We start from the raw sequence: 41143 nt of genomic DNA on the forward strand, positions 1-41143 counted from the left end.
AACGACCAAAGAGGCCAGCTTTCGCTCGGTGAGGTACCACCGTTATCGGTCCATGATCACAGTTGCCAACGACAACCGTGCTCCGGTGGCGCTGGCCGCGTAAGCGGCTCGCAAGACCAAAACTAAGCCCTTGCGGTTAGCACCGTAAGGCGGGGCCCGCCGGAGCCTGGCAACAGAATCCGGTACCTCACACCCCATCTGGAAGGCTCGCGCAAACTTCGGGAAAATGGGACCTGGCGACAGAAACCTGCACCTTCCTTTCCCTTGCCACCTCTGCCTTGCGGCCCCATCGTCAAACGATGCTCCGCGCCGCTCTCCTTGCCTGCCTGACCGCCCAGCCCGCCCTCGCCTGCGAGACGGCGCTGCTTCTGTCCATCGACGTCTCCGGCTCGATCGACAGGGGCGACTACCGGCTCCAGACCGAGGGGCTGGCCTTCGCCCTGTCCGACCCCGAGGTCGCCGAGGCACTGGTCGCGGGCCAGGTCGCGCTGGCCGTCGTCCAGTGGTCCGGCACCACCGAGCAGGCCCTGGTCCTTCCCTGGCAGCGCATGCTCTCCGACCCGGATGTCACCCGCTTCGCCGCCCGCGCCGCCGCCCTGCCCCGCGCGTTCTCTGGCTCCGACACGGCCGTCGGCCAGGGACTCCGCTTCGCGACCGCCCAGTTTGCCGCCGTGCCCGACTGTCGTCGCAAGGTCATCGACATCTCGGGCGACGGGCAGGAAAATGCCGGCTTCACCGATGCCAAGGCCCATGCCGAGGCCGTCGAGGCGGGCCTCGTGATCAACGCGATCGCCATCGAAGATCCCGGCCCCGCCTATCCTATCACCACCTATTACCGGCGCTGGATCATCACGCCCGGCGGCTTCGTCGTCACCGCCCGGGGATTGCAGGACTACGCCGAGACCCTGCGGTTGAAGCTGTTGCGCGAACTGACCAAACCCGTCGGCTGACCTCTTGACCCCTCGCCCGCCAGCGCCTACCCCTTGCCCATGGGGTCCGCGCCCGCCCCGTGAGGCTTCGGCCCAAGTGTCGCATCCCTGACCCCTCGGCCAAAGGATGCACCCCATGCCCCAGTTCGGACAGATCACCCCCGCCCAGGCGTTCCGCCTGATCGGCACGCCGGAAGCCCCGGTCATCTTCGACGTGCGGACCGCGGAAGACGTCGCCGCCCTGCCGCGCATGATCCCGACTTCGCGTCACCTCCCGCACACGGCGATTGCCGCGATGACCGACCTGCCGGGACGGGCCATCGTTGCCTGCACCAAGGGCAAGAAGCTGTCCGAGGGTGCGGCTGCCTGGCTCCGCTCCCAGGGCTGGCAGGCGGAGGTGCTGGAGGGCGGCACCCTCGCCTGGGAGGCAGCAGGCCTGCCCATGCTTCCCCTCGCCGCGCTCCCCGCCCCCGGCACCCCCTGGGTCACGCGCCACCGCCCCAAGATCGACCGCATTGCCTGCCCCTGGCTGATCCGCCGCTTCATCGACCCGACCGCGCGCTTCCTCTATGTCGCACCCGCCGAAGTCGAACCCGTCGCCGACCGCTTCGGCGCCATCCCCTATGACATCGAGAACGTCACCTTCAGCCACCGGGGCGAGAAGTGCAGCTTCGACGCCCTCCTCGACGATTTCGGCCTGCACACCGAGGCGCTGGACCGTCTGGCCACCGTGGTCCGGGGTGCAGATACCGACCGGCACGACCTTGCGCCACAAGCGGCAGGTCTCCTGGCCCTCTCCGTCGGCCTCTCGCGCCTGTACCGCGATGACCTCGCGCAGCTCGACGCCGGAATCGCGCTTTACGACGCACTCTACCGCTGGGCGCGTGACGGGCACGAGGAAGGCCATGACTGGCCTGCCGGACGGAAAGAATGAGCGAGCCATCCCTTTCGGAACTGACCCACACCTTCGCCAAGGTCGGCTTCCTGTCCTTCGGCGGCCCGGCGGCGCAGATCGCGCTGATGCACCGGATCATCCTGGACGAAAAGCGCTGGGTCGGCGAGGCCGACTACCTGCGCGCCCTGTCGTTCTGCATGCTCTTGCCGGGACCCGAGGCGATGCAGCTGGCCACCTGGATCGGCTGGCGCCTGCACGGGGTGAAAGGCGGCCTGATCGCCGGGGGGCTTTTCGTGCTGCCCGGCGCCTTCGTCGTCCTTGGCCTCAGCCTGATCTATGCCGCCTTCGGGCAGGTTCCGATCATCGCGGCGCTCTTCACCGGGGTTCAGGCCGCAGTCATCGCCATCGTGGTGGAAGCGCTGATCCGCGTCTCGAAGCGCGCCCTGAAATCGCGTGAGGCCCATGTCATTGCCGTCGCCGCCTTTGCAGGCCTCTTCGTCTTCAAGCTGCCCTTCCCGCTGATCATCCTTGCTGCCGCGACCTGGGGCTTTCTGCGTTCGCCTTCGGGACCACAAGACAACGCGGCCCCGGAGCCGCCAGCGGTCTTCGCGCAGTCGGCGAAGGCGGCGGCGATCTGGCTTGCCGTCTGGCTGATCCCCCTTGGGCTTCTGATCCTGACTGCCCCGGAGCGCCTGGCCGAAATCGGTGTCTTCTTCTCCAAGCTCGCGGTCCTGACCTTTGGCGGCGCCTATGCGGTCCTTGCCTGGATGGCGCAGGAGGTGGTGCAGGCGAAGGGCTGGTTGACCCTGCCGCAGATGATGGACGGGCTGGGCCTGGCGGAAACCACGCCGGGGCCACTGATCCTGGTCAACGAATTCGTCGGCTTCATGGCCGCGCATCAGACCGGCGGCTGGGCGATGGGATTGGCAGGGGCAGCCATCGCGCTGTGGATGACCTTCGTCCCCTGCTTCCTGTTCATCTTCGCCGGAGCCCCCTTCATCGAGAGGTTGACCCATATGCCGCGCCTTTCGGGCGCCCTGGCGGCGATCACCGCAGCGGTCGTCGGCGTCATCGCCAACCTTTCGCTGTGGTTCGCGCTGCATGTGCTGTTCGCCAGCGTTCCCGAATTCGGCCTTGGTCCCCTGCACCTGTCCCTGCCTGACCCCGGCACCCTGCGCCTGCTGCCCCTGCTGATCGCAGCGTTCGCGGCCTGGGGACTTCTGGTCCGGCATATGCCGCTTCTGGTTGTGCTGATGCTTTCTGCACTCGCCTCTGCGGCAGCGGCGGTTCTTTGACGAAGCCTCGCCGGGCGGGCGCTTCCACCCCTTCCCTTGGCCCCCGAATCCCCTATGCTGCACCCAAGCGAAAAGGGACGGCTCATGGCGCGCAGTATCGACTATGGCAATCTCATGCACCGCGCGATGCGGGGCCTGATCCAGTCGGTCCTGACCGAAGTGGCCGAGCACGGACTGCCCGGCGCGCATCACTTCTTCATCACCTTCGACACCACGCATCCCGACGTGCAGATCGCCGACTGGCTGAAGGAACGCTACCCGACGGAAATGACCGTGGTGATCCAGCACTGGTTCGAGAACCTGTCGGTGAATGACGAGGGCTTCAGCGTGACCCTGAACTTCGGCAACAACCCCGAACCGATGGTGATCCCCTTCGACGCCTTGCGCACCTTCGTCGACCCTTCCGTCGAATTCGGCCTGCGCTTCGAAACCCAGGAACAGGACGAAGACGAGGACGACGAGGACATCGAGGTCGAGGCAGAGGAAGAACCCGCGCGCCAGGACGCCGAAATCGTATCCCTGGACCAGTTCCGCAAACACTGATGAGCGATCTCGCCCTCTTCCGTCGAAGATTGCTGAAGAACCCGCGGCAGGTCTCTGCCATCGCGCCGTCGTCCCGCACACTGGCCCGGGCCATGACCCTTGGCCTTGGGCCGAAAAGCGGACCGGTCGTGGAGTTCGGCCCCGGCACCGGGCGTTTCACCGAAGCGATCCTGGCGCGCGGCGTGCCACCCGAAAACCTGACATTGTTCGAGCTGGACGAGGAATTCGTCGGCTATCTCCGGCAGAAATTCCCTGGCGTGACCGTGCACCAGCTTCCCGCGCAAGAGGCGGCGCGGCTGGTCGGGTCCGGCGTATCGACGGTAATTTCCGGCTTGCCGCTGCTGTCGATGCCCTCCGAAGTACGGGAGGGCATCGTCGCCGCCGCCTTCGCGATTCTCGCCCCGCGCGGCCGCTATGTGCAGTTCACCTACGGCCCCCGCCCGCCCCTGCCGCCCGAAACCATCGCCACGCTGGGTCTGACGGTGAACAAGGGCAACAAGGTCTGGGCCAACCTGCCGCCCGCCACCGTCTACCGCTTCCGCCGCGCCTGAAAGCTGCGGCATTTGCGGCAGAATCTTGGTATACCAATGTATGCCAATTGATTTTGTCCGCCCGCAGCGCTAAGGGGCGGGCGAGAGCCAGCAGGAGACCGCCATGACCGCGACCCGTACCGAAACCGACAGCTTCGGCCCGCTGGAGGTTCCCTCCGACAAGTACTGGGGCGCGCAGACCCAGCGGTCGATCATCAACTTCCCGATCGGCTGGGAACACCAGCCGGTCCCGATCATCCGTGCGCTCGGCGTGATCAAGAAGGCCTGCGCGCTGGTGAACATGGCGCAGGGCGACATCTCCAGGGAACTGGGCGATGCCATCGCCGCCGCCGCGACCGAGGTTATCGCAGGCCGCTTCGACGACAACTTCCCGCTGGTCGTCTGGCAGACCGGCTCGGGCACCCAGTCGAACATGAACGCGAACGAGGTGATCAGCAATCGCGCCATCGAGATGCTGGGCGGCGTCAAGGGCTCGAAGAAGCCGGTCCACCCGAACGACCATGTGAACATGGGCCAGTCCTCGAACGACACCTTCCCGACCGCGATGCATGTCGCCATCGGCATGCACACCCGCGACGTGCTGATCCCGGGGCTGGAGAAGCTCTCGGCGGCGCTCTGGGCGAAGTCGCGCGAGTTCAAGGACATCATCAAGATCGGCCGCACCCATACCCAGGATGCGACGCCCCTGACCCTGGGCCAGGAATTTTCCGGCTACGCGACCCAGGTCGACAAGGGGATAGCCCGGGTGAAAATGTGCCTGCCCGACATCTACGAACTGGCGCAGGGCGGCACCGCCGTCGGCACCGGCCTCAACACCAAGGTCGGCTTCGACAAGCGCGTGGCCGCCGAGATCGCCACGATCACCGGCCTGCCCTTCGTCACCGCGCCCAACAAGTTCGAGGCACTGGCCGCGCATGACGCGATGGTCATGTTCTCGGGGGCCCTGAAGACGGTCGCCGGTTCGCTCTTCAAGATCGCCAACGACCTCCGCCTCCTCGGCTCCGGCCCCCGTTCCGGTCTGGGCGAGCTGATCCTGCCGGAGAACGAACCCGGCTCCTCGATCATGCCGGGCAAGGTGAACCCGACCCAGGCCGAAGCGCTGACAATGGTTTGCGCGCAGGTCATGGGCAACGACGCGGCGGTGGGCTTTGCGGGTTCGCAGGGGCATTTCGAGCTGAACGTCTACAACCCGATGATGTCCTACAACGTCCTGCAATCCATCCAGCTTCTGGGCGATGCGGCGTCCAGCTTCACCGACAACATGGTGGTGGGCACGCAAGCCAATGTCGCCCGGATCGAGAAGCTGATGAAGGAATCGCTGATGCTGGTAACGGCACTGGCCCCCACCATCGGCTATGACAACGCGACCAAGGTGGCCAAGACCGCGCACAAGAACGGCACGACGCTGCGCGAAGAGGCCATCGCACTCGGCTTCGTCGATGGCGAGACCTTCGACCGCATCGTCCGCCCCGAAGACATGGTCGGCCCCAAGGGCTGAACGGCAAGGCTGATGGCCGAGATCGTCAACCTGCGGCAGGCGAAAAAGCAGGCGGCCCGAAAGGCCGCCCGTTCAGCCGCGGATGCCAATGCGGCGAAGCACGGCCGGACGAAGGCCGAGCGGGAGCTTGAGAAGGCGCGGGCCGAGAAGGCCACGCGGACACTGGACGGGCACCGGCGGGAGACGGAGTAACCGGACGTTAACCTTGCCTTGGCAAACTTCCGCCAGGAGGTGCGCAGATGACTGTCATGCCGGAATTCCTGTCGTCCGGCCAATGGATTTCTCACCTGTTCTCATCGCAAGCGGCACGGGAAGGTGGGGTCATTCGCCGAAAGGTTCGTGAAGTGGAACGCTACGTTGGTCGAGCGCCCTTTCTCGACGAGATGAAGCGACGGGGATTTCCGGTGGTCGAGAACGCCGGACAGTTCGTCATTTTCTGCAACCGCGAACCTATCCGCCGGGTCACGTAAACGATTTCTTCGAAGAAATCGTATCGGACCCTTCAAAGGGTCCGAACCGGAGTTTTCGAAAACTCCGGTGACAACGCCAACCGTTACGTTACGCTCCCGCCATGACCACCCGCCCCGCCAAGCACTCTCTCACCCTCCACGGCCACCGCACCAGCGTCTCCCTCGAACCCGAGTTCTGGGACGCCTTCCGCGCCATCGCCGCCGAGAACGACACCCCCCTCAACGCCCTCGCCGCCGAAATCGACGCTGCGCGTCGCGGAGAGGAGGGCCTTGCCTCGGCGATCCGGGTCTTCTGCCTGAACCACTTCCGGAGACCCTGATGCGCGCCGCCGTCCTTCGCGCCTACCGCGAAAACCTCAGCCTCGAAACCGTCGCCGATCCCGCTTGCGAACCGGATGGCGTGGTCCTGAAGGCTCTCGCCTGCGGCATCTGCCGCAGCGACTGGCACGGCTGGGTCGGCGAGCACCCCAAGGTCAAACCCGGCGACATCCCCGGCCACGAATACTGCGGCGAGGTGGTCGAGGCCGGGCCGCTGGCCAGATGGAAAGCCGGGGACCGGGTCATCGCCCCCTTCATCCTCGCCTGCGGCGACTGTCCCGAATGCCGCTCGGGCCAGACCACCACCTGCCGCGCCCAGCGCGTGCCGGGCTTCGGCGACCGGGGCGCCTATGCCGAATATGTCTCGGTCCCCCACGCCCACAACCTGACCCGCCTGCCCGAAAGCCTGTCGCCTGCCCTTGCCGCAGGCCTCGGCTGCCGCGTCACCACCGCGTTCCATGCCCTGACCGGACGGGCCGCGCTCCAGGCCGGGGAATGGCTCGCGGTCCATGGCACCGGCGGGATCGGGCTCTCCTGCCTTCTCATCGGCAAGGCGCTCGGTGCCAGGGTGATCGTCGTCGACGTGGTGCCGGAAAAGCTTGCCCATGCCCTCTCCCTCGGCGCCGAAGCCGCATTCGACGCCCGCGAGGGCGACGTGGCGGCCCGTATCGTGGAACTCACCCGCGGCGGCGCGCATGTCAGCGTCGAGGCGCTGGGGATCGAAGCCACGGCGAACAATTCGCTGAAATGCCTCCGTCCGCTTGGCCGCCATGTCCAGGTCGGCCTGCCCGTCGGCCACACCGCGCAGATGCAGATCGACATGAACACGCTCTACATGCGGCAACTGTCGGTCTTCGGCACCCGCGGGATGCCCGCCTGGCGCTACCCGACGCTCCTCTCGCTGATCGAGACCGGCCGCATCGACGTAAGCCCCATCCTCGCCCGCACGGTCGCCCTGTCGCAGGCTACCGACGAACTGCGCGCCTTCGACGGCCCCACCGCGCCCGGCGTCGCGGTGATCACCGATTTCGCCGCCTAGCCTGCAACGCGGCCCAGCGTCACTGCAAGATCGCCATAGCCGGTCAGGCGCCGCTCGTAGTCCAGCCCCAGCCGCCGGGCGCAGTCCTGCGCCTTGGCATCCAGAGCGGGGTCGTCCAGCTGCGCCTGGTAGACCAGCTTCGTGTAATTGCCGAAATACATGTCGCGCAGCTCCGGATGCCGGTCGAGCCCCATCGGCCGCCAGACAAAGGCATCGAACTGCCGGACCAGGAAATCGGTCAGGTAGAAGGCGGTAAACTCCTCGTCCGCCGCCGCCGCGAATTTCGCGTTGCCCTCGAAGAAGGAATAGCAGTGCGGGCCCTCGACCATCTCGATGCCCAGCCGGTCGCAGGCCACTTTCAACTGACCCCCGGTGCCGCAATCGGCATAGACGACGAAGATCGTCTCGTAGCGGTCCCGCGCCTCGGCGACGGCCGCCTCCATCGCCGGGATGATCCGGTCGGGCCAGAGATGCAGCTTGGCGGGCAGGCATTGCAGGTCCATGTGCGCCCAGCCGTTCGCGGCCTTCAGCGCCAGGATCTCATGCGCCAGCGCCCCGCAGGCGATCAAGAGGATGCGGCCCGCATGGGCAGGCGGAAGCCCGGTTTCGGAAAGGGTGAGGTCGTCCATGGCTTGGGCCTTACCGGCTGACGCGGGTCCAGGTCAGGATCACGCTCGCCGAAAGCGCCGCGAAGGCCAGGGCCGCGAAGGGAACCCCGGTCCAGACCGCCAGCCAGATCGTGAGGCCGGCGGCGAAGATCACCAGGGCGATCAATCCAAGGAAATGAGTCAAGGGCATCTCGCGTCTCCCTGACCTTCAATCTGCGCTTCGGGCGGGCTTTGTGCAAGCCCCGCCCGAATCACTTGCCCGTGCATCCCTTGCGAATGCGTCAGCCGTTCAGCTGGTTATGCTTGCGCGCGACGAACTGCTTCGCCGTCTCCACCGCCACCGCGGCATCGCGACAGTAGGCGTCCGCACCGATGGCCTTGCCGAATTCCTCGTTCAGGGGCGCGCCGCCCACCAGAACGATGTACTCCTCGCGCAGGCCCTTTTCCTTCATCGTGTCGATCACGACCTTCATGTAGGGCATGGTCGTGGTCAGAAGCGCGGACATGCCCAGGATGTCGGGCTGTTCCTTTTCCAGCGCTTCCAGATACTTCTCGACCGAGTTGTTGATGCCCAGGTCCAGCACCTCGAAGCCCGCGCCCTCCATCATCATCGCGACAAGGTTCTTGCCGATGTCGTGGATGTCGCCCTTCACGGTGCCGATCACCATCTTGCCCATGCGCGGCGCGCCGGTTTCGGCCAGCAACGGCTTCAGGATATGCATCCCGGCCTTCATCGCGTTGGCGGCCAAGAGAACCTCGGGCACGAACAGGATGCCGTCGCGGAAGTCGGCGCCAACGATGGTCATGCCCGCGACCAGCGCCTTGGTCAGCACGTCATAGGGCGCCCAGCCGCGGCCGATCAGGATGTTGACGCCCTCTTCGATCTCTTCCTTGAGACCGTCATAGAGGTCATCGTGCATCTGAAGCACAAGCTCGTCATCCGACAGCTCGGACAGGATGATTTCGTCTTCGTCGGCCATGGCTGCGCTCCAAGCGATTGGTTTGACATGGTGATGATCCGAAAGCGACGCGGTCACTATGCGACAAGCGACATACACCGGATGAAAGCCGACAGGAAGTCGTCGCGAAGCGGAAAGTGGTGGCGTATGTTCCTCTTTCGTTCTAGCCTCTCCGCATGATCGACAAGCCAACCATCCTGCCCGGCCAGCGCATCCGTGCGCGGGGGGCCGAAACGAACCGCGCCGGCCGGTTCGAGGCAACCGATCGCGAAGCCGTCGATGACGGCTGGGACATCCCCGAGGAAGAGCGCCTGATCGCGACCGAGGTTCGGCTGGAACGTCCGCGCTCGGCAATCACCTTCAACCGCTCGCCCGACCTGCCCTTCGACCGCTCGATCAACCCCTACCGTGGCTGCGAACATGGCTGCATCTACTGCTATGCCCGCCCGACCCACGCCTGGCTGAACCTCTCGCCCGGCCTCGATTTCGAGACCCGCCTCGTCGCCCGACCCGGCATCGCCAAGGTGCTGGAGGCCGAGCTTCGCAAGCCCTCATACCGGGTTCGGCCGCTTGCCATCGGCACCAACACCGACCCTTACCAGCCCATCGAACGCGACCACGCAATCATGCGCGAGGTGCTTCAGGTGCTGGCGGCCTTCCGCCATCCGGTCTGGATCACGACGCGGGGCACCACCATCGAACGTGACCTTGACCTGATCGCGGCTATGGCCGCGCAGGGCCTCGCCTCGGTCTCGATCTCGGTCACGACACTCGATGAAACGCTGGCGCGGAAGATGGAGCCTCGCGCGCCCGCACCGAAGCGCCGGTTGCAGATCATCCGCCGCCTGGCCGAAGCCGGGGTGCCCGTCCGCATCCAGGTCTCGCCGCTGATCCCCGCACTGACCGATCACGAGCTTGAGGCGGTGATGGAGGCGGGTCGCGACGCCGGGGCGAAAGCCGCCAACACCATCCCCCTCCGCCTGCCGCTGGAGGTGGCGCAGCTCTTCCGCGACTGGCTGGAGGCGACCTTCCCCGACCGTGCCGCGCGCGTCATGGGCCGGGTGCGCGAATTGCACGGCGGGCGCGACTATGACCCTGAATTCGGCACAAGGATGCGCGGCCAGGGCCTCTGGGCCGAGCTGATCCACCGCCGCGCCGATCTGGCGCGCAAGCGACTGGGGCTCGGCGAAGGGCTTCCGAACCTGCGCTGCGACCTCTTCCGCCCGCCGCCACAGGCCGGGGACCAGTTGACGCTGTTCTGACCGGCCGCAACCAGGAGCCAAATCCTTTCGAAAAGATTTGCCAAAATCCTTCGAAGGATTTTGCCCCTGCCCCGACCGTTCAGCCCCTCCGGCCCCGGCGTTCCCTGCGGCCCGCGCCCGCATCATCGCCCGTCCCGTCCGACGCCGAGGAGAACCCGCCCAGCTTCGCCTGGATCGTCTCCAGCGAGGGCCGGTTGCCTTTCGGGCGGCTTTCCAGCGCCACCCGCATCGCGCGCAGGTGTTCCGGCATCGTGCCGCAGCAGCCGCCGATGATCCGCACGCCCGCATCCCGTGCCATGACCGCATATTCCGCCATCAGCTCCGGCGTGCCGTCATAGTGGATATGCCCGTCATGATACTTCGGGATGCCCGCATTGCCCTTGGCGATGATCGGCCGTTCCGTCCCGGTCGCGGCAAACCCAAGGACCGTGCGCATCAGGTCCGACGCGCCGACGCCGCAGTTTGCGCCAAAGGCGATCGGCGGGTTCACGATCCGCTCGACCATCTCGGCCATCGACGACGACGTCACGCCCATCATTGTCCGCCCAGCCGTGTCAAAGCTCATCGTGCCGCACCAGGGCATGTCTGCCCGCAGGGCCGCATCCGCCGCCGCGCGATACTCCTCGGGCGCCGAGATCGTCTCGACCCAAAGGACATCCGCGCCGCCTTCCTTCAGTGCCTCGGCCTGTTCGTGGAAGATTTCCACCGCAAGCGCGTGGGTCAGGCTGCCCATCGGCTCGAAAATCTCGCCCGTCGGGCCCATCGAGCCCGCCACGACCACCGACCTGCCCGCCTTGTCGGCAATCTCGCGCCCCAGTTCCGCGCCGATCCGGTTCAACTCGCGCACCCGGCCCTGCGCCTGGTGCAGCTTCAGCCGAGCCGCGTTGCCGCCGAAGGTGTTGGTCAGGAACAGGTCCGACCCGGCCGCCACCGCGTCGCCGTAAAGCTTGCGGATATTCTCCGGCTTCTCGACGTTCCAGAACTCCGGCGGTTCGCCCGACGACAGGCCCATGTTGAACAGGTTGGTCCCCGTCGCCCCATCGGCCATCAACCAGTCACGCGCGGCAAGCATACGGGTCAGTGCATCGGTCATTCTTCGCTTCCTTCAGGCGAGCCCATCACACTCCCTCTGCCATGGGTTGCGATCCTAGGCAATTTCATATTCCTCATCCTGTCTTGGCCTTCGGCTCAACTTCGCCAAGGACACGGCGAAGACCGGCCGCCCCGACAACAAAAAAGCGCGGCCCCCTGCGGAACCGCGCCTCGACGTCTGACACGGGGGCCTCAGCTTTCGGACAGAAGCTGGCCCTTGGCGACCGGCAGGAGTTCGGCCATCTTCGCCCGCACCTCCTCCGCGCTGGCCTTGCCCGCAAGGTCGGCCACCACCTTGCGCACCACATCCTCGTCGCCGGCTTCCTCGAAATCGGCGCTGACGACTTCCATGGCATAGGCCGTCGCCGCCTCGTCCGCCTTGCCCATCAGCCCGGCCGCCCAGAGCCCGACCAGCTTGTTGCGCCGCGCCTCGGCCCGGAACTGCATCTCGCTGTCATGGGCGAACTTGGCCTCGAAAGCGTGCTCGCGGTCGTCGAACGTGGTCATGGGGTCCCCCGCAGGTCTGGCGTTTCCCCCCATATGCCTATACGGCCCCCGCACCGCAAGCCCCCTCGCGCCTTGCGGGTATTGCCCCCTTGGACTATAGGCCAAGGAAAGCGGTTTGAAGGTCGAAGCCCTGTCGCCGCCCCCCTGATCGAGTGAACCATGGCACGGCGCAAGAAGGTCTACGAAGGCAAGGCCAAGATCCTGTACGAAGGCCCCGAACCCGGCACGCTGGTCCAGTACTTCAAGGACGACAGCGCGCCCTCGGTCGCCGCCCCCGCGACTCTGGAAGGCAAGGGCGTCCTGAACAACCGCCTGTCGGAATTCTTCATGGCGGGCCTCAACCAGATCGGCGTGCCGACCCATTTCATCCGCCGCATCAACATGCGCGAGCAGCTGGTGCGCATGGCCGAGATCATCCCGCTGGAAGTCGTGGTGCGCAACTTCGCCGCCGGCCCCCTGTCCTCGCGGCTCGGCATTCCCGAAGGCACCCAGTTGCCGCGCCCGATCGTCGAATACTACTTCAAGGACGACAAGCTGAACTCCCCCCTCGTCGCCGAGGAACACATCGTCGCCTTCAACTGGGCCAGCCAGCAGGACCTCGACGACATCGTCGCCCTCTCGCTGCGGGTCAACGACTTCCTCTCGGGCGTGATGATGGGCGTCGGCATCCGCCTGGCCGATTTCAGGATCGAGGTCGGCCGGATATGGGAGGGCGACTTCATGCGCCTGATCGTCGCCGACGAGATCAGCCCGGACAGCTGCCGCCTGTGGGACATGCGCCAGCCCGAACGCCCCGACGGCACGATCCCCGACCCACAGCCGATGGCCGATGTCTACACGGAACTCGCCCGGCGGTTGGGCGTCCTGCCCTCGAACGTCACGCACACGACGAAGCCAACGCTGATCAACTAGGGCCCCTTGCCCGCCGTCCGGCCCTTCGCTAAGGACCGGGCAACCTGCAAAACCGGAGGCCCCGATGAAAGCCCGCGTCACCGTCATGCTGAAACAGGGCGTCCTCGATCCGCAGGGCGAGGCAGTGCGCCACGCGCTCGGCTCACTCGGGTTCCAGGGCGTCAGCGGCGTGCGCCAGGGCAAGGTGATCGAACTGGACCTCGCCCAGACCGACGCGGCAAAGGCCGAGGCGGACGTCAAGGCGATGTGCGAGAAGCTCCTCGCCAACACCGTCATCGAAAGCTACCGGGTGGAGCTTCTCTGACGCCGGACGGTGGGTTTGCACCCACCCTACGCCCGCTTCACCGTCGCCGGATGGTGGGCTGGCGCCCAACCCGAGGTCCGCGTTTGTAGGGTGGGTGCAATCCCACCGTCCCGCCGCGACACCCGCAGCCAGATCCCGTCCCGCGCCCGCACCGTCAAATGCGCGACCGGCACCGGCACCCGCCCCTCCACCGCCTGAAACCGGAAGGCCCGCACCAGATGCGCCAGCATCAGCGTGCCCTCCAGCATCGCGAACCCCGCCCCCGGACAGACCCGCGCCCCCCGCGAGAACGGCAGATAGCCCTCCCGCGCCGCCTCCTTGCCCTCGCCTGCCCAGCGGTCGGGATCAAACTCATCCGGCCGCTCCCACAGCCGCTCATGCCGGTGCAGATGCCAGGGGCTGATCACCACCTGCGCCCCCCGCTTCACCGCCCTGCCCCGGAACTCCTCCGGCTGCACCGTCTCGCGCACCAGCATCGGCACCGGCGGGTACAACCGCAGCGCCTCGCGGAACACATCGCGGGTGAAGCGCAAGGACCCCACCACCCCGAACTCCGGCCTAAGCGCCACAGCCTCCGCCGCCACCCGTTCCTGAGCCTCGGGATGCGCCGCCAGCAGGTACAGCGCCCAGCCCAAGGCTGACGCACTCGTCTCATGCCCCGCCAGGAAGAAGATCGCCACCTGGTCGACCATCTCCGCCGTCCCGAAGGTCGCCCCCGTCACCCGGTCCGGCGTCGTCATGATCTTGGTCGCCAGATCAGCAGGCGCGGTCCCCGCCGCGATCGCCGCTGCCCGGGCCTGCGTCAGCCCCTCGATCAACCCCCTTATCGCCTTCGCCGACCGCTTCGTCGCCCCCCGGTGCAGCCTCGGCATCCAGCGCGGCAAGGGCAGGAAGGCCCCAAGGTTCAGGATCGGCGCCGACCGCTGGTAGGCCCGGAACTCATGGAACACCGCCTGCGCCACCCCATCCTCGATCGGGATGGAGAAGAGCGTGCGGAAAATCACGTCCGCCGCCGCATGGCTAGCCGCCAGCTCCACCTCGACCTCGCCCGGCTGCATCCGCGCCACCGCCGCCTCGCTCGCCGCCCAGATCGCCGGAAACGCCTCCTTCACACGGCCCCCCTCGAAGGCCGGGTCGATGATCCGCCGCTGGTGCAGCCACTCCTCGCCGTTGGTCACAAAGACCGAGCGGCCAAGGAGCGGCCGCAACCCCTCCGTCACCCGGTCCGACTTGGGGAAATCGGCGGGCCGCTCATCCAGCACAAGCCGCACCAGAGCCGGGTCGTTGCAGAGGTAGCTCTCGAAGAATGGCGTGCGGAACTCGGCCATCCAGGCCCGATACAGCCGCGCCGGTTGCGCCGACAGGATGTCCCGCCGGAACGCGCGAAGGTGGCCCCAGAGCGAAACCTTGTCCGCCCTCGGTTCGGGCTTCGGGGGCAAAGGCGCCGTCATGCGACAGTCCGAAACGGAGAAAGCGGCGTGACGATCCGGCTCGCCGACGGTTTCCGCCCCCGGAACCGTTCCGCCAGTGTCAGCGGCCCCGCCGTGATGCGGAAATAATCATAGTCGCCCGGCCGGTCGAAGGCGCAGAGATACTGAAAATGCAGGCGGAAGTGCCGCCGCTTCAGGGCCTGCCACGTTTCCGGGCTCAAGGTCTGCGTGAAGGCCGCCGAAAGGATCAAGGGCCAGCGCTGCCCCGGCGGAGCCACACCTGAAACCGCCACCGGGTCACACAGCGCAAACGAACACCCATCCCCCGGCGCGGTCACGTCGACCCAGGTCAACTCCTCCCTCGCCGAAAGATAGGCCAGATCGCCGCGCAGCCGCCCCGCTCCCGGCAGATAGGACACCATCGGCACCGCCTGCCCGAGGCTCAGGAACCCCAGCGCCGGTCCCTCCGGCACCCCCTCGCGGATCAGGTCCGCCAGGACCGACACCCCCAGATGCACGCCCGAGGAATGGCCGACGACCAGCACCTCGTCCACCCCGCTGGCCAGTGCTGCCCGCACCCGGTCGCGAAAACCGGCCAGCCGGGCTTCCAGCACCGCCGGATAGGCCCCGCCCTCGACCGTGGTGAAGGCATAGTCATGCATCAGGTAATAGACGAACAGCCGATGGTCGATGCGCCGGAACCCCTCCAGCACCGCCCAGCCCGCCGCCAGCGCCAAAAGCCAGCCGGTCCCCCAGGGCAACCCCGCCCCCAGCCAGACCACCAGCCCGGCCACCAGCGCCGCGACCAAAGCCTGCGCCACCAGCGCCACCGCCGGATACAGCGCCGCAATCATCGGCCCCTTGCGCAGCCGGATCAGACGCAATAGCGCCCCCGAGGACACATAAAGCCAGGCCGTCCGCGCCAGTTGCGCATAGGTCCCAAGGATCCCCCGCCCCATCGAGCCCTTCACGAGGTCCGACCAGACCAGCACCTCGACCTCCGCCTCGACCGAACGGCCCTCGATCTCCGCCGCCACGCGCCAGCCATAGGTTTCCCCCGCCCGCGGCTGGATCGCCAGTTCATAGCCCGACACCGCCGCCTGCGCCGCGCCCTCGGTCCGGTACAGCTCGCGGTAGCGACGGGGCGGAAAGGGGTCGTAGCCGGGGATGTAAAGCACTTGGCGCCGGAAGACGCCCGCCTGCCCCATATTGTCGCCCGTTATCGCCACAGCCATCCCGCTACCATGCCGCCGCCACCTTAACGGTTGGTTGCCGGGAGGGAAGCCTCAGCCCGCCCGTTCAACCCGGCAGCGGCACGCCCAGGAACTCGTAGGTCTCCAGCATCCAGTAGCTGAAATCGGTGAACGCCCCCGTCACCAGCATCACGCCGACGAGGATCAGCAGGCTACCCATCAGCCGTTCGATCAGCCTCATGTAGCGCTTGAGCTTCGTCATCAAGTGCATTGCATTCTCGATGAAAACCGCCGCCAGCAGGAAGGGCAGCCCCAGCCCCAGCGCATAGACGCCCAAGAGCAGCGTCCCCCGCTCCATGCTGCCTTCCTGTGCGGCCAGCGACAGGATCGCGCCCAGTTGCGGACCGATGCAAGGGGTCCAGCCGAAGGCGAAGGCCAGGCCCAGAAGATAGGCCCCGAAGGCCGAACCGCCCCGGTCGCCCGCATCGACACGCATCTCGCGGTGCAGGATCGGGATGGTGAAGATGCCCAGGAAATGCAGCCCGAAGATGATGATGACCACCCCCGAAATGCGCGCCAGCAGCAACTGGTTCTCCAGCACGAAGCTGCCGAAGGCGCTGGCGGTGAAGCCCAAGAGCAGGAAGATCGTCGACAGGCCCAGCACGAAGAACAGCGCGGGAAGGATCACCCGATGCCGCTGCGATCCGTCCGCCATCTCGCCCACCGAAATCCCGCCCATATAGGCAAGGTAGGGCGGCACGATGGGCAGCACGCAAGGCGACAGGAAGGACAGTATCCCAGCCACCAGCGCGACCAGCATCGCGGGCATCAGGGCGGCGTCTATGATCTCGATTCCGAACATGGCCCGCCCCCCTTAACCGCTTTCGCGGGCTGCGTCACGAGGGCAGGGCGTCACATCCCCGTGGCAGTGCTGCAACTTGCCGCGCCACGCCTGCCCCGCTACACCCCGCACATGGCGGATTGGGACATCGAGATCGACTGCGAGGGGCTGCTCTGCCCCCTTCCCGTGCTGCGGGCCCGCAAGCGGCTCCTCTCGCTGGCCCCCGGCACGGTCCTCCGTGTCCGCGCGACCGACGCGATGGCCCTTGTCGACCTGCCGCATTTCTGCGCCGAGGCCGGCCACGCCTATCTCGGCACACAGACCGATGGGCCCGTCACCCTCCACCTGATCCGGCGCGGCTGAACGGAAACGGGCGGCAAGTTCCCCCACCGCCCGCATCCAGTTCAACTTGCCTGCCTCAGCGGCCGAGCGACCACCAGCCCTTGCGCTTCGGCTTCGCCGGTTCATCCGGTGCCGCCTCGGGCGCCGAGGCCTCGGCCGGATCGGCCACCAGCGTCTCCGCCACCGGGATCATCCCCGGATCGGGCGCCAGCACCGGGGCCTCGGGCACGGCTGCCACGACCGGCTCAACCGCCGCCTTCGAGCGCGAGCCCCGGCCCTTCGCGGGCTTCACCGCCGGTTCCGGAGCGGCCTCGGCCACCGCGACGGGCGCAACCGCGGCCTCTGCCGCAGGCGTTGCGGCCTTGGCCCGGCTCGCCCGCTTCTTCGGCGCAGGTTTCGCTTCCGCCACCGGCTCTACCACCGGCTCAGGCGTGGTATCGGCCACCGCCGCAACCTCCACCACTGCAACCGCTTCCACGGCAGGTTCCGCCGCCACAGCCTTGGCACCGCGCGGCTTCCGGGTCCGTTTCGGTTTCGCCGCAGGCGCTGCCTCGGCGACGACCGCAGCCTCCGCCACTTCCGTCACGAGCTCGGCAACTTCGGCACCGTCGCCGGTGTCATCATCGCCGTCGTCCTCGCCATCCTCCTCGGCCCCGGCCTCGGCACCCGACGTGGCCCCATCCCGCTGACCACCCCGCCGCCGCCGCCGACGCCGACGCTTCTTGCGTCCCGGCTGCCCGTCGCCCTCGCCCGACGCCGGAGCCGCCGCACCAGCAGCAGCCTCCGACGCCTCCTCGGCCTCCTCCTCGACCAGATCGTCGACAATATCCTCGTCTTCCTCTTCCTCGACCGGCGCGCCCATCAGCCCGGCATGGCCCGAGACGACCGGCGTATCCGGCACCGCCCGGATCGCGGTCTTGAACTTCTCGATGGAATAGTCGGGGCTGACCATCATCGGGTCCGCCTCGATGCGGACAGACATCGCGTAACGCGCCTCGATCAGCGCCACATGCTCGCGCTTCTGGTTGAAGAGATAGTTCACGATCCCGACCGGCGCCTTCAAGAGCACCTCCTTCGACCGCTTCCGCGTCCCCTCTTCCTCCAGCGCGCGCAGGACCGTCAGGGCCATCGAATCATCCGACCGGATCAGCCCGGTGCCGTGGCAATGCGGGCAGGCCTGCGTGGTCGATTCCAGCATCCCCGGCCGCAACCGCTGACGGCTCATCTCCAGCAGGCCAAAGCCCGAAATCCGCCCGACCTGAATCCGCGCCCGGTCCGTCTTCAGCTTGTCCTTCAGCCGCTTCTCGACCGTGGCGTTGTTGCGCCGCTCTTCCATGTCGATGAAGTCGATGACGATCAGACCCGCAAGGTCGCGCAGCCGCAACTGCCGGGCGATCTCCTCCGCCGCCTCGACGTTGGTCTTCAGCGCGGTTTCCTCGATCGAGCCCTCTTTCGTCGCCCGACCGGAGTTCACGTCGATCGCCACCAGCGCCTCGGTCACGCCAATCACGATGTAGCCGCCGGATTTCAGCTGCACCACCGGGTTGAACATGCCGCCGAGATAGCCTTCCACCTGATACTTGGCGAACAAGGGCGTCTGGTCATTGTAGCGCACCACCTGCTTGGCGTGGCTCGGCATGATCATCCGCATGAAGTCCTTGGCGGTGCGATAGCCGCCCTCGCCCTCGACCAGCACCTCGTCGATCTCGCGGCTGTAAAGGTCGCGGATCGACCGTTTGATCAGGTCGCCTTCCTCATAGATCTTCGCCGGTGCGATCGACTTCAGCGTCAGTTCGCGGATCTGCTCCCAAAGCCGCATCAGGTATTCGTAGTCGCGCTTGATCTCGGGCTTGGTCCGCTTGGCCCCCGCCGTCCGCACGATCAGGCCCGCGCCTTCCGGCACCTCCAGCTCGCCCGCGATTTCCTTCAGCTTCTTGCGGTCGACCGCATTGGTGATCTTGCGGGAAATCCCGCCGCCCCGCGCCGTGTTCGGCATCAGCACGCAATAGCGCCCCGCGAGCGAGAGATAAGTCGTCAGCGCCGCGCCCTTGTTGCCGCGCTCTTCCTTGACCACCTGCACCAGCATGATCTGCCGGACCTTGACCACTTCCTGGATCTTGTAGCGCCGGGCACGCGGACGGCGCGGCTGGGCGATCTCTTCGGCCACATCCTCCTCGGCGATCGATTCGATCTCCTCGTCGGTGTCGCTGGCATGATCGACCGCCCGATAGCGCCCGCCATCGCCGCTCTCGACCGACTCGTTGTGGTGATCGTGGTCCGCTCCGTGATCATGGCCATGGTCGTCGCCATGGTCATGATCTGCCGCTTCGACCGCAGCAGCCGCCGCCTCGACCAGCGGGCCGTCATTGGTCTCGTCCTCGCCAAGGTCGACGACATCCATTCCCGCCGGGCCTTCGACCACGGCATCCTCCGACTTCACCTGCTCGGCCTTCGCGGCCGGGCGCGGCGGACGGCGGCGCGAGCGGCGGTTGTCTTCCTCTTCCTCGGCGCGGGCCATCGCCCGCTCTTCCTCGATCAGCGCCTTACGGTCGGCAACCGGGATCTGGTAGTAGTCCGGGTGAATCTCGGCAAAGGCCAGGAAGCCATGGCGGTTGCCGCCATATTCCACGAAGGCCGCCTGCAGCGAGGGTTCGACCCGCGTCACCTTGGCCAGGTAGATGTTTCCGGCAAGCTGGCGCTTGTTTACGGTCTCGAAGTCGAATTCTTCGACCTTGTTTCCGTCGACCACGACCACCCGGGTTTCCTCGGTGTGGGTGGCGTCGATAAGCATTTTCTTTGACATGTTGGTCCACTGCGCCCCGGGCGCAACGGCTCGCCTGGCGGACCAGGCGGGGAAACGAAACGGACGGGGCGGCTTGTCTGGGCGCGGGCAGCGGGCAAATGATCGACTCTCCGGCCCAGGGGGCAGAGTGGTCCGATGCGCAAAATGCCTGCACGCCTCATCGCGGTTACAATTGAAGGGCCTTTCGGGCCCCCCACCTAATTCAGCCCGCAAATCAACGACTTGCTGGCAATGTGCACGACCTTGCGGCCGATCCGGCTCCTCCGTAGGGACGCAAACTGGCGCGCCCGGCAGCAAAGGAGAGAATTCTTCGGGCAGACAGACTGCCTCTTCCCAACCCTATCGGGAAAGCCCGGCCAAGGGCAATGGCGAATTTCGCAGGCCTGTTACCGGCGCGTCATGTACCTGTCGGTCAGATCAGCCTTGCCCAGTCGAGCGCCACGATGATCGCGGGTGGCGCGGCGGCCAGCAGGAAGAACACGACGACCGGCCGGGGCACCCGTTTCCGGGCAACGAACAAGACTAGGCCGAGAACTGCCGACACTCCGGCGACGGCAAGGCTTGCAAGGACGTAGATTGCCAGGCCGTAGTTGCAGTTGAAGCACTCCGCCTGCGCCGGACCGGCCAGAACGGCCGCCAGCGCAAGACTGGTCACGCCGCAGATCGCCACCTGTTGCCCCATGAAGCCGCCCCGTCCCGGTGTCCCGCAAGCCCATGGTCTAGACGGGACTGCGGGCGCGGAACAGTCGGGAATCCCTTTCGGCCAACCGGCGCGGAAAGGGTAAACGCTTTCCGAACGCCCGCAGCCAAGCGCTTGATTTCATTGCGTCCGAAAATCTGTCCACCGTGGACAGGCCCCGTCACACATAGTCCCCCCGGCTCAGCCCGTACTTCGCCATCTTCTCGTTCAGCGTCCGGCGCGGCAGGCACAGCTCCTCCATCACCGCCACGATCGACCCCTTGTGCCGCCGCATCGTGTTGTCGATCAGCATCCGCTCGAACGCCTCGACATAGTCCTTCAACGGTTTGCCTTCCGTGGTCAGCGCCGGCCCCGAAGCCTCGTTCTCCGCCATCAGCAGGCTGGCAATCGACCCCGACCCCCGCCGGTTCTGCAAGACCGCCCGCTCCGAGATGTTCACCAGCTGCCGCACGTTCCCCGGCCAGGGCGCCTGCAACAGCTGTGCCGCCTCCTGCGCCGTCACCTGCGGCGCGTCGCAGCCATATTCCTCGGCGAACTGCTCGGACAACCGGGTGAACAGCTGCAGGATATCCTCGCCCCGGGTCCGCAAGGGCGGCAGCAGGATCGTCATCGCCCCCAGCCGGTAGAACAGGTCCGGCCGCAGCGCCTGCTCCAGGGTCGTATCGGGGGCATGGCTGTTGCAGATCGCGATGATCCGGGTTTCCGGCGGCACCCCCTGATCGTTGATGAAGGTCAGAAGCCGCGCCTGCAGGGCACCGGGCATCGCCTCGATGTCCTCCAGGCACAGCGTCCCGCCCCGCGCCTCCTCGACCAAGGGCAGCGCCCCGTCCTCGCCCGGCCCAAAGAGCCGCGCCGCCAGCTTGTCCTCCGACCAGGCCGCGCAGGAGATCGCGACGAACTTCTTCGACGCCCGCGGCCCCACCGCATGCAGGGCATGGGCGACCAGCGTCTTGCCGGTCCCCGTCTCGCCGTCGATCAGGACGTGGCTGTCCGCCTGCCCCAGATCGAGGATATCCTCGCGCAGCCGCTCCATCGCCGGAGAGGTGCCGATCAGCTTCTTGATGATGGTGGACCCGTCCGACAGCTCCTTCCGCAGCGCCCGGTTGTCCAGCGTCATCCGCCGCGCCTGGGTGGCGCGCTTGGCAAGCTCGGTCATCCGGTCGGGGTTGAAGGGCTTTTCCAGAAAGTCGAACGCCCCCACCCGCATCGCCTCGACCGCCATCGGCACATCGCCGTGGCCGGTGATCATGATGACCGGCAACCCCGAATCCTGCCCCATCAGCCGCTTCAGGAACGCCATCCCGTCCATCCCCGGCATCTTGATGTCGCTGACCACCACACCCTGGAAATCCGGCCCGATCACCTTCAGCGCGTCCTCGGCGCTGGCATAGGTTTCGGTGTCGAACCCCGACAGGGCCAACCACTGGCTGATCGACTGCCGCATGTCGGCCTCGTCATCGACGATCGCCACTTTCATTGCGCGGGCCATTTGGACCTCTTCATTCTGCTGCTTCCTGTTTGTTGCCAAGGATCGGCAACTGCATCTCGAAAACCGCGCCGCCCCCGTCGCCGTTCCGCGCGGTCAGACGGCCGCCCAGATCGGTGACGATGCCTGATGAGATCGCAAGGCCCAGCCCCACCCCCTCTCCCGGCTTCTTCGTCGTGTAGAAGGGTTCGAACAAGTTCTCGAGATCGGTGATCCCGTGGCCGTTGTCGCGCACCGTCAGGGTCGCGGTTTCGCCCGCCGACAGAAGAATGTCGATCTGCGGATCGGGCGTATCTTTCGTGGCGTCCAGCGCGTTGCGGAGAAGGTTGATGATCACCTGCTCCAGCCGCAGCCGGTCAGCCATGACCATGACAGCCTGACGCGGCATGCCCCGGCTGATCTTGACGACGCGCGCCTTCAGCTGCGGCTCCATCATCGCCAACGCCGAAGACACGCAGGCGCGAAGATCCACCTCTTCAAAGGCTTCTCCGCCCTTCCTTGCGTAGGACTTCAACTGCCGGGTGATCGCGCCCATGCGTTCGATCAGGTCATCGACCCGCTGGAAGCTGGACAAGGCCTCATCCGGGCGCTTTCTCTGCAACAGAAGCCGCGCCCCTGCCAGATAGGTCTTCATCGCCGCAAGCGGCTGGTTCAGCTCGTGGCTCACAGCCGCAGACATTTCGCCCAAAGCGGCCAGTTTCGAGGACTGCGCCAGCGTCAGTTCCGCGACCTCCAGATCCTTCTTCACCTTCTCGCGCTCCGCAATCGCCCGTTGCAGCCGCGCGTTCAAAAGCCGCAGTTCCGCCGATTCCCGCTGGAAGGACAACGACCTCGACCAGGCCCGGCGCGACAAGAGGTAGAAGGTGAAGGCCATCAGGATCGCGAAGCCCATGATCTCCAGCGCGAGGATCCCGTTCACCTGCTCGCGGACCGAGCCATAGGCGGTAAAGGTAGCGATCTTCCAGCCGCGGAACGGTACCCGCGCCTCGGTCTTCATCACGCCTTCGCCGCGGACATAGGCGTCGGGCGGGTCCTGCGCCCATTCCGCCGTCGCGCGCAGGGCCCGCGAAAGCGCCGAGGGCGGGTCACGCTGCGCCAGGGCATCCGCCATCGGCAGTCCGCGCCAGCGCGGCTCGGTCGACAGCACCACCGTCCCTTCGCTGTCCGTGACCATGATCGCGTCCTGCAAGCCCGCCCAGGCGCGTTCGTATTTCATCAGGTCGACCGAAACGATGATCACGCCAAGCGGCCGGGAGTCCACCATGACGGCACGCGAGTAGAGAAAGTCGAACCCGCCCGCATCGCGCTTGACCGGCGAAAAGATCGTGTCCTTCGCACGCTGTGCATCGACGAAATAGGTCTCGTTGCGGTGGTTCATCCCCAGCACGTTGCGGTTCGTCGCCCCGACGACACGCCCGTCCGCATCGACCAGCCGGATCGAGGCCACGCCAAGCTCCTCCTGCAGCGCGATCAGCTTGGCCGAGGTGCCCGAGAAGTTGCCGTCCTTGAGCGCCCGCCCCAGATCGGGGTCCGAAGCCAGGAGCAGCGGCACCACCGAGGTGCGCTGCAATTCGGCCATCAGGTTCCCGGTATACAGCGCCAGACGCACTTCGGCCCGGCTGCGGGTGTCGGCGGTATAGCGGTCCGTCAACAGCCGGTTCGACACCAGCACCACGACAATCGCCAGGATGACAAGCAGCACCACGGCCAGCTTGGCACGCCAGGGCAGGCCCGGTGTCGAAGGGGATGCAATGCTGGGATCGCTGGCGGTCATGCGCCCAGAGTAGGGCCGCGCCGGAGGGGCCTCAAGCCGATGGGGCCTAGGCCAGCGCCATCCCGCGCATCAGCGAGGCGAAAAGGCCCTTGCCGTCTTGCGACCCCAGCGCCGCCTCGGTCGCGCGTTCGGGATGCGGCATCATCCCCAGCACGCGGCGGTTTTCCGACAGGATGCCGGCAATGTCGGCCATGCTGCCGTTCGGGTTCTGGGCGTAGGTAAATGCGATGCGGTCCTCGCCCTGCAGCCGCGCCAGTCCCTCGGCGTCGATCGTGTAGTTGCCATCGTGATGCGCAATCGGGATATGGATGCCCTGCCCCTTGGCATAGGCGCTGGTGAAAGCGGATTGCGTGGTCGCGACCTTCAGCGTCACCGTGCGGCAGACGAACTTCAGCGTGGCGTTGCGCATCAGCACGCCCGGCAAGAGGCCCATTTCGGTAATGACCTGGAACCCGTTGCAGATGCCCAGCACGTAGCCGCCCTTGTCGGCATGCGCCCGGATCGCTGCACTGATCGGCGACTGCGCGGCAATGGCGCCGCAGCGCAGGTAATCGCCGAAGGAGAAACCGCCGGGAACGCCGACCACGTCCACGCCCTCGGGCAGCGCGCTGTCCTTGTGCCAGACCCGCGCCACCTGGAAACCCGCCCCTTCGAAGGCGACGGCAAGGTCGCGGTCGCAGTTCGAACCCGGGAAGGTGATCACGGCGGCTTTCATCGGGGCGACTCCCTTGGGCTTGGATGGCCGCCTGATAGCGGAAAGCCGGGAAAAGGGCCAGAGCTTGCACCGGTCGCGGAACGGTTTAGGCTTCCGCCATGCTGACCGCCGCCGCCCGTGCCGATCTTGCCGCCCTGTTCGGCGACCGCCATTCGGTTGCGGCCGCAGTGCTGTCCGAACATGCGCAAAGCGAAAGCCTGGTTGCGGGCGGGCTGCCCGACGCCGTGGTCTTTCCCCGCGCGACCGAAGAGGTCGCCGCCCTGGCGCGCTGGTCCACCGCGCACCGGGTCCCGCTGATCGGCTGGGGCGCGGGCACCTCTCTGGAAGGTCATGCGCTGGCCCTGGCGGGCGGGGTGGTGGTCGATTTCCGCGAGATGGCCACGGTGCTGGAACTGCGGCCCGAGGACCGCCTCGTCCGCGTCCAGCCCGGCATCACGCGCGAGGCGCTGAACCGGGAACTGCGGACGACCGGGCTGATGTTCTCCGTCGATCCCGGCGCCAATGCCACGCTGGGCGGGATGGCGGCGACGCGGGCCTCGGGCACCACGGCAGTGTGCTATGGCACGATGCGCGACAACGTCCGGGGGCTGGAGGTGGTGCTGGCCGATGGCCGGGTGATCCGCACCGGCACCGGCGCACCGAAATCCTCGGCAGGCTACGACCTGACGGCGCTTTTCGTCGGGTCGGAGGGGACACTCGGCCTGATCACCGAGCTGACCCTGCGCCTCCATGGCCAGCCCGAAGCGGTGATGACCGCCGTCGCCGCCTTCCCCTCGGTCGGGGCGGCGGTCGATTGCGTGATGGCGGTCATGCAGATGGGCCTGACCCCGGCGCGGATCGAGTTCCTTGATGCCGACACCGTGGCCGCCTGCAACGCATATTCGCACCTGTCGCTGCCCCCTGCCCCACAGCTGCTGGTGGAATTTCACGGGCATACGGCGGCTCTGGACGAAGACGTCAGCCGCTTCCGCACCCTTGCGACAGAGCACGGGGCGAAAGGTCTCGACTGGGCCGAGAAGCAGGAGGACCGCACCCGGCTCTGGGCGGCGCGGCATGCGGCCTACCGCGCGATCCTGGCCTCACGGCCCGGAGCCAAGGCAGTGGTGACGGATGTCTGCGTGCCGATCTCGCGGCTCGCCCAGGCGGTGGAGGAAACGCGGGCCGACATCGCGGCGTCGGGGATCCCGGGGCCGATCCTCGGCCATGTCGGCGACGGGAACTTCCACGCGATCCTGATGGTCGATCCGGCGCGACCGGACGAGATTGCCGTCGCCAAGGGCCTGGCCGACCGGATGGCCGAACGCTCCCTGCGCCTTGGCGGCACGATCACCGGCGAGCATGGCGTGGGCTTCGGCAAGCTCGGCCTGATGGCGGCCGAGCATGGCGCGGGGTGGCAGGTGATGGGCGCGGTAAAACGTGCGCTTGACCCGTTGAACCTCATGAACCCCGGCAAGCTGGTGCCGGGTCAGGCATGATCAGAAGTCAAAGCTCGACCGGCGGAACAGGCCCTGGTCGATCTCGCGCTGGCGGCGTTCCAGATCCACAAGCGAGGCCGAGCCTTCAAGATAGGCGCGCTCCAGATCGGCGATGCGGGGGAAGGCTTTCCCGGAAACCAGCGATTTGAACAGGTTGAACATGATGTGTCCTTTCTTCGTACCCTGAAGATAGGACGCCGCAGCGCAGCATTGTAGAGTCGACGCCGTAGTCCCGTCATGCACCTGACGCATGGCTTGATACAATTGCGCCGCAGCTTTGGGCAGCCCGCCTAGCCGTTCAGCAAGACCCTCGCCGCCGCCCGAGCCGCCTCGGTCACGGTGTCGCCGGCCAGCATCCGCGCGACCTCCTCCACCCTCTCCCCGGCGTCCAGCCCGGTGACGGTCGACAGCGTCTGCCCGCCTGCCACGCGCTTTTCCACCCGCCAGTGCCGCGCGCCGAAGGCCGCCACCTGCGGCGAATGCGTCACGACCAGCACCTGCGCGCCCTCGGCCAGCGCCTTCAGCCGCCGACCGACCGCATCCGCCGTGGCGCCGCCGACGCCCCGGTCGATCTCGTCGAAGATCAGCGTCAGGCCGGGGCTGTCGCCGGTCAGGCAGACCTTCAGCGCCAACAGGAACCGCGACAACTCCCCGCCCGAGGCGATCCGGTTCAACGGCCCTGCAGGCGCGCCGGGGTTGGTCGCCACCGTGAAGGTCACGGCGTCCACCCCGTCCGGCCCCGGCTCGGCTTGTGCGATCTCGGTCGAGAAGACCGCGCGTTCCATCTTCAGCGGCGCCAGCTCGGCCGCCATCGCCGCATCCAGCCGCTGCGCCGCCGCAGCCCTGGCCTTCGTCACCCGCGATGCCTCTGCGCCGTAACCCGCCTCTGCCTCGGCCAGCGCCTTCGCCAGTTTCGCCAGCCCTGCCGCACCGCCGTCGATTGCCGCCAGCCGCGCCCTCAGGCTTTCGGCAAAGCCGCCCAGATCATCCGCCAGCACGCCATGCTTGCGTGCCAGCGCCCGGATCGCGAACAGCCGCTCCTCGACCCGCTCCAGCTCTCCGGGATCGAAGTCCAGCGCCTCCAGCGCCCGCTCGACGCCGCCTTGCGCCTCGCCCAACTCGATCAGCGCGCGGTTCAGCGCCTCCATCGGCGAATCCAGCCGCCCCTCGGCCTTGTCAGCCGCGCCGTCCAGCCAGCGCAACGCATCGCGCATCCGACCCTCGGCGCCTTCGTCCGACAGTGCCGCCAGCGCTTTCGCCACATCCTCGCGAATCCGTCCCGCGCCCTGCATCAGACGGCGGCGCGCATCCAGCGCCTCGTCCTCACCCGGTTCCGGGTTCAGCTTGTCCAGTTCCGCCACCGCGTGGCGCAGGAACTCCTCTTCCGCCGCCGCCCGCGCCAGCGCGCCCTCGGCCTCGGCCAAGGCCCCGCGCGCCGCACGCTGCGCCGCCCAGGCCTGCCGCAGCGGCGCAAGGTCGAGGCCCGCGAACGCATCCAGGAGCGCCCGATGCCCGCGCGGGTTCAGGAGGCCCCGGTCATCATGCTGGCCGTGCAGTTCCACCAGATGATCGGACAGATCGCGCAGCACCTCGCCCGAGACACGGCGGTCGTTGACGAAGGCGGTCTTGCGCCCGTCGGCGGCATTGACCCGGCGCAGGATCAACTCGTCCTCGGCCTCGATTCCGGCCTCGTCAAGCACCCCGCGCGCCGCATGACCCAAAGGCAGGTCGAAGACCGCCGTCACCTCGCCCTGCCCCGCGCCCTGGCGGACCAGTTCCGCCCGGCCTCTCCAGCCCAGCACGAACCCCAGCGCATCCAGGAGGATCGACTTGCCCGCCCCCGTCTCGCCGGTCAGCACGTTCAGTCCCGGCCCAAGCTCCAGGCTCAGCCGGTCGATGATCAGCACATCGCGGATGTCCAGACTATGCAGCATCGCCCGGTCCGTGGGGTGCGCAACCGCGCACCATGGTCACAACCACTCGCCCTTCACCATCTGGCGATAGATCGTCCGCAGCCAGCCTTCGCCCTTTGCTTCCGGCGACAGGCCCTTGCCCTTCAGCAGGCGATAGGTGTCGTCGTAGAACGGCGAGGACTGGTAGTTGTGGCCCAGGATCGCCCCGGCCGTCTGCGCCTCGTCGGTCAGGCCCAGGGCAAGGTAGCACTCGACCAGGCGATGCAGGGCTTCGGCAGTGTGGGTGGTGGTCTGGAAATCCGCCACCACGGTCCGGAACCGGTTGATCGCCGCCGTGTAGTGGCCGCGCTTCAGGTAGTAGCGGCCGACTTCCATTTCCTTCGCGGCCAGCTGGTCGAAGGCCAGGTCGAATTTCAGGATCGCCGAGCGTGCATATTCGCTGTCCGGATAGGTCTCGATCACGTCGCGCATGCCCGACAGCGCCTGGAAGGTGATCCCCTGGTCGCGGCCGACGTCGTCGATCTGGTCGTAATAGCTCAGCGCCATGAGGTAGAGCGCATAGGGCGCATCCTCGTCACCGGGATAGAAGTCGATGAAGCGCTGCGCCGCATCCCGGGCCTCGGGATATTCCTTTGCCTTGTGATGCGTGTAGGCCTGCATGATCAGGGCCCGCTTGGCATATTCGGTATAGGGGTAAAGCCGCTCGACTTCCTGGAAATAGACCAGCGCGTCCTTGGGCCGCTTGCCGGTTTCCAGTTCCAGCTCGCCCTTCTTGAAGATCTCTTCCGCAGTATAGCTGTCCAGCGGACGTTCGTTCGACTGGCCGCCCGCGCAGCCAGCCAGCATCGAAACCAGAAGCGCCGTCTTGAGCAACCCTGCGCCGGGCCTTCTGCCTGACATTCTTCGCCTATCCAACCTGCAATCCGGGCGGTTTGCCCCGTTCCTGGCTTCCGCCCTTGGCCCGTCCTAGCACAGAAAAATCCGGGGCGCAAAACGCCTTTCGTGACTTTGCAACGGTCAGGATCGATCAGTTGCGCGCGGGCAAATCGCCGGCATGGACGCCCACGCCCGGCAGCTTGCCCAGCGTGCGCGGGCCGCAGTCGACCAGCACAAAGGCCGAAGGATCGGCGAAAAGCGCCCGCAGAAGCCGGTTCGTCAGCGCGTGGCCCGCCCGTTCGCCCACATAGCGGCCAAGGATCGGCCCTCCCGCCAGCGCCAGATCGCCCACCGCGTCCAGCATCTTGTGCCGCACGGGCTCGTCCGCATGGCGCAGGCCCCCCGGCGAAAGCACCTGGTCGCCATCGAACACCACCGCGTTCTCCAGCGTGCCGCCAAGGGCAAGACCACGGGCCCGCATCGCGTCCACATCCGCCTGGCGGCAGAAGGTGCGGCTGTCCGACAGTTCGCGCACGAAGGCGCCATTGGCCATGTTCAGCCTGCGCGCCTGCACGCCGATCGCCCGATCCTCGAAGTCGATGCGGAAGTCGATCTCCAGCATCTCGGCCGGCTCCAGGCGCGCGACGGCGCCTCCATCACGCACTTCGACGGGCTTCAGGACGCGCACGGCACGCACCGGAACGTGCTGCTCCTCCAGTCCGGCGGCCAGGAAACCTTCGATGAACGGCACCGAAGACCCGTCCAGGATCGGCACTTCCGGACCGTCGATCTCGATCACCGCGTTGTGGATCGCAAACCCGGCCAGCGCTGCCATGATATGTTCGATGGTGGAAACCGAGACGCCATCGGCATTCTCGATCACGGTGCAAAGCCGCGAAGGCTTCACCATGTCCCAGCGTGCCAGGATGCGCGGATCGCGGTCGGCCACATCGGTGCGACGGAACCAGATCCCGTGATCCACCGGCGCCGGGCGCACGACCATCCGCACCGGCTGGCCGCCATGCAGGCCAAACCCGGTGAAGGTCGCTGGGGATTTCACGGTATTCTGCACGTCTCGCTCAACCTCGTGGAGTTAAGGGTCTCCGCCCGTCTCCGATTGCACGTTAGGTATTCTTTGGGGGTTTGAAGCTCAACTCACTCTTTGTGACGGTATGTGACAGGTTTGAAACAGATCGAAAGTCGTTGATAAAAAAGGAAAAGGCCCGGTCTCCCGGGCCTTGCCAGTAATCTTCTTGCCGCGTTCTTTTCAGTTGGCCTGGCGGCGCAGGAAGGCAGGAATCTCGATCCGGTCCTGATCGGAGCCCATGTCGTGATCGTCGTCATAGGCCGTGACCGGCGGTTGGGCACGGGCCGTCGGGGCGGCGGCCGGGCTGGTTGCCTCCAGATGGCCCGCCATGCGGTTGATCAGCGATCCGATGCCGAAGCGCGGCTTCGCGGCGGCGGACGCAGCCGGGGCCGGGGCCGCCGGTGCGGCGACCGGGGCGGGCCGGGCGAACTTGGCCGGGGCGCTGCCCGGGCGGCTGACGGCGGCTTGCAGCCGGGCCAGCGCTTCGGGCGAGGGCTGGCCAGCGACGCGCGGACGCGGGGCGACGAAGCCCGTCGGATCGGCCTCGATGGCCGCCGGGGTCGAGCGCACCAGCACCGGCTGGGCGGCAGGTTGCGGGCGATAGGCCGGCGGCGGCAGATCGTCTGCGATCGACAGATCGTCCCCGTCCATGTCGGCACGCGACGCGGCCGCGTCAAAGGCCGCATCGGCCACGCTGTCGACCTCATCCTCGAAGGCGACGCGGTCTTCCATCACCGGCTCTGGCGCGGGGGCATAGACCGGCGCGGCGGCGCGCGGCGCCTCCGGCTGGTGCGTCGGGTTCAGCGCCAGGGGCGTGCCCATCGAACGGCGCGCAACCGGCGGCTCCGCCTTGTTCGCTGCCGAGGCGTCGATGCCGGTCGCCACGACCGACACTCGGATGCGGCCCTCCATCGCGGTGTCCAGCGTCGAGCCGACGATGATGTTGGCTTCCGGGTCCACCTTCTCGCGGATGATGTTCGCAGCCTCGTCCAGCTCGAACAGGGTAAGGTCGTGACCGCCGGTGATGTTGATCAGCACGCCCTTGGCGCCGTTCAGGCTGATCTCGTCGAGAAGCGGGTTGGCAATCGCCTTCTCCGCCGCCTGGATCGCCCGGTCGTCGCCCGTGGCCTCGCCCGTGCCCATCATCGCCTTGCCCATCTCGTCCATCACCGCGCGCACGTCGGCGAAGTCGAGGTTGATCAGGCCAGGCCGGACCATCAGGTCGGTCACGCCCTTGACGCCCTGGTACAGCACGTCGTCGGCCATCGCGAAGGCTTCGGTAAAAGTGGTGCGCTCGTTCGCCAGCCGGAACAGGTTCTGGTTCGGGATGATGATCAGGGTGTCGACCACCTTCTGGAGCGACTCGATCCCCTCTTCCGCCTGACGCATCCGCTTGGCGCCCTCGAACTGGAAGGGCTTGGTCACGACGCCCACCGTCAGCACGCCCAGCTCCCGCGCAGCCTGCGCGATGATCGGGGCCGCGCCGGTGCCGGTGCCGCCGCCCATGCCGGCGGTGATGAAGCACATATGCGCCCCGGCCAGGTGGTCGACGATTTCTTCGATCGTCTCTTCCGCCGCAGCGGCCCCCACCGTCGGCCGGGCCCCTGCCCCAAGACCTTCCGTCGCCTTGACACCCATCTGGATGCGCGCGCCTGCCCGGCTTTGCTGCAAGGCCTGCGCGTCGGTGTTGGCCACGACGAACTCGACGCCTTCCAGCATCTTGTCGATCATGTTGTTCACCGCGTTGCCGCCCGCGCCGCCCACACCGAACACGGTGATGCGCGGCTTCAGCTCTTCACGCTCCGAAGTCATCGTCAGATTGAGTGCCATTGGGTTTGCCTGTCCGTTGTCCGCCGCCTGTTTTATTCGGCCTTTCTCGCGTGAATTCCCCTGCGGAAGGCCGACTTATCCCCGATTCTATCCACAACCACAGCAAAGGTCACGAGAAAAACATGGCCAAACCACGAAATCTGGGGGGCAACCCCCCGATTTCAGCGGTATTTCGCCCTTTGCGGCCGGATGTAGTGTTCACCAGTTGTCCTTGAACCATTTTACAGCCCGCCGCAGCGAGCGCGCCGGGTAGCGTTCGGCCGGGACTTCAAAATCCCACCATTCGTCCTGCGGATGCGCCGCGAACAGGCACAGACCCACTGCGCTGGCAAAGGCTGCCCCCGTCGCCGCTTGCGGCAACCCTTGCACGCGCAGCGGCCGTCCCAGGCGCACGCGCTGGCCAAGGACGCGCGTCGCGATGCCGTCAAGGCCCGGAATCTGGCTGCAACCGCCGGTCAACACGATCTGCTGGCTCGGCAGCGTGTCGAAGCCCGCCGCGTCCAGCGTGGCGCGCACTTCTTCCAGAATCTCTTCGACTCGCGGCCGCATGATCCCGATCAGCTCGGTCCGGCTGATCTGCCGCCGATCCTTCTCCCAGTCGCCACTGTCGCCGCCGATGTCGATCATCTCGCGGTCGTCCATCCCGGTCGCGTAAAGCCCGCCATGCCGGGTCTTGATCCGTTCGGCCGTGGCCATCGGAATTTGCAGGCCCTTGGAGATGTCGCTCGTCACATGGTCCCCGCCCATCCGGACGGAATCCGAATAGATCATGTGCTTCTTCATGAAGATGGAAATGCCGGTCGCCCCGCCGCCCATGTCGATGCAGGCCGCGCCCAGTTCCTGCTCGTCCTCGACCAGCGAGGAAATTGCCGAGACATAGGCCGAGGACGCGATCCCCGCCAGTTCCAGGTCGCAGCGCTTGATGCAGTAGAGGAGGTTCTGCACCACGTCGCCATCCACCGACAGAAGATGCATGTCCACCGCCAGCCGGTGCCCGATCTGCCCGCGCGGATCGCCCAGACCCGAGCGATGGTCCAGCGCAAAGTTCACCGGCTGCGCGTGCAGCACCTCGCGCCCGTGGCCGAGGTCCGGCACGTCGCAAGCCGCCAGCACCCGGCTCACGTCCTGCTCCGTCACCACGCTGTCCTGCAAGTCCAGCTCGCCCGCCAGCCCATAGCTGCGCGGCTCCGCCCCCGAAAAGCAGGCGATCACATGATCGACCCGCACATTCGCCATTTTCTGCGCCGCCTGAACCGCCGTGCGGATCGCTCGCTCGGTCTCGTTCATCACCGCGATCTCGCCGAAACGGACGCCACGGCTGCGGGTCGTCGCCGCCCCGATCACCCGGAACTGGCTTTGGCCCGCCATCGGCCCGACGCCGTCCTGCTCGCGCAGCCGGTCCGGCCCGTCGAAGCGCAGGATCAGGCAGGCGATCTTCGAGGTGCCCACATCCAGGATGGCGATCACGCCGCGCTGCATGGCAGCCCGACGCATGTTCCGCATGGCGCGCTGGGAAGTATAGAGATCGGTCACAGTTCGTTCTCCACGGTGTCTAGGCCTTGCGCGCGACGGATATCGGCAAGGGCATGGGGGGAAAGGCGAAGGGTGGGGCGATGGTCCGACCGCAGGTCGACGGCCAGGATGTCGCGGTTCATCAGGTCCTGCGCATGGTCCAGCGCCAGCAGCCGCTCCAGCGCCTGGACCGGGTTCTTCTCGGGCAGAAGCACGCGCTGGTCGCGATCGAGAACCAGATCCCAGCGCCGCTCGCCCATCCGCACCAGGCCCCGGATGCGCGGGGTCAGCGGCCCGGCGGCGGCGATCAGCTCCAGCGCTTCCGGCGCGGCCTTGTCGGCCCCATCCCCGGCGATCAACGGCAGGTCGGCGCGGTCGGCGCGGGAAAGCAGTCCCGCGACGCGATGGCCGGTGTCATCGACCAGCTTCAGCCCGTCCTCGGTGCGCCAGACGGCCACCGGCACCCGCTCGGTGATCACCACCTGCAGGATCCCGCCCGAGCGGACCCGCAGCTCGGCATTCTTCACCGCATCCAGCGCCTCGATCCGCGCGCGGGCGGCATCAAGGTCGATGTCGAAGGACGACATCGGCAAAGGCAGCGCCAGCTTCGCCCGCACTGCCGCAGCCAGATCGTCCGAGGCCCCCTCGACCCGCGCCAGCGACACCCGAAACTCCGGCCGCGCCTCGAATTCCTCGCGCAGATGCGTCAGCTGCCCGATCACCGCCTGCCGGTTCGGCTCATGGCTGAACCACAGTGCCGTCGCCCCGAGGATCATCAGCGTCGGCAGGCCCTTCCAGACGAAGCCCCGGACATAGGGCGTCAGCATCAGCCGCTGCAGCCGATAATCCCATTTCGACGGCGCCGGGTCGCGGCGCACCCGCGAGACAGGGCGGCGGGCGGTCAGCGATTGCATGACGCGTCCTCCACCATCCAGGCGCAGAACTCCGGGAAGCCGATCCCCCGCATCGCCGCCTGCTCGGGCGCCAGCGACGTCGGCGTCATCCCCGGCTGGGTATTGGTCTCCAAGAGGATCAGCCCCGCCAGACCCCGCGCTTCATCCCAGCGGAAATCCGTCCGGCTGACCCCCCGGCACCCCAGCGCCTTGTGCGCCCGCAGGGCAAAATCCAGGCAAGCCGCCTCGATCTCGGCCGGGATATTCGCCGGGCATTCGTGGCGACTGCCGCCCGGCTTGTACTTGGCGTCATAGTCGTACCAGCCCGAGGTGATGATATCCGTCACCCCCAGCGCCCGGTCGCCCATCACCGTCGTCGTCAGTTCCCGCCCCGGCGCATAGGTTTCCACCATCACCACCGCAGGCATCGTCGCCGCCAGCCGCGGCGCATTCGACCCCTCGCGCACGATATAGACCCCGACCGAGGATCCTTCGTTGTAGGGCTTCACCACATAGGGCGCGGGCAACACATGCCCCGCCTCGACCTCGTCCCGCGTCGCCAGCACGCTTTCGACGACCGGCAGACCGGCGGCCTTGTAGACTTCCTTGGTCTTGACCTTGTCCATCGCCAGGGCCGAGGCCAGCACCCCGGAATGCGTATAGGGGATCTTCAGCCATTCCAGGATGCCCTGGACGCAGCCATCCTCGCCCCAGCGGCCATGCAACGCGTTGAAGCAGACGTCAGGGCGCAGCGCGGCAAGCTGCGCAGGCAGATCGGGGCCGCAATCGACCTCCGTCACCTTGTAACCAGCCTCCCGCAGGGCCTTGGCGCATTCGCGCCCAGAGACAAGCGATACTTCCCGCTCAGCGGAAAGCCCACCCATCAGAACCGCCACTTCGGGGGCCATCCTGCTCGATGCGCCCGCCATACACTGCCTCATCCGGGTCTTATGTGACCCGTGATATCGTTAGTCCTGCGGGTATTCTCCGACCCGCATGATTTCCCACTCTAGCGTGATACCGCTTGATTGGTAAACCTTTTTCCTGACCTCCTCGCCCAGATTTTCCAGATCGGCGGCGCTCGCCCCTCCGGCGTTGATCAGGAAGTTGGAATGCATGGTGGACATCTGCGCCCCGCCGATGCGCGCGCCCCGCATTCCCGCGTCGTCGATCACCTTCCAGGCCTTCAGTTCATGCGTGTCGTCGGCCCTTCCCGTGGACGACCTCCCCGCCGGATTGCGAAAGGTCGACCCGGCACTCCGCTCCTTTGTCGGCTGCGACGCATCCCGCTTGGCGATCTGCTCGGCCATCTTCGCCTCCAACGCCGCCGGATCACCCCGCCCCGCCCGGAACACCGCCGAGACGATCACCGCCCCCTCCGGCAACTCGCTCTGCCGGTAGCGCAAGGCCAGCGCCGAAGCGGGCAGCACCTGCACCGCCCCCTGCCGCGTCACCACCCGCACCTCTTCCAGCACATCGGCGACGTAAGACCCGTAGCACCCGGCATTCATCCGAACCGCCCCACCGATGCTTCCCGGAATGGTGCGCAGGAACGTCAGGTCCAGCCCCGCCTCTGCCGCCCGCTTCGCCACATGCGCATCCAGCGCCGCGGCACCGGCAACGACGCGGTCGCTCTCGACGGAAATGCCGTTGAAACCGCGCCCTAGTCGGATCACCACCGCCCGGATGCCGCCATCCCGGACGATCAGGTTCGACCCCACGCCCATCGGGAATACGGGCACGGAAGGATCAAGCGCCCCAAGAAAGGCCGCAAGGTCCGCCTCGTCCGCGGGCTGGAACAGCCAGTCGGCAGGGCCGCCCACCCTCAGCCAGGTCAGTTCGGCCAGGGATCGGTCCGGCGTCAATACGCCGCGGGTCTCGGGAAGCGCGCTCATGCCCGGTTTCTGCGGCGGTTTTCTGCCCCGCGCAAGCCCTCAGCCGCGCCTGATCCGCGCCAGGGCAATACCAGCGATCACGCCCAGAAGGATCGGCGCCGCGAAGATGAGCGTGTGTCCGGCCATCCGCGCCCCCTCGTCGGCTGCCAGGCCCAGCTTCTGCCACCGCATCGCGATCAGCGTCGCAAGCGCCAGAACCGGCAGCAGGATCGCCAGCCCCCAGCCATAGCGCCAGGTCACGACATAGGCGATCACTCCGCCGAATATTACCGTTCCAGCGCCAATCACCCAGACCAGTCCCGGCATCGCCCTACCCCACCTGGCGGCGCAGCCAGCGCCAGAAGAAGACCACCGGCCAGCGCAGGATTGATGCCCCCGCCGCCAGCAGGACAAGCCCCACCACCGGCCCGGATTCCCAAGTCACCCAACCCAGCAGGGGAACGCCCAGCGCAATCAGCCCGTAGGCAATCCGCCAATGCTTGTCGCGCGAAGGGAACATGGCAATCACGTTCGCCGCGATCAGCCAGACCAGGCAAAGGGCCAGCGGCAGCATCACTTCTCCAGCTCCTTCGGCACCTGCACCGGGCGCCCCATCGCGCGGCGCAGGAAGTAAAGGAGCGGGTTGCGGAACATCGACAGGAAGGCGAACAACCCGATGGCGAGCCACAGCCAGCCATGCACCCAGCCGATCCAGGCCAGCAGCACCGGAGCCGCGGCCAAGAGCGCCAGGCCTGGCACCATCTGCCGCCGCATCGGCAGCATCGCCGTGGCGGCGGCGGCCAGAACCCAGAGACAGCCCAGGATCAGCGGAGTGCTCATGCCGGGCGCCTGCGCCAGGTCAGAGGCCCAAATTCCTTCGAAGGAATTTGCAAGACTTTTCGAAAAGTCTTGGCTCGCCTCATGCCGCCTTGCCCACCAGCTTGGCGGGCAGTGCATTGGCCCAGGCGCTGATTGTCCCGGCGCCGAGGCAAACCACCATGTCCCCCGGCCGTGCCTGTTCCTTCACCAGCCGCGCCAGTTCACCCTCGTCCTGCAGGGCCCGCGCGTGGCGGTGGCCGTGGGCGATCAGCCCCGCAACCAGATCGTCGCGGCTCGCACCGGGGATAGGCTCCTCGCCCGCCGCGTAGACCTCGGCGATGGCCACCACGTCCGCCTCGTTGAAGCAGGTGCAGAACTCCTCGAACAGGTTCGACAGCCGGGTATAGCGGTGCGGCTGATGCACTGCGATGATCCGGCCCCCCGTCTTTCCCCCAATCGCCTGCCGCGCCGCCTTCAGGACCGCCGCGATCTCCACCGGATGGTGGCCGTAGTCGTCGATGATCGTGACACCGCCGACCTCTCCCACCCGCGTGAACCGCCGGTTGACCCCGGCAAACCCCGCCAAGGCCTCGCGGATCTCGTCCTTCTTCATCCCCAGATGCCGCGCCACGGCGACCGCCGACAGCGCGTTCGACACGTTGTGATCCCCCGGCATCGGCAGGGTGCAGCCCTCGATCATGCCGCCCTCGCCCTGCAAGGCAATGTCGAAATGCGCCACCCCGTTCTCATAGGTCAGGTTCAGCGCCCGCACATCTGCCTGGGCGTTGAACCCGAAAGTCACGACGCGTCGGTCCGTCACCCGCCCGACCAGCGCCTGCACCTCCGGGTGATCCGTGCAGCAGACCGCCAGCCCGTAGAACGGCACGTTCGACACGAAATCCAGGAACCCTTTCCGCAGGGCGTCAAAGGTCCCCCAATGCTCCATATGCTCCGGGTCGATGTTGGTCACGATGGCGATCGTCGCGGGCAGCCGGTTGAACGATCCGTCCGACTCATCCGCCTCGACCACCATCCACTCCCCCGCCCCGGCCCGCGCGTTCGAGCCATAGGCGTGGATCACCCCCCCGTTGATCACCGTCGGATCGAACCCGCCCTTGTCCAGCAGCGTCGCCACCATCGTCGTCGTCGTGGTCTTGCCATGCGTCCCGGCAATCGCGATGTTTGACCGCAGCCGCATCAGCTCCGCCAGCATTTCGGCCCGCCGCACCACCGGCAGCTTCCGCCGCCGCGCCTCCTCCAGCTCCGGGTTGCCCTTCTTGATCGCGGAGGAGATCACCACCACCGACACGCCATCGCCGATGTTCTCGGCCCGTTGCCCCTCGAAGAACCGAGCCCCCAGCGTCACCAGCCGGTCGGTGATCTTCGACGCCTTCGCATCCGATCCCTGCACCGGATAGCCCAGCGTCATCAGCACCTCGGCGATCCCCGACATCCCGATCCCGCCGATGCCGACGAAATGGATCGGCCCCAGTTCCAGCGGAAGCTTCGTTGCTGCGTTCATGACCCTACTCCGCCTAACTCTTCCACCAATGCCACCAGCCGGGCCGTCGCGTCCGGCTTTCCCTCGCCCAAAGCCGCGCGTGCCATCGTCTCGGCCCGGTGCGGATCCTCCAGGATCGCGGCGATCTGGCCCGCAAGCGCGCCCGCGTCAAGCGCCTTCTCCTGGATCACCACCGCTGCCCCCGCGTCACAAAGCCCCTTCGCATTGGCCGTCTGATGGTCCCCGGTCGCCGCCGCATAGGGGATCAGGATCGCTGGGCGCCCGATCACGCTGATGTCCGCAACCGACGACGCCCCCGAGCGGCTGATCACCAGCTGCGCCTCGGACAACCGCCGGGGAATATCCGCGAAGAACGGCGCGATCTCGGCCCGCACCCCCGCCGCCTCATAACCTGCCGCCGCGCGGGTCGCATCCTCATCCCGCGCCTGATGCGCCACCCGCAGGTTCGCCCGCAGACCCTCGGGCAACAGCGCCACCGCCGCAGGCACCACATCCGACAGGATGCGCGCGCCCTGCGACCCCCCGATCACCACCAGCGCCATCGGATAATCCCCCGGCGGGATATAGGGCGCCGAGGCCCGGTCCAGCACCGCCTGCCGCACAGGGTTGCCCGTGGGCTCTCCCGTGACGCCGCTTGGCAGCGCCGTCGGCCATGTCCCGCAGGCCACCTTGTCCACCCGGCGGGAAAACACCTGGTTCACCCGGCCCAGCACCCCGTTCTGCTCATGGATCATCCGCGGCCGCCGCAGCACCCAGGCGGCCGACAGCGCCGGGATCGAGGGGTATCCCCCGAACCCGACCACCACAGCCGGTTTGTCGCGCAGCTGCGACCAGACCGCGCCGATCACGCCGCCCAGAATCCGGAACGGCACCAAGAGCTTCGCCGCCACGCCGCCCCGCGCGAAGGTGGCCGAAGCCACGCGCTCCACCACCACCGCCTCCGGAAATCCGCCCGCATAGCGCGCCCCGCGCTCATCGGTCGACAGCTTCACCCGCCAGCCCCGCGCCAGCATCGCCTCGGCCAGGGCCTGCGCCGGGAACATGTGCCCGCCCGTCCCCCCCGCCGCGATGAGAAGAAGCTTCGCCATCACGCCACGCTCCCGACGCCCGCAACAGGCGCCTCCCTCCCCCCACTGTGGGGGAGGGTTGGGCTGGGGGCCGCCGTCAGTTCAGCCATCACCGCCCCCGCCGGAACACATCGCTCATCTGCCCGCGCGGCCGTTCCCGCGTCAGCGCCAGCAGCATCCCCAGCGTGATCCCCGCCGCGATGACCGACGAGCCGCCATAACTCACGAACGGCAGCGTCATCCCCTTCGCGGGTAGAAGCCGCACCGCAACGCCCATGTTGATCATCGCCTGCACCCCGAAGATGCAGGCCATCCCCGCCCCCGCCAGCCGCGCGAAGGGGTCACGCTCGGGCAAGAGCCGCCACAGCGACCGCACCACGATCACACAGTAAAGCGCGAGGATTCCCAGCACCAGCAGCAGGCCGTACTCCTCGGCCGCCACCGCAATGATGAAGTCGGTATGCGCATCCGGCAGCGACCATTTCACCTGGCCCTCGCCCACGCCCACGCCAAAGAACCCGCCCTCCTGGATCGCGTTCGCCGCATAGCCAAGCTGGGTCCGGGGGTCCACGTCCGGCGACAGGAACCCGTCGATCCGACGTGCGAAGTGTTCCGAGCTTTCATAGAACGCCAACCCGCCCACGCCGACCAACCCGCCGACGATCCCGATCAGCAGCATTGGCGCCCCGCCGACGAAATAGACCACGCCCCAGGCGAACAGGATCAACGCGGACTGGCCAAAGTCGGGCTGCATCGCCAGGAAGCCGACGACAACCACCGTCAGCGCGAAGGAAAGCAGCTTGCCCGGCGGGCCGTTCAGGTCCTGGCTCGCCGCGATCAGCCAGGCCACCACGACCACGAAGCCGGGTTTCAGGAACTCCGACGGCTGTACCGAGGCAAAGCCGAAGGAAAACCAGCGCACCGCGCCCTTGCCGAAATCCGTCCCGAACAGCGGCAGCAACATCAGGGCGAGCATCGAGATGGCGAAGCCCATCACCCCCAGCCTGCGCACCATGTCGGGCGGCATCATCGAGATGCCGATCATCACCACCAGCGCAATCCCGCCGAAGAAGGCCTGCCGCTGCACATAGTAGAAGGGTTCCAGCCCGTTCCGCGTCGCCAAGGGCACCGAGGCCGCAAGGCCCAGCAAGAGCCCGACCCCGAACAGGATGAACACGCTCGTCAAGGTCCACTTGTCGATCGTGCGCCACCAGCGTGGGATAACCGGCTCGGACACCCGAACGGGATTGGAGCCATAGACCATTTCAGTCATGGAAAACCGCCTGTAACGCTGCTCTGCCTTCAAAGCCCGGATGTGTCCCCCGGGTCTTGCCGCGAAGACTAGCGCCAAACCCTTTGCAAGGCCAGCGGGAATGCAAGGCTCCGGTCGGGGGAATTTCGCGGTTGTCGGACCCTAGCCGTTGCGGATCACATGGTCGGCCGCGATCGACCCGTCGCGCACCCAGCGGCCGTTCGGCAGGTCATTTTCCTCAAGCTTCTCAATGATCTCTGCCTCAGTCAGACCCAGCCGCTCCCAGCGCCCCCGCAGACGCGCGCGTAAGGTATGTTCGGGCACCTCGACCATCACCGTCACGTCAAACATCGGGTGCAGCCGGTCCCAGGGGGATTGGTTCAGAAGCAGCCAGTTGCCTTCGACCACGATCACCGGCACCTCGCGCGGGATCAGCCGGGCCCCGGCGCGGGCGATCTCGATCTTGCGGTCGAAGACCGGGACCGCGACTTCCGCCTCGTCCCGCGCCCGCATCCGTTGCAGCGTGTGGTAAAGCCCGCCCACGTCAAACGTCATCG

43 protein-coding genes, 1 other RNA gene and 1 pseudogene are annotated in these 41143 nt (G+C 67.1%); 16 read left to right on the top strand and 29 right to left on the bottom strand.

The genetic code is table 11. The features are described 5' to 3' along the window. From ssrA to JNL31_RS01260, 11 genes are all read left to right on the top strand, one after another. Positions 1-187, top strand: a transfer-messenger RNA (tmRNA) gene (gene ssrA, locus JNL31_RS01210); the annotation flags it as partial. Positions 188-299: 112 nt separating this feature from the next. After that, complete coding sequence (locus tag JNL31_RS01215; RefSeq protein WP_294968800.1) at positions 300-950, top strand: DUF1194 domain-containing protein; 651 nt, start codon at positions 300-302, stop codon at positions 948-950. A gap of 115 nt (positions 951-1065) precedes the next feature. Continuing rightward, positions 1066-1863 carry a sulfurtransferase/chromate resistance protein gene (locus tag JNL31_RS01220; protein WP_294968803.1) on the top strand — a complete coding sequence of 266 codons (798 nt, stop codon included), beginning with the start codon at positions 1066-1068 and terminating at the stop codon, positions 1861-1863. Continuing rightward, the gene (gene chrA / locus JNL31_RS01225) at positions 1860-3119 is read left to right on the top strand and encodes a chromate efflux transporter (RefSeq protein WP_294968805.1); all 1260 of its coding nucleotides are present in this window, start codon (positions 1860-1862) and stop codon (positions 3117-3119) included. The genes JNL31_RS01220 and chrA overlap by 4 nt, the downstream gene beginning before the upstream one ends. A gap of 84 nt (positions 3120-3203) precedes the next feature. Further along, positions 3204-3662: a ClpXP protease specificity-enhancing factor SspB gene (locus tag JNL31_RS01230; RefSeq protein ID WP_294968808.1), complete on the top strand. Its 459-nt coding sequence runs from the start codon at positions 3204-3206 to the stop codon at positions 3660-3662. After that, a complete protein-coding gene (locus JNL31_RS01235) occupies positions 3662-4213 on the top strand; it encodes a methyltransferase type 12 (RefSeq protein WP_294968811.1) in 552 nt (183 codons plus the stop codon). Before JNL31_RS01230 ends, JNL31_RS01235 begins: the two co-directional genes overlap by 1 nt. Before the next feature lie 103 nt (positions 4214-4316). Continuing rightward, positions 4317-5711 (top strand): class II fumarate hydratase, encoded by a 1395-nt coding sequence (fumC, locus tag JNL31_RS01240; RefSeq protein WP_294968813.1) that lies wholly within the window; start codon positions 4317-4319, stop codon positions 5709-5711. Positions 5712-5723: 12 nt separating this feature from the next. Then, entirely contained in the window at positions 5724-5903 is a 180-nt protein-coding gene (locus JNL31_RS01245; protein WP_294968816.1) for a DUF4169 family protein, read from the top strand. Positions 5904-5950: 47 nt separating this feature from the next. After that, positions 5951-6181: an N-(5'-phosphoribosyl)anthranilate isomerase gene (locus tag JNL31_RS01250; RefSeq protein WP_294968819.1), complete on the top strand. Its 231-nt coding sequence runs from the start codon at positions 5951-5953 to the stop codon at positions 6179-6181. A gap of 101 nt (positions 6182-6282) precedes the next feature. After that, entirely contained in the window at positions 6283-6501 is a 219-nt protein-coding gene (locus tag JNL31_RS01255) for a ribbon-helix-helix domain-containing protein (protein ID WP_294968822.1), read from the top strand. Beyond that, positions 6501-7538, top strand: a complete 1038-nt coding sequence (locus tag JNL31_RS01260; protein ID WP_294968825.1) for a zinc-dependent alcohol dehydrogenase family protein — start codon at positions 6501-6503, stop codon at positions 7536-7538. Before JNL31_RS01255 ends, JNL31_RS01260 begins: the two co-directional genes overlap by 1 nt. Here the strand turns inward: JNL31_RS01260 and JNL31_RS01265 are convergent. The 3 genes from JNL31_RS01265 to JNL31_RS01275 form a co-directional block, all read right to left on the bottom strand. Further along, positions 7535-8167, bottom strand: coding sequence for a DUF1638 domain-containing protein (locus JNL31_RS01265; protein WP_294968828.1), 633 nt, complete (start codon positions 8165-8167; stop codon positions 7535-7537). The genes JNL31_RS01260 and JNL31_RS01265 overlap by 4 nt on opposite strands. Before the next feature lie 10 nt (positions 8168-8177). Next, positions 8178-8336: a hypothetical protein gene (locus JNL31_RS01270; protein ID WP_294968831.1), complete on the bottom strand. Its 159-nt coding sequence runs from the start codon at positions 8334-8336 to the stop codon at positions 8178-8180. Positions 8337-8427: 91 nt separating this feature from the next. Beyond that, complete coding sequence (locus JNL31_RS01275) at positions 8428-9126, bottom strand: B12-binding domain-containing protein (RefSeq protein ID WP_294968834.1); 699 nt, start codon at positions 9124-9126, stop codon at positions 8428-8430. A gap of 155 nt (positions 9127-9281) precedes the next feature. Here JNL31_RS01275 and JNL31_RS01280 point away from each other — a divergent pair, with 155 nt between their 5' ends. Beyond that, positions 9282-10367: a PA0069 family radical SAM protein gene (locus JNL31_RS01280; protein ID WP_294968837.1), complete on the top strand. Its 1086-nt coding sequence runs from the start codon at positions 9282-9284 to the stop codon at positions 10365-10367. A gap of 79 nt (positions 10368-10446) precedes the next feature. On the opposite strand, the gene bmt is transcribed toward JNL31_RS01280, so the two are convergent. After that, positions 10447-11460 carry a betaine--homocysteine S-methyltransferase gene (gene bmt / locus JNL31_RS01285; RefSeq protein WP_294968840.1) on the bottom strand — a complete coding sequence of 338 codons (1014 nt, stop codon included), beginning with the start codon at positions 11458-11460 and terminating at the stop codon, positions 10447-10449. Between the two features lie 191 nt (positions 11461-11651). Beyond that, the gene (locus JNL31_RS01290) at positions 11652-11966 is read right to left on the bottom strand and encodes a DUF1476 domain-containing protein (RefSeq protein WP_294968843.1); all 315 of its coding nucleotides are present in this window, start codon (positions 11964-11966) and stop codon (positions 11652-11654) included. A gap of 159 nt (positions 11967-12125) precedes the next feature. On the opposite strand from JNL31_RS01290, the gene JNL31_RS01295 reads away from it, so the two are divergent. Then, a complete protein-coding gene (locus JNL31_RS01295; RefSeq protein WP_294968846.1) occupies positions 12126-12878 on the top strand; it encodes a phosphoribosylaminoimidazolesuccinocarboxamide synthase in 753 nt (250 codons plus the stop codon). A gap of 64 nt (positions 12879-12942) precedes the next feature. Then, positions 12943-13182, top strand: coding sequence for a phosphoribosylformylglycinamidine synthase subunit PurS (purS, locus tag JNL31_RS01300; protein WP_294968849.1), 240 nt, complete (start codon positions 12943-12945; stop codon positions 13180-13182). 26 nt (positions 13183-13208) lie between these two features. Here the strand turns inward: purS and JNL31_RS01305 are convergent, their stop codons facing one another. The 3 genes from JNL31_RS01305 to JNL31_RS01315 all read right to left on the bottom strand — a co-directional run bounded on the left by JNL31_RS01305 (position 13209) and on the right by JNL31_RS01315 (position 16667). After that, the gene (locus JNL31_RS01305) at positions 13209-14633 is read right to left on the bottom strand and encodes a cytochrome P450 (protein ID WP_294968853.1); all 1425 of its coding nucleotides are present in this window, start codon (positions 14631-14633) and stop codon (positions 13209-13211) included. After that, positions 14630-15847 (bottom strand): hypothetical protein, encoded by a 1218-nt coding sequence (locus JNL31_RS01310; RefSeq protein WP_294968856.1) that lies wholly within the window; start codon positions 15845-15847, stop codon positions 14630-14632. Before JNL31_RS01310 ends, JNL31_RS01305 begins: the two co-directional genes overlap by 4 nt. 64 nt (positions 15848-15911) lie before the next feature. After that, on the bottom strand, positions 15912-16667 hold the full coding sequence (locus JNL31_RS01315; RefSeq protein ID WP_294968858.1) for a cytochrome c biogenesis protein CcdA: 756 nt from the start codon (positions 16665-16667) through the stop codon (positions 15912-15914). 111 nt (positions 16668-16778) lie between these two features. On the opposite strand from JNL31_RS01315, the gene JNL31_RS01320 reads away from it, so the two are divergent. After that, a complete protein-coding gene (locus JNL31_RS01320; RefSeq protein WP_294968910.1) occupies positions 16779-17009 on the top strand; it encodes a sulfurtransferase TusA family protein in 231 nt (76 codons plus the stop codon). 55 nt (positions 17010-17064) lie between these two features. Here JNL31_RS01320 and JNL31_RS01325 read toward each other — a convergent pair whose 3' ends face one another. The 5 genes from JNL31_RS01325 to purQ form a co-directional block, all read right to left on the bottom strand. After that, a complete protein-coding gene (locus tag JNL31_RS01325) occupies positions 17065-19791 on the bottom strand; it encodes a ribonuclease E/G (protein ID WP_294968860.1) in 2727 nt (908 codons plus the stop codon). Between the two features lie 412 nt (positions 19792-20203). Continuing rightward, entirely contained in the window at positions 20204-20473 is a 270-nt protein-coding gene (locus JNL31_RS01330; RefSeq protein ID WP_294968863.1) for a hypothetical protein, read from the bottom strand. A gap of 178 nt (positions 20474-20651) precedes the next feature. Continuing rightward, the gene (locus JNL31_RS01335; protein ID WP_294968866.1) at positions 20652-21980 is read right to left on the bottom strand and encodes a sigma-54 dependent transcriptional regulator; all 1329 of its coding nucleotides are present in this window, start codon (positions 21978-21980) and stop codon (positions 20652-20654) included. Between the two features lie 10 nt (positions 21981-21990). Further along, positions 21991-23751, bottom strand: a complete 1761-nt coding sequence (locus JNL31_RS01340) for an ATP-binding protein (RefSeq protein WP_294968869.1) — start codon at positions 23749-23751, stop codon at positions 21991-21993. A 46-nt stretch (positions 23752-23797) separates the two neighbouring features. Further along, positions 23798-24466, bottom strand: a complete 669-nt coding sequence (gene purQ, locus JNL31_RS01345) for a phosphoribosylformylglycinamidine synthase subunit PurQ (RefSeq protein WP_294968871.1) — start codon at positions 24464-24466, stop codon at positions 23798-23800. Positions 24467-24564: 98 nt separating this feature from the next. Here purQ and JNL31_RS01350 point away from each other — a divergent pair, with 98 nt between their 5' ends. Further along, entirely contained in the window at positions 24565-25941 is a 1377-nt protein-coding gene (locus JNL31_RS01350; protein WP_294968873.1) for an FAD-linked oxidase C-terminal domain-containing protein, read from the top strand. Here the strand turns inward: JNL31_RS01350 and JNL31_RS01355 are convergent, their stop codons facing one another. The 16 genes and pseudogenes from JNL31_RS01355 to JNL31_RS01430 form a co-directional block, all read right to left on the bottom strand. After that, the gene (locus JNL31_RS01355; RefSeq protein ID WP_294968875.1) at positions 25942-26103 is read right to left on the bottom strand and encodes a DUF3563 family protein; all 162 of its coding nucleotides are present in this window, start codon (positions 26101-26103) and stop codon (positions 25942-25944) included. A 128-nt stretch (positions 26104-26231) separates the two neighbouring features. Further along, positions 26232-27875 carry a DNA repair protein RecN gene (gene recN / locus JNL31_RS01360; RefSeq protein ID WP_294968877.1) on the bottom strand — a complete coding sequence of 548 codons (1644 nt, stop codon included), beginning with the start codon at positions 27873-27875 and terminating at the stop codon, positions 26232-26234. Between the two features lie 36 nt (positions 27876-27911). After that, positions 27912-28754 (bottom strand): outer membrane protein assembly factor BamD, encoded by an 843-nt coding sequence (locus JNL31_RS01365; protein ID WP_294968879.1) that lies wholly within the window; start codon positions 28752-28754, stop codon positions 27912-27914. Between the two features lie 127 nt (positions 28755-28881). After that, positions 28882-29802, bottom strand: a complete 921-nt coding sequence (gene lpxC, locus JNL31_RS01370) for a UDP-3-O-acyl-N-acetylglucosamine deacetylase (protein WP_294968881.1) — start codon at positions 29800-29802, stop codon at positions 28882-28884. Positions 29803-29997: 195 nt separating this feature from the next. After that, a complete protein-coding gene (gene ftsZ / locus JNL31_RS01375) occupies positions 29998-31647 on the bottom strand; it encodes a cell division protein FtsZ (protein WP_294968883.1) in 1650 nt (549 codons plus the stop codon). A gap of 198 nt (positions 31648-31845) precedes the next feature. Further along, positions 31846-33180 (bottom strand): cell division protein FtsA, encoded by a 1335-nt coding sequence (gene ftsA / locus JNL31_RS01380; RefSeq protein WP_294968886.1) that lies wholly within the window; start codon positions 33178-33180, stop codon positions 31846-31848. After that, complete coding sequence (locus JNL31_RS01385) at positions 33177-34073, bottom strand: cell division protein FtsQ/DivIB (protein WP_294968888.1); 897 nt, start codon at positions 34071-34073, stop codon at positions 33177-33179. The genes ftsA and JNL31_RS01385 overlap by 4 nt, the downstream gene beginning before the upstream one ends. Continuing rightward, positions 34061-34981 (bottom strand): D-alanine--D-alanine ligase, encoded by a 921-nt coding sequence (locus tag JNL31_RS01390; RefSeq protein ID WP_294968890.1) that lies wholly within the window; start codon positions 34979-34981, stop codon positions 34061-34063. Before JNL31_RS01390 ends, JNL31_RS01385 begins: the two co-directional genes overlap by 13 nt. 39 nt (positions 34982-35020) lie before the next feature. Beyond that, entirely contained in the window at positions 35021-35947 is a 927-nt protein-coding gene (gene murB / locus JNL31_RS01395) for a UDP-N-acetylmuramate dehydrogenase (protein WP_294968892.1), read from the bottom strand. Positions 35948-35986: 39 nt separating this feature from the next. Then, on the bottom strand, positions 35987-36253 hold the full coding sequence (locus JNL31_RS01400; RefSeq protein WP_294968894.1) for a hypothetical protein: 267 nt from the start codon (positions 36251-36253) through the stop codon (positions 35987-35989). Positions 36254-36257: 4 nt separating this feature from the next. Next, the gene (locus JNL31_RS01405) at positions 36258-36500 is read right to left on the bottom strand and encodes a DUF2484 family protein (protein ID WP_294968896.1); all 243 of its coding nucleotides are present in this window, start codon (positions 36498-36500) and stop codon (positions 36258-36260) included. Continuing rightward, a complete protein-coding gene (locus tag JNL31_RS01410) occupies positions 36500-36766 on the bottom strand; it encodes a DUF2484 family protein (RefSeq protein ID WP_294968899.1) in 267 nt (88 codons plus the stop codon). The genes JNL31_RS01405 and JNL31_RS01410 overlap by 1 nt, the downstream gene beginning before the upstream one ends. Before the next feature lie 79 nt (positions 36767-36845). Continuing rightward, positions 36846-38267 carry a UDP-N-acetylmuramate--L-alanine ligase gene (gene murC / locus JNL31_RS01415; RefSeq protein WP_294968902.1) on the bottom strand — a complete coding sequence of 474 codons (1422 nt, stop codon included), beginning with the start codon at positions 38265-38267 and terminating at the stop codon, positions 36846-36848. Further along, the gene (locus tag JNL31_RS01420) at positions 38264-39358 is read right to left on the bottom strand and encodes a UDP-N-acetylglucosamine--N-acetylmuramyl-(pentapeptide) pyrophosphoryl-undecaprenol N-acetylglucosamine transferase (RefSeq protein ID WP_294968905.1); all 1095 of its coding nucleotides are present in this window, start codon (positions 39356-39358) and stop codon (positions 38264-38266) included. Before JNL31_RS01420 ends, murC begins: the two co-directional genes overlap by 4 nt. Before the next feature lie 85 nt (positions 39359-39443). After that, positions 39444-40607 (bottom strand): putative peptidoglycan glycosyltransferase FtsW, encoded by a 1164-nt coding sequence (locus JNL31_RS01425; RefSeq protein WP_294968908.1) that lies wholly within the window; start codon positions 40605-40607, stop codon positions 39444-39446. 141 nt (positions 40608-40748) lie between these two features. Further along, positions 40749-41143, bottom strand: a pseudogene (locus tag JNL31_RS01430) (nucleoside/nucleotide kinase family protein); the annotation flags it as partial.

This window comes from Tabrizicola sp., from assembly GCF_016792905.1.
In the GTDB taxonomy this organism is placed as follows: domain Bacteria; phylum Pseudomonadota; class Alphaproteobacteria; order Rhodobacterales; family Rhodobacteraceae; genus Tabrizicola.

Excerpts from the sequence above, each read along its gene's own strand:
- JNL31_RS01215 (WP_294968800.1), top strand. The coding sequence starts at position 300 with ATGCTCCGCGCCGCTCTCCTTGCCTGCCTGACCGCCCAGCCCGCCCTC.
- JNL31_RS01220 (WP_294968803.1), top strand. The coding sequence starts at position 1,066 with ATGCCCCAGTTCGGACAGATCACCCCCGCCCAGGCGTTCCGCCTGATC.
- chrA (WP_294968805.1), top strand. The coding sequence starts at position 1,860 with ATGAGCGAGCCATCCCTTTCGGAACTGACCCACACCTTCGCCAAGGTC.
- JNL31_RS01230 (WP_294968808.1), top strand. The coding sequence starts at position 3,204 with ATGGCGCGCAGTATCGACTATGGCAATCTCATGCACCGCGCGATGCGG.
- JNL31_RS01235 (WP_294968811.1), top strand. The coding sequence starts at position 3,662 with ATGAGCGATCTCGCCCTCTTCCGTCGAAGATTGCTGAAGAACCCGCGG.
- fumC (WP_294968813.1), top strand. The coding sequence starts at position 4,317 with ATGACCGCGACCCGTACCGAAACCGACAGCTTCGGCCCGCTGGAGGTT.
- JNL31_RS01245 (WP_294968816.1), top strand. The coding sequence starts at position 5,724 with ATGGCCGAGATCGTCAACCTGCGGCAGGCGAAAAAGCAGGCGGCCCGA.
- JNL31_RS01250 (WP_294968819.1), top strand. The coding sequence starts at position 5,951 with ATGACTGTCATGCCGGAATTCCTGTCGTCCGGCCAATGGATTTCTCAC.
- JNL31_RS01255 (WP_294968822.1), top strand. The coding sequence starts at position 6,283 with ATGACCACCCGCCCCGCCAAGCACTCTCTCACCCTCCACGGCCACCGC.
- JNL31_RS01260 (WP_294968825.1), top strand. The coding sequence starts at position 6,501 with ATGCGCGCCGCCGTCCTTCGCGCCTACCGCGAAAACCTCAGCCTCGAA.
- JNL31_RS01265 (WP_294968828.1), bottom strand. The coding sequence starts at position 8,167 with ATGGACGACCTCACCCTTTCCGAAACCGGGCTTCCGCCTGCCCATGCG.
- JNL31_RS01270 (WP_294968831.1), bottom strand. The coding sequence starts at position 8,336 with ATGCCCTTGACTCATTTCCTTGGATTGATCGCCCTGGTGATCTTCGCC.
- JNL31_RS01275 (WP_294968834.1), bottom strand. The coding sequence starts at position 9,126 with ATGGCCGACGAAGACGAAATCATCCTGTCCGAGCTGTCGGATGACGAG.
- JNL31_RS01280 (WP_294968837.1), top strand. The coding sequence starts at position 9,282 with ATGATCGACAAGCCAACCATCCTGCCCGGCCAGCGCATCCGTGCGCGG.
- bmt (WP_294968840.1), bottom strand. The coding sequence starts at position 11,460 with ATGACCGATGCACTGACCCGTATGCTTGCCGCGCGTGACTGGTTGATG.
- JNL31_RS01290 (WP_294968843.1), bottom strand. The coding sequence starts at position 11,966 with ATGACCACGTTCGACGACCGCGAGCACGCTTTCGAGGCCAAGTTCGCC.
- JNL31_RS01295 (WP_294968846.1), top strand. The coding sequence starts at position 12,126 with ATGGCACGGCGCAAGAAGGTCTACGAAGGCAAGGCCAAGATCCTGTAC.
- purS (WP_294968849.1), top strand. The coding sequence starts at position 12,943 with ATGAAAGCCCGCGTCACCGTCATGCTGAAACAGGGCGTCCTCGATCCG.
- JNL31_RS01305 (WP_294968853.1), bottom strand. The coding sequence starts at position 14,633 with ATGACGGCGCCTTTGCCCCCGAAGCCCGAACCGAGGGCGGACAAGGTT.
- JNL31_RS01310 (WP_294968856.1), bottom strand. The coding sequence starts at position 15,847 with ATGGCTGTGGCGATAACGGGCGACAATATGGGGCAGGCGGGCGTCTTC.
- JNL31_RS01315 (WP_294968858.1), bottom strand. The coding sequence starts at position 16,667 with ATGTTCGGAATCGAGATCATAGACGCCGCCCTGATGCCCGCGATGCTG.
- JNL31_RS01320 (WP_294968910.1), top strand. The coding sequence starts at position 16,779 with ATGGCGGATTGGGACATCGAGATCGACTGCGAGGGGCTGCTCTGCCCC.
- JNL31_RS01325 (WP_294968860.1), bottom strand. The coding sequence starts at position 19,791 with ATGTCAAAGAAAATGCTTATCGACGCCACCCACACCGAGGAAACCCGG.
- JNL31_RS01330 (WP_294968863.1), bottom strand. The coding sequence starts at position 20,473 with ATGGGGCAACAGGTGGCGATCTGCGGCGTGACCAGTCTTGCGCTGGCG.
- JNL31_RS01335 (WP_294968866.1), bottom strand. The coding sequence starts at position 21,980 with ATGGCCCGCGCAATGAAAGTGGCGATCGTCGATGACGAGGCCGACATG.
- JNL31_RS01340 (WP_294968869.1), bottom strand. The coding sequence starts at position 23,751 with ATGACCGCCAGCGATCCCAGCATTGCATCCCCTTCGACACCGGGCCTG.
- purQ (WP_294968871.1), bottom strand. The coding sequence starts at position 24,466 with ATGAAAGCCGCCGTGATCACCTTCCCGGGTTCGAACTGCGACCGCGAC.
- JNL31_RS01350 (WP_294968873.1), top strand. The coding sequence starts at position 24,565 with ATGCTGACCGCCGCCGCCCGTGCCGATCTTGCCGCCCTGTTCGGCGAC.
- JNL31_RS01355 (WP_294968875.1), bottom strand. The coding sequence starts at position 26,103 with ATGTTCAACCTGTTCAAATCGCTGGTTTCCGGGAAAGCCTTCCCCCGC.
- recN (WP_294968877.1), bottom strand. The coding sequence starts at position 27,875 with ATGCTGCATAGTCTGGACATCCGCGATGTGCTGATCATCGACCGGCTG.
- JNL31_RS01365 (WP_294968879.1), bottom strand. The coding sequence starts at position 28,754 with ATGTCAGGCAGAAGGCCCGGCGCAGGGTTGCTCAAGACGGCGCTTCTG.
- ftsZ (WP_294968883.1), bottom strand. The coding sequence starts at position 31,647 with ATGGCACTCAATCTGACGATGACTTCGGAGCGTGAAGAGCTGAAGCCG.
- JNL31_RS01385 (WP_294968888.1), bottom strand. The coding sequence starts at position 34,073 with ATGCAATCGCTGACCGCCCGCCGCCCTGTCTCGCGGGTGCGCCGCGAC.
- JNL31_RS01390 (WP_294968890.1), bottom strand. The coding sequence starts at position 34,981 with ATGGCGGGCGCATCGAGCAGGATGGCCCCCGAAGTGGCGGTTCTGATG.
- murB (WP_294968892.1), bottom strand. The coding sequence starts at position 35,947 with ATGAGCGCGCTTCCCGAGACCCGCGGCGTATTGACGCCGGACCGATCC.
- JNL31_RS01400 (WP_294968894.1), bottom strand. The coding sequence starts at position 36,253 with ATGCCGGGACTGGTCTGGGTGATTGGCGCTGGAACGGTAATATTCGGC.
- JNL31_RS01405 (WP_294968896.1), bottom strand. The coding sequence starts at position 36,500 with ATGCTGCCGCTGGCCCTTTGCCTGGTCTGGCTGATCGCGGCGAACGTG.
- JNL31_RS01410 (WP_294968899.1), bottom strand. The coding sequence starts at position 36,766 with ATGAGCACTCCGCTGATCCTGGGCTGTCTCTGGGTTCTGGCCGCCGCC.
- murC (WP_294968902.1), bottom strand. The coding sequence starts at position 38,267 with ATGAACGCAGCAACGAAGCTTCCGCTGGAACTGGGGCCGATCCATTTC.
- JNL31_RS01425 (WP_294968908.1), bottom strand. The coding sequence starts at position 40,607 with ATGACTGAAATGGTCTATGGCTCCAATCCCGTTCGGGTGTCCGAGCCG.